We start from the raw sequence: 57,671 nt of genomic DNA on the forward strand, positions 1-57,671 counted from the left end.
TGGACATAGACTAGCTCCATTATGATTTCCTTCTTCCTATTTATTATACTAAATACCTATTAGTGAATCCCTCTCTTTACAAGCAAGAATGCAAAGGGTATGATATACACCGATTGAATCAACTCGGACATGAAGGGTTGACGAGACATCTTGTTATTTACAATATATTGGAGGATAGCTTATCCATGTTCAGTAAAGTGCGCGCCTGGCTGGAGAGACGGTCACCCGCTCAGGTTATAACCGGCTATTATTTACTGGCTGTAACCGTATCTATTCTGTTATTGAGTTTCCCAGCCGTGCATAAGCCTGGGGTTGAAGTAGACTTTTTTGATACCGTCTTTACAGCCGTCAGCGCGGTAAGTGATACAGGTCTAGGTGTTATTAATATTTCAGAAACCTATAATGAATTAGGATATTTTGCGATTATACTTATACTGCAATTCGGGGGTATAGGTATTATGGCGATGAGTACATTTTTCTGGTTACTGTTGGGTCGAAAGATCGGATTGCGTGAACGCCGCTTGATCATGGTTGACAATAATCAGTTTCAATTGTCAGGACTGGTTCATCTCGTTAAGGAAATTCTCAAGATTATTTTAGTAACAGAGCTCTTAGGAGCCGTCATATTGGGACTTCATTATTTGAACTATTTCCCGACTTGGCAGGAAGCATTTATGCAGGGCTTGTTTGCATCAGTCAGTGCGACAACAAACGCTGGGATGGACATAACCGGGAACTCCCTTATCCCTTTTGCGCACGATTATTTTGTGCAACTAGTAACCATCTTTCTCATTATATTTGGCACGATCGGGTTCCCTGTCTTAATTGAAGTTAAGCAGTTTATATTCCGGAAAAAGAACGAGCTTGAACAGCCTTTCCGCTTCTCATTATTTACGAAGCTAACGACGCTTACATACTTCATTCTCCTTGTTGTGGGGACAATTCTTATTTTACTGCTTGAATATGAACATTTCTTCAAGGGTTTATCGTGGCATGAAAGCTTCTTCTATGCCTTCTTTCAAGCGGCAACGACAAGAAGTGCGGGGCTTACAACATTAGATATTACGCAATTCTCAGAATCGACGCTCTTGGTTATGAGTGTGTTCATGTTTATTGGCGGATCTCCTAACTCTGTAGGCGGGGGCATTCGGACAACGACATTAGCTCTAAACATGTTATTTTTATATCACTTTGCAAGAGGAAACCGTGAGATCAAAGTCTTTAACCGCGAGCTTCATCCGGATGATGTCATGAAATCACTGGCTATTACGCTGCTAGCTATTGTCATGTGTATGATGTCGGTTATCGCTATAAGCATTTCGGATTCACACCAACAGCTTATTGCTATAATTCTTGAAGTCTGCTCTGCCTTCGGAACGGTAGGCTTGTCTACTGGAATTACCCCGGAGCTCAGCAATTTTGCGCAAAGTATTCTCATGGTGTTGATGTTCATAGGAAGAATCGGTTTAACTTCGTTCTTATTTATCATTGGCGGCAAGAAAACGAAAACCAATATCCACTATCCAGTAGAGCGAGTAATTTCGGGTTAATCAAATAAATTGAGTCAAACGGCAAAACCACTCCTGACAATAAAGGAGTGGTTTCTTTGTTACCATTACTTTTGCGCTGCTATTGTAAATGTTTTAGGTATCCCTTTATCGAACACCTCGGAAGAAAGATTGGGGAGTTCCTCCAACACTTTGATCGTCAAACCTTCATTCGCAATTGCTGTAACAATTTCACCAAGTGTCCAATTGCGCAGATAAACCTTCTGATCCGTTTCATTGATGTACTCAGGATCTGAATATTTAGAATGGGAAACATCTTTTTCAACAAGTGTTGTATCGAAATAGTCACCTGCAACCTTATGCTTCCGAATGTTTGCTGTTGTTCCCTTGGAGATGATTAGCTTAGTAGATACAGGGTGAAAGTCTTGCAATATCAACATTCCGCCATCGTTAAGAAGGCTATGCACCACATGAAATAACGGGCACAAGTCAGTGAAGTAATGAAGGATGCCAAACTCCATAAACACAAGGTCGTATTGATTAGCTAATTCATATGCTGGTAAGTTCAATACGTCTGAAACGATGTATCTTATTTCAACACCTGCATGATTCGCTAATTCCAGGGCATAACGCTCATTTTCAGAAGAGAAATCAACAACCGTTACATCTGCTCCTAAAAGCGCTAAGGCTACTGCTTTATTTCCGTTTGAGCCAAGTAGATTGATTATTCTCTTACCTTCCAAATCTTCGCCCATATACTTAAAAGGCGTTCCTATTCTCTTCTTTGGATCTTGCTTTATTTTCGCAATAGCTTCCTTTGGCGTTCCAAACCGATTAACCCAAGATTCGTAAGTTCCATTGTTCCATGCTTTATTATTCTGTTGTGTAGATTCCACCTGATGATCCTCCATATTCTTCGCCTACGGCGACTAGGGGTTTGAATCGTACAAACTATATGAGAAACGATACGTCAATTTTTCTGAAATACTCCATCTTACTATCTATAAATCCATTATCGAAGTCGGCTTCTCCCAGCAGTTCTGTTTCCTCAAAACATAAACCAAAGAGCCACAGCTGTCTAAGCACAACGAATATGGGCACTGCTTGAATATCTTGTTCGCTAATACCTCTGATGGCCCTGTATCCCTCTAAAAATGCTTGCCACAACTCTTCTACTTCATCTAGATTATGTCCACTATGAATTTCCCTTGCTAACCTGAACTCTGCAATATCATACGCTCTCCATCCATAACCACATATATCGAAGTCATAATGAGTCAGTTTCCCGTCGTCGGTAAAGGCCACATTCGTATTCCCATGTAGATCCCCATGGCATAATCCCCATTCTAGCCCTTCTATCAGGTGATTCATGATATGTCCCTTTAATCGCATGGCAAGTTCATAGAGATAATCATAATCCTCTTGACGATGTTCCATATGTAGTCGGATTGTATTAAGCGGCTTCTCAATCAGGTGTTCAAGATCAAGCTGACCTCTTGCGTGCTCACTCGTAAAGTGATCAGCAGCATTATGCAGTTGTGCAACTGAACTTCCAAACAAATAACTATCTTCTACGCTATGAATTGGCTTTTCATGTCCTTCAGCATAACTAAACATAACCCCATACTTAATACCCTCAGGGACCAAGAAATCGCTAATATAAGTTCCATCTTTCCTAGCAATCGGTACTGAAACGTTTACGCCACAGTCATGGAGGTGATTCAACAGATCTAATTCAAATGCAATTTCTGAATCATTTCTTCTATCTGCACGATACACTCGGAAAATGTATCTTCGCTGATTGGTTATTAGTATATACGTATCGTTCATTCCCCTAAGGAAATAACGGAAACTAATAGGTTCGCCAACCTCATAATGGTCTTTGATATATGATAATAGTGCTTCCTTCGACAAGAGTGAATAGGCTACTTGAAACAAGCTCAATCCCTACTTTCATCATTATGATCATATGAGAGTTGTACCATATATTGTCTAGATTTGCTTTGGATTAATTAAGTATAAGCATATATTGCATTTTACTTTGAGCGGAAATAAAACACGTTTTGCCTATTCTGATGCTTATAGAGTACGATGATATTACTTTAATCCTAAACCTTCAGCGTGAGCTTTATCATTTTATAAGGAAGGATTCATTGGGGAGGTACAGCATTGAACAAAACGGACCGTTTGCTGGCTATCGTTCTGGAGCTTCAGCGCAAAAAACTCGTGAGGGCGGAGGACCTTGCCGCCACATTTGAGACGAGTGTCAGGACCATTTACCGCGATATTCAGGCTCTCTGCGAGGCCGGGGTACCTGTGGTCGGTGCCCCGGGGCAAGGATATTCGTTGATGGAAGGGTACTTTCTCCCGCCAATCCGATTTACGCCGGAAGAGGCTGTGACGCTGCTTATCGGAACGGATTTTATAGAACAAAGATTTGACGTGGGATATAGCATGAGGGCATTATCTTCCCGCAACAAGATTGAGGCTATTCTGCCGGACAATGTCCGCCAGGAAGCGTTAAGAATACGCCAAACCATGCGGCTGATCTCTCCCAGTAAAGAAACTGTACCAGGAACAGAGAAGATTTATATGGAGGCAATCCGCAGCGCGATCCTTCAAAGGCGAAAGCTGAATTTTCAATATTTGAAAAGCGTACCTGAGGGCAACGGCAGTAGGCATAGCATACGGACTATAGCTCCGTATGGATTAGTGTTTGTGCAAAGCTCATGGACATTGATCGCATGGTGTGAACTGCGAAATGAAATCCGCCATTTCCGCTTATCGCGCATGACAGACCTTACGGTGCTGGAAGAAAGCTTCGAGGTGCCTTCGGATTTTCACCTAGAGAATTACAGACCCGCGGATGATCGTCACCTGATCGTTCGGATTCTGGTTAATCCTGATATTGCGGGCAAGGTAATCGAATCGAACAACTATTATATGGAGGCAGCAGAGGAGCGTGAAGATGGCCTGCATGTGATTCTACGCGTACGCCGGCCCGAGGAAATACTGCATTGGGTGCTCAGCTGGGGATCGAATGTCGTTGTGCTCGAGCCTGAATACTTCCGTGATCACATCCAAAATGAAATAGATAATATGTTAAAGCGCTACTGACATAACGTTGTCAGTAGCGTTTTTGTATGATTCATGTAAACGATGCTAAAGGAGTTGTTGAAACGATATGAACACAGCAGAAGCTTTACAGCGATTACAAGAAACGATGGCTCACTATCTTCATGAATTGGATGGCTTCAGTATAGATCAGTTGAGGTTCCAACTGACGGAAGACGAGTGGTCGATCGGGCAAATGTACCAGCATTTGATTCAATCGGCGCTGTACATGCATCTCCACAATATTGAGAAATGCCTAGCGCACAGCAGTGATTCTGCAACTACTTTAATGGGCAAAACCGAGGAAGGCGCAGCCATATTTGTACAAGGGAGTTTTCCGCCTATACGCATTCATGTTCCGCCATCACCTCAATATACACCCGTGCAGCCCGAAACCAAGGATCAGCTGATCCAAGGATTAGCCACGGTTGTCCAGCGAATGAAAGAAATTGAACCAACACTTGAAGGAGCATCTGTCCAAAGTACAGTACCCCATCCGAGATTCGGGGGCCTTCATGCTAAAGAATGGTTCTTGCTTATCGAGATGCATTACCGTCATCATCTGAGGCAGCTGGAGCGTTTGAAGCAGCACGTGGATAACTTACCGAGATAGCCTGTTCTCTAATCTCCCGTAAATGCAGCGAGACTGCCGATCATTATTCGACAGTCTCGTACATTCCCCCTAGGCGGATAACCTTACAACTTTCTAAATCGGAATATTACGGCAGGCGGGAGCTCGTACCAATCGAATCGGTTGTTGCTATGCTCATCCATTTTAAAGCTGGGTTCTTCCCATCCATCAAGCACAAAATTAAAACTTATAAACAAGTTCATATAGTACGATAAGGGTCTATGAAATATGAAATGCGGAACAGGTTGACCCTTTATGGCTATTGTTTCAAATGACTCAGAAGTTAAGTATTTTGAGATCTGCACACTATTTCTCGTTACAATTTCCCCCTTAATAACTTCCGTTTCATGTATCTTCCTTGTGCTAGGTGTTTGAAAGCAAGGGTGAGGGATTGAAAAGACAAAAACACCATTTTTCTTCAGCAATTGCTGCAAGGCTCTCGTTAAACAAGTAATATCCGCAATATCCATTAAGGCCATATTGGCTACTGCGCCATCATATCTTTCCGTTCCAAGTTCAATTAATGAATCATAGTTTGTCGCATCAACCACTTGATATTCGATTCGATCCCCATAATCTGCTGACCTTAAATTCGCTCTTTCGATCATTTTAGGACTATAGTCAAATGCAACAACCTTTGCGCCTAAATCGGCTAATCTTCGTGAAAAGTTCCCATTTCCACAGGCAATATCAAGTATAATCTGACCTTCATCTACCGCTAGCAATTCTTCTGTCTTGGGCCTAACAATTTCACGATGGAATTGGTTGCTGTGTTCGCCCATGTAGTCATCCCAGAACCCCGCTATCCCATCCCATCTCGTTCGAGATTCATGGGTCAACTCTTTCCACTGACTCAATACACACACCCCTTTTACCGACGACGGATAAAGTTTAACCCTTATATTACCACACAGAAGAATAGCCGTCTTTAATGTACCGCTTCTAATGTCAAATTCATATTTTGTTGCTGGTATTCTAACGACATGTGCGTAATAAGTGCGTTTACAACTATAAAGCTTAGAGCTAGGGAATGATAAGGGAACTCAAACATAACATCAACATTCTGATTCGAAAATAGCGTCGACGTATTCGTAATGAGTGCCACTTTAGCTCCCTTTTGTGAGGCTTCCTGCATCATTTGTTCAATGGAAAAGGTCTCGTCATTCGTATAGTGAAAAAATACGGCGAAGCTATTCTCATCTAAAGATTGGACATCTTCTATTTGATACCTAGGATCTAAGAATGCCGTTGACTCTTTACCATCCATGAGCAGGTCAATTTGCAACAGCCATACCGATTGAGGAACACTATATCCATAGAAGCCAATCCTAGCCTTTGACTGCAGTGTCTTAACGAACGAATTTATTTGTGACGAATCAAATTGGTCTAACGAACTATCAATCGTTTGTGTAATGATATTTTTCCCGCCAACTGGTTTATTCTCCATAATCGAAACTTTTTTCTGAGTGGAAAGCACATTGAGAACATATTGCTGTCTTAATCGCGATAATTCTAAACGTAATTCAGGATAACTAGAATAGTACAAATGGCGGCAAAACCTTGTGATGGTAGAAGGAGAACAATATGATTTTTCAGCTATTTCAATGAGGCTCATATCACTGATCTGATCAAATTGATAGATGAAATTCTTAGCTACACTAAAGTAAATATCATCGTGATCATAGGTGTTGTAGAATTGCAGCAATGCTAAGATACTTTGCATCCCTTATTTCCCCTTTAACATCAATCTCATGTCCCTACAGTACAGCTCTGTCTCCCACAAAGTTTATACCTTCTGGCACAGAAAGGATAGTCAACTTATCACTCTATAAAAATACACCCCCTTATAGATACTCATCGGCTATAAACACCAGTGGTGTCTATCCAATGACTACGATAAGAGGGTGCTCAAAGAGATTTCTTCTTTTGGCCTTACTGGTTATTATTTTTTCGCGTATTCAGCTGCATTTTCCCCAGCTATCTTTCCAGATGTGTAGGCGAAACCAAGCGTACCGCCTTCTATTCCAATATAAGTATTGCCGTACATTCCACCTGCATCATTTCCAGCTACCCATAGTCCAGGAATAGGTTTGTCCTGATCGTCAACGGCCTGAATGTCCTGATTGATCTTTACGCCGCCAAGCGTCCCTAGACAACGTGCAGAAGTACTTAAAGCATAGAATGGTCCTTTCTCCACAGGATGAAGATATTCCGGATCTTTAAAGAAATCCTCATCCACGCCCTTCTTGCTGAATCCATTATAGCGATCAACGGAAGAAGTAAGTGTCTGTTCATCTACACCTATTTTGCTTGCCAGCTCTGCAATAGTATCTCCCTTGACGATAACCCCGGATTCAATCGCTTCTTCTATAACTGGCGTAAGATCAATAGGAGTAACCGTAGACTTATAGTTGGTATCCGTATCAAATGGTTCATTAAACTCCATAAAGCCTTGTTTCTTGCCTTTAAACGAGCTGTATAAGTCAGCGTATTCAATAAGCCCCTTGGTCTTTACCGTCTCAATCAACTGTTGGTCAAATAGAGCCCAGTGCGAGGCACCTGGTTGTTCGTAGATGGCCGTTGACCCATATGCAAAGTCAAACACAACGTCTTCATTAATATAGCGTTCGCCATTGTTATTCACCCATAAGAGCGGCAAGGCAGTCAAATCCCACAGCACGTACGGGTCTTCCATCTTCTTGCTCAATTCAGGGTTCGGCATGTAATGGTACCACTGCGCAAGATCTGTGCCAAACTCAGCGGCCCCAGCATCCCAAGCCATTTTAAGTCCATCTCCTGTAGCAGAAGAGATCAAGCCTGTTCCTGCTTTTTCTCCGAAATGTTCTTTCATCATTTCAGCATTGCCGCCGTATCCTCCAGTTGCGAGGATTACCGATTTAGCATGTATTTTTAATTCTCCGCCGTCCGCCTTTTTGGCAATAATGCCTGTAACGTTGCCTTTGTCATCCTTTATCAATTGTTCCCCAGGTGTCTCGAACATGATCTTGCCGCCCTTGCTTTCAATCTGCTTGCGAAGCTTCTCTAAGGCAACGGAACCGCCCTCCACATATCCATGGATGGTAGCTGGAGTACCGACCAACGCTTTTTGACCACTTTGCCCAGGATCCGTAAGAACTAAGTTCGCTCCATTCTCAATCAACCAATCGACCGTTTCCCCTGACTCATCCATGATGGAACGAACCAATCTTGCATTCGCATGATAGTTACTCGTTTCCATATACTTATTAAATAACCACTCTTTATCGATAACTTTGTTCTGTTCTTTCTGCTGTGTGCTGTCTACCGCAAACATACCGCCTGCTAACGTTCCCGCACCACTAGCCACTGCTGTCTTCTCGATCAGAAGCGTGTCAGCTCCTTGTTCGAGAGATGCTAATGCAGCCGCAGTTCCGGCAGCTCCTGCCCCTACAACAACAACATCAACCGTCATTTCCTCCGCCTTGCCTTCTTCCTTCGTAACAGCAACCGATTTGAGTGCTTCTGCATCTCCACCCGCTTGCTGTACAGCATCTGCAACCGCCTCAACAATAGCATTACTTACAACTGTCGCACCGCTTACGGCATCTACACCTAGTGATTGATGTTCCACGATATCGGCTGGAATACGCTCTGCCGCTTTTTCATAGATCCCAGGTGTTTCATTATGTTCCTTGATTTCGATGGAAGTAATGCGATCTTCCGAAAATACGACTTCAACTTTAATTGGGCCATTATTACCTTTGGCAGTCCCTGTATATGTCCCCGCTTTATAACTCGTTTTTTCAGACGCAGGACTCTTTGAACTATCTGTGTTACTTGAACAACCCACAATAGAAAAAATTAAAGAAATACATAAAACCAAACTCAGTATAATTCTACATTTCTTCATATAGTTTGTTACCCCCGGTTTGTGAATTTTGTAACAATATCACTTTAACATAGGTTTCTTCAACTCCAGACGTCTGCGAAAGACGTTCACTCGGCTGATTCAGAAGAGTAGAAAGATAACAAGCGGCAGTTTGCAGCTAATAAATATCACTTCCATATATATCTTCTATTACTTATAATTAGTTTTGTTTGCATAGTTCTTAAGCCTTGCCAGTAGTCAGACTAAATTCCTAAAGAGGTGTCAAATGGGTAGTAATAAAAAGAAAGCAGTCGTTCTGATTAGTTCAGCAGCAGCCGTTGTTATCCTGATTTTAGCCGTCGTTATCTTCTCAAGAGGTGGATTCGGTAATAAATATGTCCAATGGGTTAAAGAAGGTACAGCTATTCCAGGGAAACCTTACGCTATAGAAGAGGTGCTCGAAAACAATAAAATATTTAGCGATGTAGAATGGTCCCAAGTAACACGCAACGGAAATAAAGACGACATTGATAAGTACGTCATGTACCAATCTACATATTCGGACCAAGGTGTAAGTGTACATATCCGTTCCATATTACAAGTGTTCGGTCCAGGGCAGTTTAAGCCTATCGAATTCTCAGTAGATGGAGAAATGATGGAACTTCCTACTTGGACACTGTTATTGGCAGAAGCAACGGATAAATACGAAGGTAAGCAGTCACAACCAAAAGAAACTGTGCAGAACTCTGAAGTTGCACCAACACTGGGGGGATCGCAGGACAGCCAGTCAGATCGTCCAACTAAAGAAACAAAACAACAAGAAGATCAGGACGCGGTACAGAATACATCTGACATTACCCTAGCAAACTTTCTATTATGGAACATAACAGACCAAGACAAGGAAATTCCTCTCAAACTGGATGGAGAGAAAGCTTCCGTAATCATCGGTCTAGATACACCAAACGGAATCAATCTAAGTGTCGTAATCGACAGCATGCAAACAGGTTGGAAACTCGATCTACCCGCGAACGAAGATGGACCATTCGATGAGTTCGGCGATCTCCAATCTGGGTTCAGTCTGTATCTCAAGGATCATGACTTCGATAACGATGGAACTCCAGAAGTGGTAGTGGCTGCAAGTAATCAGTTGGACCAAACATTTGTATGGGTATTCGGCTATAACTTTGTTGCGCTTGAAAATGGTACTTCTCCGCTAGAGCTTCTCATGAGTGCGGAAGGACAGTCTGATATTCAGATAAGTAATAACAAGATCACGCTGCCGTATGGATCTCAAGGTCTCTTTGAGGAATACACCTATAGCAATGGTACGTTTATGAAATAAAACCTCCTACAAGGAAGGGGCTTTCCTTATCTCCAGGAAAGCCCCTCAACTAAAAGCTACTATTCATTCGATTCACTCAGATCCTTAAATCATGTCGATGGCTTTATTTACGATATGCCTCCAACTTGACCGCCTCATGGATAGCAGCATCGATATCCCTTCCGATATCTCTTCTTGCTGGAGAGCCGCCCTGACCAAGCCATAGGAAAAATTCTTTCGTCCCTTTGTTCCCAGTAACCGGACTATGCGAGATACCAAGTACGCTGAGCCCGATACTTTCCGAAAAATGAGCGAGATCCTCTAGAATTTTCCTATATATGTCCGGATCGTCGATTATCCCCGACCTGCGTATATGCCGGTCGGACACTTCAAACAAAGGCTTGACCAAACAGAGCATTTCGCCGCCCGGCTCCAGCAGGCGATCCACAAGCGGAATCGCCTGTTTCAAAGACAAATAAGAAAGATCCAGTGCAGCGAATTCCGGTCCGGGCTGCAGTTGCAGCTTCGAAACGGAACCAATATTGGCCTTCTCCATGTTCACGACCCGGGGGTCAAGCCTTAACTTACCCGCCAGTTGGCCGTATCCGACATCGATCGCATACACTTTCGCAGCGCCGTGCTGCAATAAGCAATCCGTAAATCCGCCCGTAGAGGCTCCCGTATCCAAAGCGATTTTACCAGCAACATCGATCTGAAAATGGTCTAAAGCGCCCTCAAGCTTGAGTCCGCCTTTTCCGATATATTTCTGTTCATGACCTTTAATGGTTAGCACAACATCTTCTTTAACCTGCTCGCCTTCATAAACAGCAGATTGACCGTTTACCAACACTTTGCCCGACATGACCCAGCTTGCGGCCTGCTTCCGGTCTTCAAAATAACCCCGCTCCAGCAGCAAACTCCACAAAGGCACTTTTCGCTTGTTCAACTCATTCCGCTCCTCTTCTTCATAGTCTCTGTTCGGGACTTCTCAGAAGGCGGAGCTCTTATAGGCTGGTCATAACGTTATATTTCAACCAACAAATGATACATGCAGCATCAACTCCGTTTTTTTCTATATTATAACAATATTTTCTAATTGGAGGTGTGATTTATCTCAAACTCTTGCCTTGTCATTCCATAGCAAATGCCATCATAATAGGCCCCTCTGGTGTAAATGATATTTCTCAGTTGCCCCTCCTTCACAAAACCTACCTTTTCATGTAGGCGTATAGATGGACTATTAAAAGAATAAACCGTCGTATTCACTTTTTGATAAGGAAGCTCTAAAAAGAAAAAGTGAAGAACCATCAGGATCATTTCTTTGGCATACCCTTTTCCTCTATAGGGTTCAAATACGGCCAGGTAATAATCAAAGGTACCATTTTTTCGATCACAATCAAAAGTTTCAATCATACCAACAATATTGTTGTCTTGATCAACTGCAATGAAACGAAAAGCATCTTCCTCTTCCAACTGTTCTTCTACCCAATCTTTCATTTGAGTCTCTGTGCGGGGAAAATGAAGTGAATCCATATTCCGTAGGATTTCATTATCTAGCAGTTCAAAGATAACAATGTCCTCAGGCTGAATAGCTCTTAGTTTCAGATTTTGTCCTGTCCAATATGTAATGGCCATCTTAAATTCCCTCCGTTGTTGTCTGTATTCTTATTCTTATGGTTATGTTATGGTTAGTCGTTGATATACGAAGAGCTCAGGATGACCCACAATGTTGTATAAAGTACAACAATATGAGCTTCAAATGACCTAATTCCATAGAATTGTTGTACAGAATACAACAATGTCTAGCAATTAACCATGAAATGAGGGGGATTGAGGGCATAATGTTGTATAACGTACAACAATATTCCTATTATCGTGGATCTTTGTAAGTATTGTTGTATTCCGTACAACATTTTGCCGATTACGTTGCAATTCTTTTTGCTAAATCAGTTATGGGCTTGTCGTATAGAAATCAACCATAACATGTAACAGAGCCATTCTTATAGATAATCTAAACTATTAACAACCAAGATCAACCCCACGATACACATGACCCATGAAATAGCCGATCCTGAATGCTGCGAAAGCTTGATTTGAAGCCTTTCCAACGGTCTCTTCATTACTCGCCCTAATAATAAATGCAAGGTAAACAGGATTAATGGCGGTAGTACCATTATAAAATTATAGCCAGCTAACATCGGGAGCCACTGAACGACTGCTAAATTGGAAGTAGTCATAAGACCAATCGCAGCAAAATACGGCACCGCCATCCCCACTTCAATCAGTGATGTCGTGAACCCGAGTGCAATCATGGATCTCTTACTTTTGGACTTCGGCTTTGGCAAATCCGATTTTTTACTCTTAGGGTAGAAGAAGCTTGCTACAAACAGAATCCCCCCAATGATCAGCATAACCCAACTCACAATCCGATTCTGAAAGATGGAGGAGAACGAAGCTAGCAACGCATCCAAGCCTAACATCAAAGCGACGCCTACTGAAAAATAAAATACCGCAACTGTCACTAAATATATCATTAAGCGTGAGCATAATCGCTCCTTCTCCGTTAACAGCAAATATACCGTCACTCCCAGTGTTGCTGGACTAAGCGTATCCAATAACGCTAATCCCCCTACCGAATAAAGAAGTTCCAGACTCACGATACTCCTCCTTGCTCCAAGGAAGATTCCTGTAAGGAAGAAATGTAGATGTCATATGCCCGTTCCATAAAATCAAGAACTTCCTTGTCTATAGGGTACAGTCCGAGACTCTTAGATTGCTTTGGGGATTTTCGTATATCCCATAATTTATTCACAAACTCGTCTTCGTCTTTGAAATCTTCCAATTGTTTTTCTACCATACGCCGTATGATGTTTTGCACTCTTGAAGAAGCAGGATCATCTCTCGTATATCGTTTTATCTGCCCTAGCAAAGCGATCCACTCCAGAGAATCGGGGTCTTCTCCACTCATTTTAGGAAGCTTTGTCAAAAGCTCGATTTCCTTATCGTTAAACACGTTCTCCTTAAAGGTCGCTAATCTTTTTTTATGTTGATTCGATAGCTGAATAAGTTTCTGTATCGCAAGCCGCTCATCCCCGCCTTCGACTGCAATCCCATTGATCAATTCCCGCAGAGACGACTCTATACTCTTTAATCTTTCTTGCTCTTCAAGGATATAAGCTAACTGGCTATTCAAACTGTTCGACCAATTCCAATTCGAGTCGGATAGCATATCTTTAATATCTTGCAGCTTGTAACCCATTCCTTTTAAAAATTGGATATATTGCAGCTTCTTCAGTTCCTCTTCTGAATATAGACGATGTCCCCCTTCTGTTTTGGATGAAGCCGTCAATAATTCGATCTGATCATAGTACCGAAGTGTTCTAACCGTAATATTCGTTTGTTTCGCAACTTCCTTGATATGAATCAATTACAGACACCTCCGATGATGGAAAATGCTAATTTTCTTTTTCTTTATACACAGCATATTTAATGAGATAACCCAATCCTAGGCCGACTAGTACTCCAGGAAAAGCTAGATCCATCATAAGTCCAATCCCTGCTCCTATAATGACACATGCATAAATAAGAATATCACCTTGTTTCATATCTACTATCCCCTTTCATCATTGGCTTGATTATACATAATGACGCAACGTCACTTTCAAGTATTTTTATGATTAAAATATTTTTGCGCAAGTTAGCTTGATGCTGACGTAACGTAAGCTTATATAATCATGTTCACAATAATGAAGAGGTGAGGATATGAATAAATATTACGTTTGTTTGCTTTTGGTGGTGATGCTGTTTCTTAGTGCCTGTAGTTCTAACAATCAAGAATATGCACAAACGGTGTCGCTAAAAGGGATCAATAACATCCATATCGACCACGGCAGTACAACATTAGTAGTAGAATCAGTGGATATCGAGTCACTCGAAGCATCTTGGATCAATAGTAATGGACCCGGAATCGTTATTGATAAGGAGGAAGATACCATCAATATTCAGCTTAAGAGTGATCTCAGAGACATCGTAAATATCGGGAAAATGCCTCAGCTATCCGTTCGTATTCCAAACAGTTATGAGAGACAAGTAACGATTGACGGTTCTTCCGGCAACGTAAAGATACATAATCTGAACACACAAAAACTCGATATTAAAGGAAGCAGCGGAGATGTATCGCTTGACTATTTAGAAATTGATAGCGACATCAATGTTTCTGTCAAAAGTGGTGATGTTCTTCTAAATCTAGAAGACAAGGACTCCAACATAAACTGGCTGTTGCAATCTGGGAGTGGAAGACAATCTGTCGGTATTCCTCTGAATAATTCACAACAAAGTAACAGAAAGACACAGGGACAAACAGGCGATGGCTCATTTCATGTGCAGCTCCAAACAACTTCTGGAGATATAACGATTAAATAAAACATTTCGAAAGGCTATAATTCGCGAAGAAAGGCCTTCCTCTGCAGGATGGCCCCTTCTTTGATCTCACTTTATCCAACTATCGGTAACCCCTCGCTAGCTTTGGTTCATGAACATGATCGTAGAAATGCCCTTTTGCCGTTGCAGATCAGGTATTTTTAGCATGCCGTACTCGACCAAATGTTTGAGTACATATGTGCGCATTGTTCCCGACGCCATGTTGTTCTGCGACCAGTAACGCACATATTTATCTGCATGGGCTGGTTGGCCTTCGAGATTCAATTGATAGACAGCTTGATCCAATTTCATGGCGGCTTCTATAATTCGTTCGGACGGTTGAGGAATTGCCGCATGTAGACGTTCTCCTGTTTGTTTATCTTTGCAGTAAACAATATTAACTTCAAGGCCAGATTCCGTTCGCAGCAAATATTGCTTGTCGAATAGACGGCGATAGGCGTCGATGTTCGCATGGTTTTGCGGCAAATCTCCATTAATCACGTGCATCAGGCTGATAAAATCCGAACTCAGATTGTCTCTCCAGTCGCCCTGCCTGCCGCACCACCACGTATTGATCTGCCATGCCTTTACTGCGTGCTCATCGGAATCGCGACTCATATCGCCGCAAAAATAATATTGGCTGCGGTCAAAGCTGACATTAAACTCTCTGTCGATCGTTGCAAAGGCGACGTAATGGCCGCCATCTTTACGGCTGACTGAAACCTCTTCATCGCTTACCCGATCAAGCTCATTGAAGCTCAGCTGTTTACTAGCATACGGAATAAGGCTCCATAACAACAGATTGATGTCTCCGCTTGGAATATAGACACCGTCTCTTGGAACACTTCAGCCATCGAGAAAAGTGTCTTGAAATAATGCTCGACGGCAACCTCGGCATACTCTTCGAACAAACGGTGTAGTGCCTCACTTTTCGTTTGCGACGGATCTTCAATGTACATATTTGTACGATATTTTCCGCCAGGTAATTGATCCATGAAGCCGTATTCTTCTAGGACTTCGACTTCATCTTCGATAAATACAGGAGAAATGCCTAGCTCTTCGGCGATTTCATTGACCGTGAGTGACTTGTGATAAGCGGAGAAAGCGATGTTTTGTCTGATCGCCGTCGCCAGAAAGTCGGCGGTATCGCCTTTATTGCCCGGGGATCCGCTATGCCCTAATCTTGTCATGCGAATCGGATTGATGCCGAGATTGCCTATCGATCGGATTGTGTTCATCTTGTGTTTCAGCTCCTTTTTCGCTTCGAATAAGTGCCATTTGACCGTGCCACTGGAAAGATCCATCGCAGCCGCGATTTCTCTAATTTTCATGCCCCCGTAATAGTACTTGACTACGATTTCCCGTTGCTGGTGAGATAAAAAAGCTATTTCCCGCCGCAATGCGCCAGCAGTTTCTTGATGGATGATCGCGTCGAAGCCCTCGTCTTTGGATATCACCTCGTTGTCATCTATCCGCAATTGGTTGGACGCCTTCACTTTCTCGCCGACGTATTTCGCCCATACATAATGAGCGATCTTAAAGACGTAGCTGTTCAGATCCAGAAATTCCGTCTTTTTGAGAAGCGTCTGGTAAACCTCCAGCGTCATTCTTCCCGCCAACTCCTCGGCTTCGGCGATATTGCCCGTTTTGTTCAAAGCAAATCCATACAGCGGCTTAATGTAATCCTTGATGACAAGGTTGGCTTGTTGTTTATCCATGACTTGAAAGCTCCTCCTTATCGGGTAGCACTCAACTATATACTGCATCGAAAACGAAAAAGGTTGGGTAGTAAAAACTAGACTTTCTGAACTACGTAGGCGGTGTATTCCAATCCGATCTCAATTCCGAACTTTGCTGCGGCTTCTCCGAGATCGTTGTCTTGAGGCGTTAATAATCTAACAAGTTGAGGTTTTTCTTCGAGAACGCGGAAGCCGGCTTTTTCAAATTTTTCATACCAACTCATCTCATGATCATTGAACCTGTAATCTCTTCCCCAAAGCCTATACACCTCTCGTAGAGCAGTTCGGTCTTGCCAGGCGCTTTCGATTGCAAATATATACCCGCCCTGTGTTAACACGCGATATGCTTCATGGATACCCTTCATTCCATCAGCACCAGCAGAACGAAGCGACGATGAAAAACCGATATAACTCGTGATGACATCAACTGAATTCGAGCGTATCGGCATATTAGCAGCATCGAACGAAGCGAAGCTGATATTTGAGATGATATGGTTATCGATCATAAACTTGTGCCAGTGCAATATGAGCGAAGAACAAGCATCGGTTGCTAAGCACGGTATATCGGGATTTTTCGCAACAATATCCGGCAATAAGCCCATGCCTGGTCCACACGCTATGTCCATGATCGGCAGATTCAAATCGGCCGCTTTCTGACAAAGAGAATGATACACATCATGAGGCGTTTCAACCTTATTGTCTTTTTCCATCCATCTTCTTTGGAAACGACCGCCTTTTGTCCAATAATCAATATCCTCCTGCGAGAATTGGTCGCCTTCTCTATCGCTGTCAAAGTACGGCACGCCATTTATGACTTGCCACTCATGATCAGTAGATTTTAAGAAGCCATTGTCCCAATTTCCATTCCTGTAAGTACCGGTATATTCAAGTTCATGTCCATCGGCGGGATTGACAAAGAGCTGTTGAAAGCATGCTAGCACTGCGATCTCACCTCGTCTAAAGTTTTAAACTTTTTCTATAGTCAGAAGGATAGATGTTAGTTAACTTGTAAAATATGTTTGTAAAATGCCTTGGACTATTGTATCCAACCATTGAAGCGACCGATTTAATAGAAATATCGTTATTTGATGCTAGGAGTAATTTAGCATTGTAGATGCGGACCTGAGTTAAATAGTCTGTAAACTTTGTCCCGAACTTCTCATGGAAGAGCTTGCTTACGTAATTGGGCGAGAGCTTGTAAATTTCAGAAATGCTTGTAATACTAATATCTTTCATATAATTTTTATCGACATATTCTTTGATCAGATCCATCTTATTCAATGACGACTGACTAATGTTGATTTTTAAGCCTTCGCCTAATGCCAGCAGCTCTTTAAAAAACTGTTTTGGACTCTGCTGCTCTTTTAGGTTTTGACCCGTTATTTTATTCGTATACGATTGCAGTTCCTCGAAATTAATCTTTAATAAATTCATCTTGGTATGACTCAGAATATTTTTAATGTGAATGGTGTATTCGGGTTCGTTCCCATCAATATAAGCAGAGATCACCTTGAAAAAAAGCTCCAAAAATGCAAAATCATCAGGGCTTAAGCCGGATGCTGCCGCTTGGATATCATGAACTATTCCTGTTTTATTGGCAAAAATACAGTAGTACTTTTGATTAATGTTTGCTGCATGTTCAGGTAAAAGGGTAAGGGTAGATGAATTTGTACTTAAACAGCTAATGTTACAGCTCTTATTATATTCTTTCAGAATTAGATTAATTGAATGAATAATGTAATCTTGATTATCTTTAACCGATTGAATAACAAGAGCAAGATTCCCTCTCTTAGAATGGAAAAGTGCACTTTTATTCCCGTACTTCAGCAGGTTGTCCGCAAGATCACCTAATTCGTTGCTTAGCTTGGAATAAATAGAGTGGTAGATTTCATCATAGTTATTGCATAAAATGAAAAATTCAAAGTATAAAAAATCACCATGTTCTACGTTCTTGTCCACATCTTTACCAACATTTTTAATATTCGGATTATTGAACAATGAGATGACTTTGTGCTGAAATTTAAAGTTATCAAATGACGTTTCTTTATTTATTTTAATCTTAAGATGGTTTAAGACATTCTCTAGCGTTTCCCGCTCAATTGGCTTCAACAGATAATCTGTAACTCCCAAACTAATGCAGCGCTTAGCGTAAGAGAAATCTGCATAGGCGGTCAATACGACAAAATTGGTGTTGGGGCAGCTCATCTTCGCTTGCTCAATGGCAGAGATTCCATCTACATACGGCATTTTAATGTCAACGAAGGCGATATCAGGTGAATGCAGTAAACATAGATCGATCAATGCTTGCCCATTTGCAGCCTCTAGCATTTCATAGGGCTCGTTCATGACTTCAGCTATCAAGCTTTGCGTATAATATCGGATTAGCTTATCATCATCTGCTACTATAATCTTCATCATGTCTCCTCCTGTTCACAGAATTTGATTATAATGATCGTGCCGACATGCACGGTTGAAGCAATAGATAAATCAACTTTATCGTTCCAGAGCATTAATCGTTTTTTGACATTGGCAAGGCCAATATTATCTTTACGATCATCCATATTAAATCCCACACCGTTGTCTTTGACCATGATCGTGTACATCTTCGTTTCTTCTGAATAAGCTGCGGAAATCTCAATTAACATCGGATCATCGGTGGAACCCATGCCGTGTATAATACTATTTTCAACAAGTGGCTGCAGTATAAGCTTGGGTATCTCGATATTTTTGCAGCATTCGCTCATATTTATGGTGTAGAACAGTCTATCTTCATAATGGATCTGCTGTAGATTGATATACTTTTCAAGGAAATCCAATTCGGTTTGAATGCTGACACTTCTTTCGCTAGTCGAAGTATATTGAAACAGTCTGGTTAGATTAAGAATAGCGTTTTCAAGTTTATTTCTTTCACCCATACGGTTCAGGGCAAGCAAACAATTCAATGTGTTATAGAGAAAATGCGGATTGATCTGGCTTTGCAAAGCTCGATTTTCTGCTTTTTTTTGTTCCACAACGGCTATGAATTCTTGCTTGATATGTTGATCTAAATCAATTGTCATTTCGTTTACAGCATGAGCAATCATGTTCAATTCATTATTGCGATGGACGGTAATTCTTGTTCTTAGGTCGCCCCCTCTAATCTTCTTGAGCGCAATAACAATGGATCTGATATCTAATACAAGTCGGTTAGAAACGTTTTGAAATATGAAAAAGGCAACGCCAATGGTCAATAAGCTTAAACCTATAGACAATATGTAGATGGGTTTATTAGATGCAGCAAGATCATCTTCCGAGATCGCGTAAATGATTTCCCAATCCGAATACGAAATATTGGCATGGATGGTTCGATAGGTATGTGAATCAATCTCAAAAGATGCAGTGGAGTTCAATATTTTATTTTCTAGAGAAGTGTCATATTCTTTATTGGCGTACAGAATGCTCTCATTATTAGCTAGAGCAATGAATGAATTTTCCGATGTGACGATGCTTTGAATCATCTTTTCTAGATTCTCTGAGAGAACGTCGATCTGTAGAACGCCAATAATCTGTTTGGTGTCAAAATCTTTTATTGCTTTTAGAGCGGAATAGATCCGATGATTGGAGCCGTTAATTTCTTTCTCATAAATACCTGTTAAGTACATGTTGCCTTTATTGGCAATGGCCTTCTGGAAGTTCGTGCTTTCATGATAATCATCTATTGCAATGGTATGCAGCCCTTCACGGCTCTTATTTACTTCGTACACCAAATTACTGCTAGGGTTGGTTGGAAGAAACCGAACGCTATCGATGTCGTTGCTATTCGTGTAAATCAGTTTGGTAAAGGTAGTAATGTAATTACTTTGAAGTCTGTTTTGTTCTAGAATATCGGTAAGAAAGACACCTCGATTATAGGATTGAAGAGCATTAAAAATATCAACATATAGCGCCGGAGTGTTGGCAACGTTTTCAAGATTGTAGATCAGCGTATTTATATTTATGGCAACCTGGTCAATAATATTTTGGACTTGCCGCTCCGTAGCTTTGATATTTTGAGCATTTAAGTAGGCGGTAATACAGATCGTTGCAATAAAAATTGGCAGTATAATGCTTATCGCAAACAGGCTGTATAAGCTTAATCGAAAGTTTGGTTTTATCCGTAGTCTTAGCATCGGTCTCACTTCCTTATACCCATTATATTGGACAATGTAAGCGCAACCGTCAAGAAATTAGTGAAAAAAAGGGTATTGTAGAAAATTGTACTTCTCGTGTAGATTCGCTACATTTCCGGGATACATATTGTTTCTTATAATGAACCCGAGATGATCATTAACATTCAAAATGGAGGGGTCGAAGAATGAAAGCTAGAAAAATACTTTCTACAGTTTTGGTTGGAATACTTGCAATAAGCATGCTGGGTGCTTGTTCATCTAAACCGCCTGCATCTGAGGAATCTCCAAAACCAGCGGCAACAGAAACACCTAAAAAACCAGCGTCGGATGTAAAGCTAACCTTTATGACCAACGTTGTAGGTGTTCAAGCAGAAGCATTACAGAAGGCAGTTAAGGATTTCGAAGCCAAATCGGGTTATACAGTTGAATTCTCAGCGCCTGGTAAGAGCTATGAAGAGCTCATGAAGACCAAAATGTCTTCAAACACTTTACCCGATTTATTTACAACACATGGTTGGTCAGTTGCTCGTTATAGCGAATACCTGGAACCCGTAAATGACATGGAATTTGCAAGCAGAATCTCGGATCAGATGAAGCCGGTTATTACTGATAAAGAAGGAAAGATGTATGTTCTTCCGATCGACGCTGATATCGCGGGTATGATTTATAACGAGGATGTACTTACGGCAGCAGGCGTTAAGGTAGACGACATCAAAACTTGGGATGACTTCACGGCTGCAGCTCAGAAGATAAAAGACTCTGGCAAGGAAGTTATAACGATCGGCGGTAAAGATGTCTGGACGATTGGACAATTCTTCGACTGGGTTGCACCATCCTATTACGTAACGAATGATGCCAATAATAAGCGAGATGAACTGAAGAGCGGTACATTTGATACAGCTGCTTGGGAGAAGGTCGCTGGTCTAATGGATCAATGGGTGAAGGCAGGATACTTTAACAAGGATGTTCTGACCGCTGATTATAACGGCGATATGACAGCGCTTGCAAATGGAGAAGCAGCTTTTGCTTTCTATGGAAACTCCTCAATCATCGATGCCAAGAAAGTGAATCCGGATGCCAAGCTTGGCATGATGCCAATTCCTTCAGCGAGCAAAGATGACGAGCCTTCATTGATCGCAGGTGAGAGAGTTGCAGTAGGCGTATGGAAAGACAGCAAGCATAAAGAAGCAGCGATCGAGCTATTAAACTATCTTGCACAGCCAGAAGTTGCCGTTACGATTTCAGATGCGACAGGTAATCCATCAGGCTTAAAAGATGTAACTGGAAACCTTGGCGATATTCAAAATTACTATGATAAGTACGCAAGCATCCGTACCTTCCCATACTTTGATAGAGAGTATCTGCCAAGCGGTATGTGGGATGTGATGTGTTCAACTGGAGCAGAGATTCTTGCAGGTAAATCAGGCTCTGTACAAGATGCAGCAAAGTCCATGGAACAAAACTTCAATGATAAGTTTGTGAAATAGCTGCTACGAATACATGTGATAACAAGTAGCTGTATTTCGAAGATACAGCTACTTCTCTTCATACAAGGAGATTAATATGAAACGTACTGGTGAGAAAAACTCCATTGTAAACATACTGTACATTCCTGCCTTAATCTTATTTATGGTGTTTGTCATCTACCCGCTTATTAGGGGTGTGTTCTTATCATTTACCAATTGGAATGGTTACTCGCAGACATATAAGATCGTGGGTATCTCCAATTATACTCGCATGTTTACCGACGAAAATTTCTATCGAGCATTTATCAATACGATTGTATATGGCTTTGGAAGCACCCTGCTTCAGAACATTTTGGGATTGGCATTAGCGATTTATTTGAATCAGACATTCCGGGGCAAGTCGCTTGTTAGAACGGTTGTGTATTTACCGGTCATGATCGCACCTTTAATCATGGGATATATCATGTATTTCTTCGTTCGCTATGACGCTGGTGCCATAAATGATATTTTGATCGCGCTTGGAGCCAGTCCAGTAGACTGGATGGCAGATGGCACAAGGGCAACCATTATCATGACGCTAATCAATTCACTGCAATATGTCGGGATATCCATGGTTATTTATTTGGCAGGACTTCAAAATATCTCAGAAATGTACTACGAGGCAGCGAAAGTGGATGGCGTTAATGCTTGGGGACAATTCAAATATATTACCTTGCCGCTATTAATGCCTGCGATCTCGTCTGCTGTGATTATCAATCTGATCGGTGGATTGAAGCTGTTTGATATCATTATGGCTCTAACCTCCGGCGGTCCTGGATATGATACACATTCACTATCTACACTCGTTCACAGAATGTACTTCGGCAGTGAAATGGCTGGTTACGCTTCAGCGATTGGCTTTGTTACTTTCGTTCTCATATTGATTGTGAACAGAGTTGTGTTACGTCAGTTAGATAAAAGGGAGATCGACTAATGAAAACGAAAAAGAAAACAATCATTTGGCAAACACTTGTTGCCATCGTCTTGTTCGTAATCTTTGCCTCTCCCATTTATGTACTAATTGGTGTTGCATTTAAGAGCCCTCGCGATCTGAGCTCGATGTGGACGATGCCATCATACATTAATTGGGATAACTTCACGGCTGCCATAAATGAGGGAAAGATCCTCCTTTCGATGGTCAACAGCTTGATTATTACGGCTGCTTCTGTCGTGTTCATTGTGTTAGTTGGCGCACTTGCTTCTTATCCTTTATCACGTGTAAAAACTAGACTTAATCGAGTCATTAAAGGATTTGTCTTAGGCATCATGATTGTGCCTCCACTTAGTATTCTCGTTCCTTTATATGAAACCTTGGTCAATCTGGGCGGTGTAAATAACTACTGGGGTATTGTGATCACCCTGCTGACATTTGAATTGCCGCTTAGTATATTTTTGTACTCGAATTTTGTTGCTAGCATTCCAAAAGCGCTCGATGAAGCAGCCTCTATTGATGGTTGTGGACCAATCAAGACATTCTTTGCGATCATTTTGCCACAGTTAAAACCAGTAACCGCATCGGTCATTATTTTAGCCGGGGTTCATTGCTGGAATGATTACCAGTTTTCATTGTATTTATTGCAGGATCCATCCTATAAAACTATTACGCTGGCGATTTCTTCTTTCTTCTCGCAAACGACAAGCAACTTGAATGCAGCTGCGGCTTCGGCCCTATTGGCTATTCTGCCTATTTCACTGGTGTTCCTATTCTTGCAAAAGTACTTTATCAAAGGCATGGTCGATAGTGCGATTAAGTAAAAATATGAGGTGACCCCATGAATAACGAAAATTTTCATCCTATACAACAAGTGCCACCAAACGCTCATGCGCTGCATAAGTGGTACGAGGAAACCAAAACGTTAGCATACGAATATAACGGCATCGATATTCTTACTTTCCATGTTCCGGATGCAGAAGACTTGGGCTTCCGCCATGGCTCAGACGGTTCCATGCAAAGCGTACAGTATTATCAGCAGATTTATATTGCAGTTGAGAAGCCAATGAAGGTAAACATGACGTTCAACCTGTCAGCAGATGTTATTAATATGCGTCCAAGAAGAGCACGGGCAAACGAGGCCATACTAGGACAATGCGGCAATGCTCTGATCGAAGGCGTGAATGCGCTTTACGATATAAGCCTTGATCTGCTAATTGACTGGAATGGTGTGAAGTGGTCTTGGTTGTCCAAGAAAATTGAGATTATTAATGACCGGGCAATTGTTCAAGTTGAAGTCGAGCTTAGTAAAAAGCCAATGTTTATCAATATTCGCCCCCATTTCTATAACAAGCATCTAGGTTACAGCTATCACAAGCCATGGGAGTTCAAACCGAATCCGAAAGCCGTTGCTGGTTGGTGCTCTTGGGAAGCGTATCGCCGTGATATTGACATTAATAAAGTCAAACAAGTCGCGAAGTTTATGGCGGACAATTTCAAAGACTATGGAATGGAATACATTCAGGTTGATGATGGCTATCAGAAGATGCCGCTGCCTGCTAACCCTAAAGGTACAATGGCAGAGGGCTGGATGACTTGTGAGGATGAGAAATTCCCGGAGGGGCATCCAGGAATTGTTGCAGCTATTAAGCATGAGGGAATGGCTCCCGCGATCTGGACCAACGCCAATATTACGAACCCGGAATTCCCGATCTATAACCCGGAAGCCGTCCTTTGGAATGGCAACGAAGCAATCAAAGGGGAATGGATCGATTATTTGTACAGCTGTACACCTGAAACTCTTGAGAAGCACATCGTTCCTCTATTTGAGAGCTTTAAGGAAATGGGCTACGAATATATCAAGATTGATGCCATTCGTCATTTATTATTTGATGGGCTGCATGAGTGTGTTCGGCTTGGACTGATGAGCAATGAGGAAGCCGAGCAGAAGTTCAGAGCCTATATGGAAGCGACGAAGAAAGGCCTTGGCGACAAGGTATATTACCTTGCAAGCTGGGGAGAAATGCATGAGGTTGTAGGGTTGGTAGACGCTTGTCGTATTTCGATGGATGCTAATCCTACTTGGGCAGGCGTGCGTATGCAGCTGTTTGAAAGCGCTCGCTGGTTTCATACCCAACGAATCCTGTTCTTGAACGACCCTGACCATGTCTGTGTGCGAACCAAACTGGATTGGGCAAAGACCGTATTATCTTTAATTTCGCTGTCAGGCGGCTTATATATGCTCAGTGATACCCTGGATGCGTATGCTCCAGACAAGGTAGATGTGATTCGAAAAACATTGCCAACACTGACAACCAGAACTGCTGAAACGGGACCTTTGTCGTTGGAATATCCAGCTTACACATGGACCAAGCTGCATGGATTCGCCGTGCAATCGCACGAAACACCAGTCGTTGCGGAAGATGTCTCTCTTGATGATGCCTATCATATGGCCGGAGTTTATGAAGGAGTAGATGCAGAGCATCCATTTTCCTCACTATGGTCATTCCATGTAAACAAGGGCAACAGAAGATGGTGCGTGATGACAAGAGTAGCCACCTTGCCGCTCTCGAAATCCGAAGTAACCATGAAAACGCTAGGACTTGATGAAGCTAAAACCTACTTGGCCTTTGATTTCTGGAAGCAACGCTTTATAGGTGAGGTTCAGGGAGCATATGAGGCTGGGGCTCTCGATTTAGGAAGCTGTGAAGTGGTTGCATTCTATGAGAAGACAGCAGAGCCTCAAGTTATTGCATCCGATAGACACGTTTCGATGGATGCTGTCAGCGTACTGGAACATGAATATCACAATGCATCTTTAAACCTGAAACTAGAAGGTGTAGTAGGCGCTGCGCAAAAGTATTTTGTTTATGTTCCGGAAGGCCATAAGGTAACAAGCGTATCTGAACATGCAAAGGTTGTAACACTTGAAACCAACTTAGTCTGTGTAGAAGTAGCGTTTAAAGAAAAACTCATGGATATCTCTATCCATTTCTAGGAGAGCGCTTATGATCAGAACTATTACAAAAGAGAGCTTTAAACCTTATGGCACTGTCATTGAGTTTTCAGAGAATCCAGCAGATCCACGCTTTGAAGTGGTGGTTACGGAAGTCAATCATCCGTGGCGGCTAGCGGTTCTTCGAGTGGTTGAGAGAGAATTTGATCAGCTGGAATGCCACACGATGTCGCTGGAAAGCTTTGAACCAGTAAGTGGTACGGGTTTACTGATCGTAGCTGAACACGAAACGCCAGAGCAGTATGAGGTGTTCCTGCTGGATAAGCCAGTATGTCTCAATAAAGGGATTTGGCATCAAATGATCACCTTGTCTGAAGAAACTATCGTCAAGATTGCGGAAAATTTGGAAGTGAGCTCAGCGTTTTATAACTTTGATCAAAGTTTAACAATCCATATTTCTGGGAGATGAGATTAATGTGGAAGAAGACGTTGTCACTAGTATTGGCACTTACATTACTGTTTCCTATGGTTCCCTTTAACAATCTTGAAGTACACGCTGCAGCAGGAACCAATTTGTTGAAAAATGCTGGATTCGAAGATGGGAAAGTGGCTTGGAATTTTGTTGGGGCAAACGGAAACTCCGGTTCAGGTGTACAAACCAATAATCCGCATTCAGGAGCTAGAGGATATTTCCTTGATGGTACGGATGAGAACTCGCTTGGATATTTCGCAGTAGAACAGGAAGTTACAGCACCTTACACTGGCAGCTACAACACTTCTGCATTCATCTCAACAGGCGGCTCCAAATCTTCTTTTGGTGTTAAACGAGTAGATAACACGGTATTAAACAGCGTTGTTATTCCAAATGGAGCTACCTACAATTCAGTTCATACTTTATCACCAATTGAGCTTAAGCAAGGCGATAAAGTGATCGTGTATAGTAATAGCGGTACCGGATGGACCAACGGTGATGACTTTTCTTTCGAATATGATCCTTCCAGTGTGCTCCGTAATTTAATGAGTGATGCCGGATTTGATCAGATGGTGAGAATCCCAAAGGCAGGGCAGTATATTCTGACTGCTAAGGTAAGCGGCAGCGGTGAGGTCACAATAACTGCTGGTCAAGAAAGCACAATTATTACTGCTGCAGAAGAACCGCAAGAGGTTAAGTTGATAGTACCTGACTTGGCGCTTGATACAGAGCTTCAAATTTCGGCAACAGCTGGAGCTGCTGTTACAGATTACTCATTAAGTTATGATATTTCTAGTATAGAGAATCATGCACCAACAGCCACAAACGTATCTATCTCGGGGAATTATTGGTCCGGTCAAACCTTGACTGGAAGCTATACCTTCGCAGATGAAGACGAGGGTCAAACGGAAGGAACTAGCCTTTATCAGTGGTATTCCTCCGATACACCTGATGGAACCTACACAGCAGTCGCAGGGGAAACCAAAACTTCATTAGTATTAGATGATGAAGATGTGGGCAAATATTTTAAATTTGCCGTAACCCCAGTTGATATATGGGGGTTGAAGGGTGAACAAGTGATGTCGGATGCTGCCAATCAAATGGTTAAGATCAACTATGTGCGTAACTATAGCTTTGACATCGAAGTAAATGGTTCGCCTGCGGGCTGGAAGTTTGCTAACGGTGGTCAATCTCCGAATAATCCATCTATAGCAAAGACAGGGTTCAGATATGGTTATTTACCTGCAAATTCACCGAGTGCAGAACTATTCTACACCTTCCCGGTCGACAAGACCGCTAGCTATGATTTAAGCATGTACATCAATGCCGCAGCTCCTGGTACAGAGATTGGTGTCAGATATCAAGGCGATACCACAGCGATAAAATCCTTACAAACAACAACAGCAACCGCTGGATATGAGAAAGTAACGTTAACTGATATTGTGCTCGAAGCCGGCTCTAAAGTTGAGGTTTATGCCAAGGGTGGAGCTAGTACAGAAGCTTCTTTGGTTGATGACGTCGAAATGTTCTTAAATCCTGCTGCCCAGGTGCCAGATCTAGCGAATTTATTCTCTTTTAAGGTAGATAAGCAGATTGGCGATGCTGTGATTAATTCTAAAGACAAAACCATCTCGTTCAAAGTCCCATACGGAACCGATATCACTTCACTTGATGTCGTCATGAAAGTTTCAGAAGGGGCAAATGTTAGTCCGTCAACAACGGGTGTAGATTTTACTAAGCCTGTGCAGTTCACGATTTCAAAGAATGCAGTTCATAATGTTTGGACGGTAACGTGTGAAATTCAGGATAAAAAAATCGCCTTAAAATCGAGCAACAAGTATTTACAGGATACTTTCAACTGGGCCGTAAATAAAACAGAACAATTCGTGATGACCGGTAAAAGTGGATTGATCAATAAGTCGGAATGGGGTCTAGGCACGGGTCCAGTAGCTTTTGTACCATCTTACTGGGCTGGATATTATGACAGAACGGCTTTCTATAGCAGAGACTTTGTGCATCAAGCAACTGGCGGACAGATTGCTGGACTTGAAGATGAAAACTTTAATATGTTTAAAATTTTCGCAGAAGGTGCAAATGAGGCTAGAAAGTGGTATACCCTGTGGGCATTTAATTTCGACGGTTCCAACTATACATTAGATTACCATCATGATAACAGCTTTGTACGTGAGGTCCCTGCACAATTCGAGCTTGTTCAACGGGCATACGAGCAGTACCGCTGGACTGGCGATGAAAGATATGTACAAGATGAGACATTATTTAATTTCTACACCAAGGTAATGACTGATTTTGTTGCTCTTCATGATACAAACGGCAATGGACTTGCAGAGGGAACGGGAACAGGTAATATCTTCGCTGGCTCAAGTACCTATAATGAAAGAGGCAACGAACATCCCATAGAATCAGGAGACTCTGTAGGTTCGCAGTATCAAGCTATGCTCGCTTATTCAGGCATTCTAAAGGCTCGTGGTGATGCAGCTGGAGCTGCGGAATGGAGTCAGAAGGCCGCTGATCTTAAGAAATACTTCAATGAAGAGTGGAGTGTAAAAGAAGGCTATAATGGCTTCGCGAGAGGACTCGCCAAAGATGGTACGAAATACGATGGATTCGGTAAAGAAAATAGCTGGTTCATGCCAATGAAGCTCATCACTGAGCCTGGTCAACGTAATGATGACTACATGGCATTTATTGAAGCGAATCTAGGAGCTGGTATTGGCAGCACTCCAGAAGCACCTCATAATATTGAAGCTTATACCTACATTCCTGATATGTATTTCCCATATAACAAGGCCGATCTAGCCTGGAAGTGGATGAAATATATAACCAACGTTAAAGACGTACCACATGAGAGACCATCACAAGGCACAAATGGTGATTACCCTGAAATTTCGTTTACATTTGTATCTCATGTTATTGAAGGAATGATGGGAATTGAGCCTAATGCAGCGGAACATCATATCATTACGGCTCCACGCTTGCCATCTGAAGTGAATGACGTTGAGGCTATGTACATTCCAGTCGGTGAGCATGAAATTAATGTGAAGCATACTGGTCTAGCACAAACCCAAATCACGAACATTTCCAGCAAGCCTCTTGCGTGGGAAGCCAGATTCTACGGCGATTACAATAAAATCAAAGTTGGTACGCAAACCTATGAAGCTAAGCAAAAAGATATCAATGGCGTAAGAGTGAGCTATGCAACGATCACAGTTCCGACAAATGGTACCCTTGAAGCAGTAGCAAGCTCTGGTAGTGCTGGTGGTTCCGACGGCTCTGGCGGTTCTAACGGTTCAACACCAACCATACCACCGATCAAACCGACAGACAAACCAAAGGAAATGATCATTCTTAAGCCAAGCGTTGACTCAAATAACAATGCAAGAGCGGTTGTTAGTGACAATGATGTTACTGACGTTATTAAGAACGATAAGGCAAAAGATGTTGTTGTAAGAGTCGATGCTCCAGCAACCACTAAAAGCGTGGAAATAGTGCTTAGTAAAACGGCTATGAACAGTCTGTCCAAGAGTGATAAAGACTTGGTTATCAACACTGGAATCGGAGATGTTCGACTTGAGAAAGCAACTTTAACCCAACTTGCAGGCAAAGATATTGTTATTAAGATCGAAAAATCAGCAGAAGTTGATCGAAGACCAGCTGTATCCGTCACTATTCTTGCAGATGGGGTACCCGTAACTCATTTCAAAGGTGTTATCAGTGTCTCCATTCCATATGTGAAAGAAGCAGCAGAAAAAACCGAAAACATCGTAGTTTACAGTATGGATGGAAACAGCAAAGTCATCATCCCAAGTTCAAAAGTGATCGATGGCAAAGTTGTATTTAAGACAAAGCATTCCTCAACGTTTGCAGTAGGTCATAATCCGAAATCCTTTATAGACATAACCAATCATTGGGCTAATGACAGTATAGACTTTGTGACCGCAAGACAGCTTTTCTCAGGAGTAACAGCCAGTTCTTTTGCGCCAAATGAACTAATGACTAGAGGAATGCTAGTAACCGTGTTAGGCAAACTTGACGGTGCTAATGTAGCTGGTAAAACTACAAACTTCACTGACGTATCTGCTGACAAGTATTATGCACCGTATATTGCATGGGCGAATGAAAATGCAATTGTAAGAGGCATAGGGAATCAGAATTTTGCACCTGACAAAGCGATAACAAGAGAAGAAATGGCGATGATTATTGCGAACTATGCCAAGTACGCCAATATTACACTTGCCAACGCGGATACTACGAGTACATTTACAGATGAAGAATCCATTTCATCTTGGGCATTATCTGCAGTAAATATCATGCAAGGATCCGGCATCATCAGCGGCAAGCCTGGCAACAAATTTGATGCCAAAGGTACTGCAACAAGAGCCGAAGCGGCTAAGGTGATTCATAATTTGCTTCTCAAAGTAATGCAATAGGCGGTTTATAGAACTAGCTCAGCCCTCATCCTATTAATAGGTGAGGGCTTTTGCTTCTCGCAAAGAAAAAGGGCCATCCGAATGGATAGCCCTAAAAATTAGGGTGACTTCACACTTGCAAGTAAGGCTATTTCTTTAGAATCGAAAAGGCTTTATTCAGGTTCAAGTCCTTGTACAGTTGATCAAACTTTTTGCCATCGGCCGATGCAGAATCAAACGGGTTGGATTGAGGTCCTGTAGCTACATATACCATACCGTTTGCCTCAGCAATGATACCTCCGATTTGACTCTTGTCATCATCGGAGAGCTTGTTCCAATCGTTCTGTGCGAACACAGAGATTGTCATTAGCGTTTGGGAATCCTTCTTGTCCTTCGTTGTGTAATCAAAGCGAACTACATGCTTAGCCGAAGGAAACATGCTGTCGGACTTTTCATCGCGTACCGTATAGTGACCATTCCAGGAAGCAGGTATTTCTAGGCTGAAGTTTGCTTCGGCATTTTTGTACAGCGTGCTTTTCGCTTGATCCTCAGACGCGTTCTGATCTTTCTTCGGCTCCGTAACTTTTTTACCGATCAGATCCCATTTGTCCTTGTTCCATTTCCAGGTGGAAGTAATGTAAGAGGTGGTATCCTCAACGGTAGTACCAACCCGCTCAACACCCTGCAGAGCGTAAGAGTTTTTATGGTTCAGATCGACTGGCGTCAGCTTCATGAAGCCTGCTCCCTGTAGACCTTCCTTTCCTTTTTGCACTCCCGGCAACGGAAGTTCTACAGGCTTGCTGTTTTTCAGAGTGTAAATATGGCTGGTAGTATAACCGCCGCTACCACCTGTATCTGCCGTAACCATGATGTCAGCTACTTTATCTCTGGTAAGATCCGGAACCATTAGCTTAGGGGAATACCCGCCGTCATGCAACGGAACAGAGATCGTTTTCTTCGTCTTCGAATCTTTAATAGTAAGCAGCAGTTCATCATTATATGTATCGCTTTTCTTTTCCTTCTGTCCATATAGCGTGATGACATCGGCTTTCTTGTCACCGGTTACGTCGATTTGTTTTTGCTCTAGCTTGTGCATATTGGAAGGCAGCTTGTAGCTGTCATTACTAGCGGCTAATGCGGTTCCGCTGAGTGCAAGCGATGCGATCATAGTACTTGTAAGGATTTTTTTGAAATTCATGCTGATTCCTTCTCTCTTTTTGCTGTTGGTTAATGTTTGTATTGTCATTATAGTCCTGCTCAAATAGGATTTAGTTACATCTAAATTACGTTAATATAAAACTATTGTAAGAAATTAACCCCAAAAGTTAAAAAAAGCTCACACATAGAGCGTGTGAGCTTAAGCTTGAACATTTATACCCTTACCGCAAATACTTCATACGGTCTTAACATTAGCTGTTTGATATCGATTTCGGAACGATTGTAGTTGCTCATAATGATCTCCGACACGTTCTCATCAGCAGCAAAACCATGTTCCCGCTCAGAAATATTGGCAACAACGAGCCATTTGTCTCCTTCATATATGCGGTAGTAAGCAAATACCTCTTCCGGCGTGTTATCGATCAGTTCAAAGTCGCCCCATACGACAATCGGGTTGTCATGGCGCAGCTTGATTAATTGCTGATACGTATAGAAGATCGAATCCGGGTTATCGAGATTCTGTTTCACATTAATGGTCGTATAGTTGTCATTCACGTGCAGCCAAGGCTTACCGGCAGTAAAGCCTGCGTTGACACTGTCGTCCCATTGCATCGGTGTACGGGCGTTATCTCTTCCCTTCGCATTGATCGATGCGATGATGTCTTCTGCGGCGTACCCTTTAGCCAAGCGATCATGATACATATTGATGGATTCAATATCCTCTACTTCGTCGATGCTCGAAATAGGACGGTTGGTCATGCCAATCTCTTCACCCTGATAAATGTAAGGCGTACCTTTCATCATGTGCAAGAGAACGGCGAACATTTTCGCGCTCTTATCATGGAATTCCTTATCGTTACCCCAACGGGACACAATTCGCGGCAAGTCATGGTTATTCCAGAATAAGCTGTTCCACCCTTGATCGCCTAGCGATGTTTGCCATTTCGCCAGCACCCTTTTTAAGTCCGCAATATTCAAAGGCTTTAGATCCCACTTATCTTTGCCTTCTTGCTGGTCTAAGCACACATGTTCAAATTGAAACACCATCGACAGCTCATGTCGTGCCGGATCCGAATAAAGCTTCGCAATTTCCGGTGTTGCTCCCCAAGTCTCGCCTACAGTAAGGACATCATGGGAGCCAAATGTTTGTTGATTCATTTCCTGCAAATATTCATGCAGCTTCGGTCCGTTACCCGTAATTTCTTGATCCGGAATCTTACCGACCAAATCGATGACATCCATACGGAAGCCGCCTACACCTTTATCCAGCCAGAAATTCATCATGTCGTAGACTTCTTGGCGAACCTTAGGATTCTCCCAGTTCAGATCTGGTTGACGCTTACTAAATAGATGCAGGAAATACTGGCCGCTTGCTTCATCCCATTCCCAAGCAGGACCGCTAAATGTGGAGCCCAGGCCATTCGGAACGCCCCCGTTCACTGGATCGCGCCAAATATAGTAATCTCGATATTCATTATCCTTGCTCTTTCTCGCTTCAATAAACCATTTGTGCTCGTCAGATGTATGATTGACGACAAGGTCCATAATGATCTTGATGCCGGCCTCATTCGCTTTCGCAATCAATTCTTCCATATCGTCCATCGTGCCGAATTCATCCATAATGTCTTGGTAATCGCTAATGTCATAACCATTGTCATCATTCGGGGATTTATAGACTGGCGACAGCCAGATTGCAGTAATCCCTAACAGCTTCAAATAGTCAATCCGATTAATGATTCCTCTCAGATCACCAATTCCGTCTCCATCACTATCCTGATAACTTCGCGGGTAAATTTGATAGACAACGGCGGTTTGCCACCACTTTACTTCTTTTTCTTGTGTCACAGTTTCATTCATCAGATTCATATCCTTTCAGGTTGAATTGTGAAGCTCTATAAGCTCTACGTAAACGTTTACGTAATGCGTAAAAAGGTTCTGATTCTGCATACATGCTCAAAATCAGACTTTTGAATAGCCTTTTACAGTAATTTTTGTACCGACTTGCGTACCACTAATTCATGCGGAATCACTTGGGACTCAATCTTGATTCTATGCTGAACCGAGTCAATCACTTTCAAGCAGCCTTCTCTCCCCATGTCGTATAAGGGCTGTGCTACAGTCGTAAGGGGCGGTATAGACATATGCGAAACCTTGGAATTATCGTAGCCGACTACGGAAATATCCGTTGGTACCCCTATTCCATGTTCAAAACAAGTCGACATAATCCCTAATGCCGCTTCATCGCTTGCGCAGAACACTGCCGTAATATTGGCTTGATCTTCAATGAACGCCTGCATCGCTTGCTTTCCTGAATCAAAGCTGAAGTCCCCGGGCTTTATTAGGTTCAAGTCTACCTTGATGCCATGATCTCGCAGCGCCTGCGTGTAACCATGAATTCTCGGAGCACCGGATATCGAATCATCGGGATTGGCCCCTGCCATCCCTATCACTCGATGGTTATTCTCAATCAGGTGCTTGACTGCCGTATACGCCGCACTGAAATCATCAACTTTTATATAAGGCGTATCTTCGCGATTCGTTTGGGTAGAGAGCAGGATGAAGGGAATGCCGAGCGATGACAAAGAGTCTATTGCGGCCTCTTGCAGTTTAATGGAAACTATAATAAGCCCATCTACTCTCCGCTCCCCCATCAGATTCAGACTTTCATGGATTCGGGAACCGTTGCTGCCGGCATGAGTTAATACCACGCTGTACCCATGCTCATTAGAGATATCCTCTATTCCTCTTATAATGTCGCCATAAAATGATGTTGCAACGTCCGGCATAATGACGCCTATGGTGTTGGTTGACTTCTGCACTAGGCTTCTAGCATTTTCGTTTTTTCGATATCCTAATTCTTTGGCAACAGCGATAACCTTCTTCTCGGTTTCCTCATTGTATCCGCCAAGATTATTCATCACTCTCGATACAGTCGCGGTTGAGACGCCGGAAACTCTTGCTATGTCCTTAATTGTAGCTGCCATCATACCACCTCTCTGACGTAAACGTTTTCTAATTATATAAAACTAACTTAACAGCAACATTAACCACACTGGTTAAACGTTTACGTAACTAATATAAGTTCCTAGTGTACTTCTGTCAACGGTTTTTTGAACCGCTTTCAGATTAGGCAGCCTAATTGATTATTGAATCAGAACTCGTTACGATTGCCTTATAACAACGACATGATCGAGAGGGCACAACCGATATGGACAAACTATCGATCGGCCGCATGGCCGAACTGAATCACACCTCTGTGCAGACGCTGCGCTATTATGCCAAGCTGGGGCTGTTGCAGCCTGAGTATGTGGATGAGAGCACCGGTTACCGCTATTACAGTATCAAGCAATGCGCCAGATTAGATATGATCAACTATATGAAATATCTAGGCATGTCACTGGACAATATTAAGACTTGGTTCGATACCGAAAAAGTAGAGTCTATTCCCGATATGCTGCAACAGCAAGCGGTCCTCATTGATCATAAAATGAAGGAACTAGATCAGATGAAAAAAGCGGTCCAGGTCAGCATTAACAATTACGATACATATATGAGCGCTCCTGGGAACGGACATATCGTTCTGCAGCGTATTCCCGCGCGCAAAATCTATTGTTACGACAGCAGCGTCAATATTTATGAAAATACGCTCGAAACGTACGAATATATATTGCGGGAGCTGCGCGCCCAGGCGATCGTTAACCATCTGCCCATGGCTTACTTCTGCAATGTCGGCTCTATTATCCGGCAGAATACGATTGAACAGGGGCTGTTTGTGTCGACGGAAGTGTTTCTATTTGTAGATCATGACTTTGAGATGCAGACAGGTGTGGAGATTATCCCCGAGCACGACTACTTGTGCATATACTGCGATAGCTTCTTTCATGAGCGGGATTATGCGGGCAAATTGTTCAATTATGTGAAGGAACATGGCTATGAGGTGGTTGGTGATTACATATGTGAAGTAGTCGTGGAATTGCCGGTATTCCATCATGACGAGCGGAATATGTTTATGAAGCTGCAAGTTCCGATCAAAAGGGGTTGACTCTATAGCTACTATAGACTTTATGATAAGGGCATAGGAGCTCCCAATATTATTTGTATCATAGTATGTGAAAATAATAACAATATAGGAGGTTGTCCACATGAAAGAAAGAATTAGAGTCATTCAATACGGTTGCGGTAAGATGGGTCAGGTTTTTCTCAGATATTTGCATGAAAAAGGTGCAGAAATCGTAGGGGCGATTGATCTCAATCCGAACGTCGTCGGCAAAGATATAGGCGAAGTAGCAGGCTTAGGCATGAAGTTGAATATACCTGTTCGCTCTGACGCCGAGCAAGTATTCAAGGAATGCGACGCACATGTATGTATCATTGCGACGACAAGCTTGTTGACGGACACTTATAACGCCTTTGAATTGGCTGCTCGTCACGGTGTGAACGCGATTAGCACGTGTGAAGAAGCATTCTATCCTTGGACAACCTCTCCAGCGCTGACTAACCGTCTGGATCGACTCGCGAAAGAGAACAATTGCACTTTAACCGGATCAGGGTATCAAGATGTATTCTGGGGCAATCTGATTACGGTATTGGCAGGCGCTACGCATCAGATTACTAGAATTGAAGGCATGTCCAGCTACAACGTCGAAGAGTACGGCATCGCACTTGCGGAAGTTCACGGAGCAGGCTTGACGCTTAAAGAATTCGATGAGAAGATTGCCAGCAACAACGACCTTCCATCCTTTATGAGAAACGCCAACGAATGGCTGTGCTCACAGTACGGATGGACGATTAAGTCGATGGATCAGCAACTGATTCCGATGACGCATGATAAAGATCTCTACTCCTCTACACTCGGCAAGACGATTCCTGCCGGAGATGCGACAGGCATGTCCGCAGTCGTTACGACAGTTACCCATCAAGGGCCGGTTATCGTGACGGAATGTATCGGCAAAGTGTACGCCGAGGATGAAGTGGATCACAACGACTGGGTTATTAAAGGCGAGCCGAAGACAGAGGTCAACATCGCTTGCCCAGCAACGGTAGAGCTTACTTGTGCGACAGTCGTCAACCGTATTCCTGATCTGCTTCAGGCACCGGCTGGCTTCTACACATCGGAGAAGATGGCTCCTTCCCAATACCGCACATACCCACTTCATTACTATGTAAAATAAATAAAGTTGATTTCAAGGCGACGGCTCACAGCTGTCGCCTTTTTCTATGGTCTCAAAGTCATATCTTCCCTTCCAACCTATCATACTATATAATGGTAAATTATGGACTTTCCTATGGTTGTGCTCACATGATCCGGAATTAACCTGCAACGCCTATCATAAGTATTGATAATCAGGAGGTGCTTTTGATTGAGTAACAAAAAATATGTAAAAGAGTATTTCTTATTCCCCGACATAGGCATCATGTGCGGAATCTTCCTGGTCAGTATTGGCTTTCTAATTCCACAGCTGACATCCATCGGCCCATGGATTGCTTTTGTCATAGGCATGGCCGCCTATGCCGCTGCCGAGTATTTCACGCACCGCTTCCTTTTTCACATGAGAGCTCCGAAAAACCCTTTCTTTTTAAAATTGCTTAAGCGCTTACATTACGATCATCACTCCACTCCGAATGACCTGAGTTTATTGTTTCTGCCTTTATGGTACTCACTGCCGAACATGGCCATTGCGGGAGCAATTGCCTACTTGATTTCAGGAAGCCTCGTGATTACCAATGCTTTTATCGCGGGAGTGATCCTATTTCTATTGTTCTATGAGTGGAAGCATTATATCGCCCATCGACCGATCAATCCAGTCTCCCCCTGGGGCCGCAGGATGAAGAAGATCCATTTATGGCATCATTTTAAAAATGAAAATTACTGGTACGGCGTCACGAATACGGTTCTTGATCATGCGCTAGGGACTTTTGAAGATCACAAAAATGTTGAGCTTAGCCAAACGGCCCGCAACCTTGAGCAGCGCGGTCAGCAGAAGCTGGATCTGTAGGTTAAATCGCCACCGTGTAAGACAATGTACGTTGAACAGATCAGAAGCCACTTCTAACAATGGAGTGGTTTCTTTAATGAGCCCGATTTTTATCACCAGAAATGGTTAAAGCCTCTATCCATAAATGAATAAGAGGCTTTGACCATTAATGACCACGATGCTTTTCTTTTGCTTTTCGAATCTTAATTTCCCGCTTACGTTCCTTCATGGCTTCATTCTGTTGCTTGGCAGTTATCTTTCGTTCCTGCTTGCGTTTCTCATATTCCAGCTGCATAGCTTCTTGCGCATAGGTGGAAACCCCTTTGTTCCTCAATTCCTTCGAAACCATTCTTGCTAATCGTTTGGGATTAACTCTCTTGGTCTCGGGCAGCTGAATATTTATGCCCTGCGAAAGTCTGGCTAATAACGTAGATATCTCATTACGAATAAAATCCAGAACCTCCTCATCCTTAGGTTCTGATCCGAAGATATACCTTCCAGCCAGCAGCTTCCCTTGGACTTGCTCTTCGAAGACACCTACCCAGAATTGCCCGTCATGATAAATCGTAAGTTTCATGTGAAATCCCCCTCATTTTTAAACAGAACGATGGACATCCCGAGGGGGGAAGGTTACTGACATATCATCTCTACAAGATGCTATGCGCCTGGACTACCAACCAGACTGTGTTTTTTCGCTCTAGATCACATTATATTCACAATTTTTACCTCCTGTAAACCTTCTTCCCGAATCATGTGTTATTGATTTTTGCTTAGTTGAGCATGTAGGATGATTAATCCACTCATGACCAGCGTGAGACCAACCACCACCACCCAGCTAATCCATGTCAAACCATCAGGAGCGATCAGAGATTGTCCCCGTAATGCTTGCCAGTACAGCGAACCAACCAGACCGGCATAGCCCAGGCCGATAGCCCAAACCAAAGCGACACGTTGAACCGTCGAGAGCCGCGGAACACGCTGCTCCGAGAAAAACAAACCAACAAATGGGAGGACCTGAAGAGCATGCAACCCAACAAAATGGGCAATGCGTAGATCACCACCAGTAGTACTCCACCCCAGAAAGGGCAGTCCAGGGCCGCCATCTGGAATGCCAACGCTGTGTGCACCAATTATGAGAGGCAGATGTCCATCATTGTAAGCTTGTAGTTGTGCTGTGGTTGGCAGCAACATAAGGAACCCAATAAACATACCAAACAACATAATAGCTAGGCTCAGGCGCAATGACCAAATCAATGCAAAGTCGGTTCGACGCTCAAATAGAAGCAAGATAGCGGTCAAAAAGGCAGCCAAGAAGATCATTGTTACGCCAATACCCATGATTCGGTACACCATATCGTCAAAGGGGGTGGCTACGTTGAAATGGCTGCGGACACCGCGAATCACCTGTAAAATAATCAGCGCCATGTCTATTAGTACACCAATCGAGATTAAGGGAGTAAGAACCTTTACGATTTTTTTCCAACGCCGTAGAAATGAGAGAAGCCAGACGAATGTGAAGGAATAGACACTAAATGAGATAGCGAACTTAGCTGGCTTGATCCAGCCAGGAGCGCCAGCGATCACACGTTGATCAACGAGCAGCCCTATGCACGTTGCCAGCAGTGTGATGACCATCAGCAACCCAAGCATGGTCAACCATGCATTCAAATCCATTCCCTCACGAAGCCACATGAAGGGGTGAAACCCTTTGCTTTTTAGGAGTGGATTATGATGAGATTGAATTTTATTTGTCATGTGAGGTGTGAATTTCATAAGAACCTCCTTATAAAATAATGTAAATAATTTTGTGGTCCTAATTCTTTAAGTACATTCTAAGAGTCGGAGTTAATGTACCATATACCGGAATATCCCAAAACATTCTCGGGGCGTATAGCTGGATTAGACCAGAGATTGATTTTTTAAGGTATTCGAGGATCATAAACGAAGAAAGGCAACCGATTATATGAAATCAGATGCCTTCAAAAGTTTTTATAGGATTATCCCGTCAGTCCCGGCCCGCCTCGTATAGCTTCTGCGCCACCATGGCCGGCCTTGTGCGCGTATCCGTCATGTGGTCCCCATCGCCGACGATCAGGCGGAATAGACCGAGCCGTGTGGACATATGCGGATTCCAGCCGAAGCCCTCTCCTTGTGGCAATACGCCATCTTGGTAGAAATAAACATAGCCTTTGGGCATAGTCAGCGTGTAAAACGCTTTAAGATCCAGCTTCTCGAATAGCGGCTTCGCCGGTTCCGGAGTGACGCCTGCATACATCCGCTGGGCTAACTCCAAGGTGGCCGTATTGACGAACAAATCCCGAAACAGCGGAAACGGAAGCATAATCGTATCGTCCCTCGATTCGGCTCTGAGCTGCTCGAAAGCTTGCCTCGTTTGGGGCGGCAACTCGTCGGCAACCGACTCGCCGTCTTTCAATACGAACGCGTCCCAGAAGACGAGGCGCTTGATGCGGTCCGGCACCTGTTCGGCAACCTTCTGGATGACTGACCCGCCGAAGCTGTGCCCGACGAGAACGATGTCACGCAGGTTCAGCCTCGTTATAAAGTCGACCACGGACTTCGTGATCATCGCATGCGTGACAGCTTTGTTCGGATCTGTGCCGTGGCCTGCATATTCCGGCGTATAGACGGTATGCCCTTTGCTGCGCAGCTCCGCCGCTATGCCGTCCCAGAAGTGAGCGTCAGCCCAAGAGCCATGCACAAGCACGAAGGTTAGCGGCTGCTCAGGCTGCCGGTAGATTTCATCCGATTCCAGGGCGTCATACCACCAAAGCCATCTGCTATCGGAATAAGGATGATAATACCCGCAGGGCACAGACCGGTAATCTGAGCAGGGAAAATGAACATATTCTGGGCGATAAGGAAACATACACAGACATCCTCTCAAATCGACATATATCAGCATATGCCCATTGTGTTTGAGAGGTTCCCACACTCGATCCGCCGGCAAAAAAGAGATACCCTCTCTTTATGAGTATCTCCACAAGAAATTTCATAGCTATTTTTTCAACTTTGATTTGATAGGAAGCAGAAGATCCAATTGCGCAACTTTATCAAATTCTTCATTGCTCAAATGATGTTGATTAATGTAGTTTAAATGCTCTTCCAAAGAACCATGCATGCAATCGGGATCGCCCCAGTCTGGTTCATACTCATCATTGCTGTTAACCCATTCGGCAAGCCAACCCCATTCCTCGAAGTTCCCCATAGGAATCATGTGGGCGGCATATAATCCTCCCGGAAATTGCTTCTTAACAAACGGTTCATGGACTTCCATATCATCGGGAATGGTCACCCATCTCTCGTACCCATGGTCTGACCCGTCGGGTTTCCCCCCGTTCGGATGGTTAAAGCCATAATGACGCAAATCAGGCTTGATACTGGCAAGATTCGTCTGAATCATAAATTGTTGAAGCTTAACACCTGTGTCGTATTCCGGTGTCCCACCTACCAAGTGTATGGAGGCCACTGATGAGGGTGGCAAATATACAATCCTTACATCCTTCAGCTTGGACAAATGTTTATCAGTCACATTGAGTTCATTCATGCACATCTCCTCCTTAAGATTGGTTTTCATAATAGGCAGAGTTTCAATCATTTGCTGGATTGATTCATCAGTCAGAATAGGAAGGCTCACTTTCACTTCTGCATCTTCCCTTAGTCGGATTACAAATTGATCTAGCACCGTTCTAATTGCAGACAATGCCGTTATTTCACTTGATAGTTCTTTAATTTTCCCTTGAAAAATAGCTATTGCTACCTTGGAATCTTCCTCTTGCAAGAGTCTCTCAATTTCCTTCAATGGAATTCTTAGCTTTCTTAAGATCAGTATCTGTTCCAGCCTTTTCAACGAACATTCATCATAGGTGCGATAAGCATACCCATCTTTTTTCGTACTCTGGATCAATCCGATTTGTTCATAATATCTGAGCGTTCTTGTTGAGATTCCATAGGCTTTAGTAACCTCGCTAATTGTCAGCAGCTCCATAGTTCCTCCTTTCTATGACCAGCATAAGGTACGACACGACGTCAAAGTCAATTAGATCCGTATTCAAATAAATGATAACGACTTTAAATAATCCGCAATCATTAGAGTGCTCTCGTGGTAACCGCTATGCTCATGTTTTCCATAGTGAAAAAAGTCGTGACCCATGCCTTCATATGTAATAAAAGAAATGTCGTTCTTCTCGTCTACCATTCGTTTAACGAATTGTTGATTTTGTTCGTATAGGTCATCCGCTGTGCCGCACATCCATAACGTTGGAGGCAAGCATTTTTTTATGTTATGGATAGGAGATAGTTCTGTCGCTATATCTAGCAATTCTGGATAACGTCTACTCATAATGTCGACCCCGTCCATTCCAGCACCGAACACAACTAGAGCATTCGGAATATGGTCGATAGTTTGATTATCACCATCATCGTTTAGATGTTCAAACATAATAGAGGACACCGCAATGTATCCACCTGCTGACGAACCGCACACAACAATTTGATTCGGGTCTACTCCCAAATCATCTGAATGCTCCCTTACCCACCGAACAGCAGATTTAACATCCATAATGGCTTGAATTGGCGTGAATTGTTCGTCACTTCCATTACGATAGTCAACACAGATGGCAACCATACCTTTTGAAGAAAGATAATTGGCTTGATGTTGAAAGAGTACAGGTGTTACTAATGGTTTCTTTTTAAAACTACCGCCGTTGAAAAAAAGAATAGCAGGTTTGTTCTTTGAAGGTGCCTTAGGCTCGAAGATGTACAATTTCAACTGTCTATCGCCTATCACTTTATACGTTCTTTCAGTCACTGGGAAATCAAATGTTAACTGCACACGAACACCCCCTGAAAAGTTTGGAACAATAGTACCATATTATCCCATTATGGTGAAGTCAATAAAAACAATCTCGTCCATGGCATCATGCTTAGCATCCCGAAACAGGATATTCGTACCCTTCATAAGCTGTCTCTTAACATGCCTGATCTCTATATTCGCAGTCTTAGTCTTATCGAACAAGAAACCTCGCGAAGCCTTTGGGACGTTCGCCGTGAGCTCCGGACTCACGGAATAAGAATTCTGCAGCACACCCGCACTTCCCAAGGGATTGAAGCATCCTATCAGTGCAGAGGATATGAGCGAACCCTTTCGATTCCCTGGAAAATGATTCGTAAGGAATCCATCCATTCACTTTATCCGTATTCAGATTCCGAAATAACGGCATACTAGTCTAAACGTACCTGAAAGAGAGGGATGTGTTATCCGGAACCTCCTCGGTATCTATTTCACTGATCTTAAGAAGATTGGAACCAACTGGGCCGCCGCCATTATCATTGTAGGCCTTGCCATTCTGCCATCGCTGTACGCATGGTTCAACATTGCTTCTTCATGGGACCCGTATGGTCAAACCTCCGGGCTTCCGATCGCCGTAGCCAATCTGGACGCTGGTACTACACTTCAGGGGACAGCCTTGAATATCGGGGATGAAATCGTCAACTCGCTCAAAGACAACCACAATCTCGGCTGGCACTTTACCGACAAGGATTCGGCGATCCAGGGCGTCAAGCGAGGTGACGATTACGCGGCCATCATCATCCCTGAAGATTTCTCTGCCCGCATTGGAAGCGTACTGACCGACGAGCCAGCCAAAGCTGAAATTCACTACTATATCAATGAAAAGATTAACGCCATTGCTCCAAAGGTAACTGTCTCGGGAGCTTCCGGCATAGTTCAGAGCGTTAGCCAAAATATTGTTCAGACTGCAAGTGACACTATTTTTCGAATTTTAAATGAGTTGGGGATCGAACTTAAAAATAATCTCCCCGTTATCAACAAGGTAGAACGTCTTGTCTATAGCATAGAAAGTCAGTTTCCAGAACTGAACGCAGCGATGCAAACGGCCATCCAGGACATGAAGACAGCGAACGAAATCGTTTCTCAAGCTCAGAAGTCACTACCGCTGTTTGAGGACATCGCCACCAAAGGGCAAGAAACCGCTGGAGCGCTAGCCGACTTCGCCAAGCGCACCTCGGAAGCAGCCGTATCGCTTGATCCCCTGATTAAGCAGGATCTTGCCATACTAAACGAAGCCGCTATCTTCATTCAGCAAGTGCTCGATCAAGTCGAACAGTCCAGCCTTGCCCCCGCGGAAGCCGCGGCTGGCCTGAAGAAAGCAGTGGACCGAGCTGGTACTGCCGCTAAAACAGCGGACCTCCTCGCTGATCTGTTCGGGCGGCTGAATCAGGTACTGCCAGGAACCGTAAAGTTCGCTGACGATCTCAAGCGCTTAAGCGATCGCTTCACCGCCCTACAGAACGGCTTAGAAGATGCCGCTGCGACAATTAGTCCGGACGGTACCTTGGGACCAGAACAGCTCGCTAAGCTAAGACAGCTTGCCGACGACGTTGCCAAGCTGTCTGGAGAAGTGCTGACTCGATATGATAAGGAGATCGGTCCTCGAATTTCCGAGGCAATTAACCGCGGACAACAAGCCGCCCCGATCGTTCAAACGGAGATGGGCCGGGTTCTAGAGGGTCTACCGGAAGTACAACGGATTTTGCAGGATGCGGAAAAAGGCCTAGCCGCAGGAAAAGCAAAAGCTACTGAGATCCAGAACCATCTCCCTGAAGCCGAACAACAAGTTAAGGCGATTGCTGATCGTTTTCGAAAACTGGATCAAAGTGGCGAGATCCAGGAAATCATCGATTTTCTGAATAACAATTTTGAGCAGGAAAGCAATTTTTTTGCTGAGCCGGTCGTGTTAAAGGAAAACAGGCTGTATCCGATTCCGAATTACGGTTCGGCCATGTCACCTTTTTTTACAACGCTATCGCTCTGGGTAGGTGCTTTGCTTCTCGTTTCCCTCCTTAGCGTTGAGGTGCATGAAGAAAAGGACCCACCCTATCGCAACTGGGAGGTCTATTTTGGACGTTTCCTCACCTTCCTGACCATCGCCATCGTTCAAGCGTTATTCGTCACGCTTGGCGACATGTATCTGCTCGGAACCTATGTTGTGAATCAAGGCTGGTTCGTCCTGTTCGCGCTCATTAACAGCGCAGTGTTTATGCTGATTGTGTATACTTTGGTTTCGGTTTTTGGCAATGTCGGTAAAGCGATGGGCATTGTGATGCTCGTTCTTCAGCTTGCTGGTGCTGGCGGTACATTTCCGGTACAGATGACGCCGGCCATTTTTCAGGCTATTCATCCTTACCTCCCGTTCACGTATGCCATTAGCTTGATGCGTGAGGCAGTCGGAGGAATTGTGTGGGATGTCGTGTACCGTGATTTATTCTTGCTGGCCCTATTCGCAGCCGCCGCTCTTGTCATCGGCCTCGGCCTGAAAGGACCAATAAACCGCATCGGCAAAGGGATGGTCGAAAAATCCCGGAAATCAGGGCTGCTCCATTAACGACAAATCGCGGAAGCATCGGCTCGCCTGATGGATGCAATTGCAATTAAGGATGCCTTCACAACATATGATAGAGCAGCTGATATTAATGTAGATAGTGTTGTTGATTTAAAGGAAAAACACTTGAGGATATTTTAAAGATGCTCAAATAAAATGAATACATCAAACGCCTGTAGGTGGCTTAAATAGCTGCTTATAGGCGGTTATGTTTTGATGGATGGAGCAGCATTTAATCTGGGCCGAGGAAGAGACAGGTTCCGGAAAAGCGTTACAGTATGAGCTTTTAGCAGAAAGCTGCAGCTGCGACTGGCTGATCAGTATTGCCAATTCAATAACCGAATCAAAATGATCCAGCGCCAAGACCCCTTTTTCAAGGGGTTATTTTCATTTTCAGTAAGCTATAAAACTACTAATGTAACAAATAAGCTCATTCGTGTAACCACGCGGTCATTGAGGGTATTTCAAACAAAAAGTTATAATGCAATTGACTAGTCGACATGATCAAAGTGGGAGGTTAATCAATTGAATATTGAGATCGGTAAAAAGGTCAAAGCACTGCGTTTGCAAAAAGGAATGACTCAAGAAGAACTTGCGGCAAAACTGAATATGTCATCCCAAGCCATATCCAAATGGGAAAACAATGTAACAATGCCTGATATACAACTGCTTCCTAGTTTATCTGTGATTTTGGGGGTTACCATCGATGAGCTGTTTGCATTAACCGATGATACCCATCTAGAACGGATTGAAAATATGATTGGTAATGAACATTTTATATCAAAAGATGACTTTGCTTATGCTGAACAATTCCTTAAAGGAAAACTTAATGATGACGAAAAAAAGGCCCAATGCCTCACATTACTAGCCGAGCTGCACATTCATCGTTCAGAGGAGCACCGTGAATTAGCTTCCCATTTCGCCAAGGATGCACTGATATTAGCTCCAATTCATAAAAGGAATCATAACGCTTTACGGGATGCAGAGAATGGAGTCATATTGGACTGGAACTTCTCTAACAACCATAAACTCATCGAGTATTATAAAAATTTTGTGCCAAATCATCCAGATTACTGGCGAGGTTATGTATGGCTGATGAACTACTTACTTGCAGATGGCAGATGTGCTGAAGCTAAAGAAGTTCTAGATAGATTGAACGAAATCCATCCTGGTTATTTATATCCATTATATGGAGGACTAATATGCAAGGAAGAAGGTAACCTTTCTCAGGCACTCGTTCTCTGGCAGCAGATGACCGAACTGTATCCTCATGATTGGAGTGCATGGTCCTCTAGAGGGGACTGTATGGCGAAACTATGCAGATACGACGAAGCCGTTGAATACTACTCCAAAGGTCATGAACTACAGCCACATCCAAAATATACGGATTCGTTGATAGCCATTTCGCATATATATGAAATTCAAGGAAAATATGATAAGGCTATTGAAAAGCTCGAGGAAATCATTGCACTATTGGAAAGTGACTGGAACATTACGGAGGGTAAGACAGTTGATTCTCATAAAGGAGAAATAGAGCATTTAAAGACACTGCTGATACAATGAACGACAAGCCCCTTCCGCTAAAACGGCAGAGGGGGCTTTTCTTTTCACAATGGCGAAGCTATTCTGACTCAAATCTGTTCAACAATGCCCGTGCTTCTTCATGATCAGGCTCAAGTGTTACTAATTTTCTAGTGTAATTCAAAGCATCTTCTTCTAATTCCAGCTCGAAACAACAAATGGCTAGACAATAATATACAGTGGATACGGTCTCCTCTTGGTCTTCATGTATCGATATTTCTAAATACCTCTTGGAGTCCTCGTACATTTCCATCTCAAACAGTAACAATCCAGCATCAAGTGCGATGCCATAGCGCTGCTCCATGACGTAGTACGACGACCACATAAGCTCTATACCCCGCAAAATATCCTGCTTTTCTTCATCATTTGCATCCAGTAACAGACTAGAGATCTGTTTCGTACTCTGCAAGAAGAATTCCGCGTCATATCCGCCTAAACGCCAAAAGCTTAATATTTGCTGAAGCTCCATACTATCTATATTGGGATCTACCCATTCCTTCAAGCTAAAAAATTCATCCGGACCAAAGCGCTCAATAAATCGACGATAGGCTAACCTTGTTTGAAAATAGTCCATCGGTGTATCTATGTTGATCATACAACTCACATTTATATTTTTATAATGATGCGGGGGAAATAACGCGAGGGCTCCGTTCTGTTCCAATACTTGCTGAATCGCATGGTAGTTTGCCGTTACAGAAAAGCTTCCATGCAGAATCAACTCCGGCGGTTCCGCGAATTTCCAGTTTTCAAGTAAGTGATCCCCTTTGTCTGCTGTTATTAATAGAAATCCCTCCTGCGACAACTCGTTTAAACGTTCTAAACAAGTTAATCCGGCGACTGGAAATAAAATATGTGAATCCTCCAATTGTTCCTGATATTGAGCTATGACATCACGATAAGGATACGTTTCTTGCTCATACTTCGGCGCCCGCCGATGTTTATACTGTAAAGATATTTGATTAAGTAATTCTGATGGTTTTAGTGAATCTCTATGTTTAGGATATTCGACGAGTACATCTGCTTCGTAAATTTTACCTTCACCCACATAAAGCAGCTCTTGCGGAATACTATCAAAAAAGTAGTTAGCCACTATGACTAAAGGCTGTTTTAAATCTCCTTTTCTTATGGTCGCATCTGATACAACCAAGTTCAGATCCGTGTCATGAACAGCATCAAATCGTGCGAAATCGAGTATTCCCTTAGCAATAAAAGTCTGTAGAGCTGGATGCTCCCTCCAGGCCAACACATTGTTCATCGCCAAGTCAGTCATGATATATCGAAACGGAGGTAGTGCGATCCCCACATGGTCTATCAACTGACATAACTCGTGTAACACATGGAAAGCAAATCGCCCCGCTCCAGCTCCAAGTTCCACAATTAAAACAGGTTCTAAGCTTTCTCCCTTATATGCTCGGTCTTGAAGAAACCCAAATATCATTTCTGCGTATGCCGTAGCGATCAATGGATTGCACGTTATATATTGAGGAACTTGGTCGTTGTTCCAAGCCTTCAATCCTTCTTCTTCATAATATTTTCGCTGAATATTCCATATAGGCGCTTCACTAAAGCGGTAACTTTGCTTATTATTAACTGTCATTTAAACCTTATCCTGCTCTCTGGAAGTTATTCGATCCCTGTATTCGGTGTTGGAATCGTTATTTGTAATATCCTATTATTATAACCGCCTATATTTAACTAACACCTTACATATTTTCGTTTGAAGCCGAGCTGCCCTTTATCTACTGCCTTTTGAATATTAACGGAAGCGTTCAAGAACTTGCTTTTTGCGCTGCCTTGATTGACTTCCACCGGGCCAACTTCCTTGGCGATCTCGACTGCCTTATCATGAAGCTGCTGATAGGATACTGCCACAGTGTACATGAAATTGTTCATCGCGTATTTCGTACGTTCAGGGGCATCATGAATCGTATTTTTTACTAGTTCCAACATATCGGCTATTTTCTCTTCGGAAAATTCACTGTCCGGATGATTGCCGAGCATCCAGCAGTAACAGCTCCAGCCCGCAGACATTTTTAGTTCTATATTGCTTGCAATCCATTTATCCGAAACTTCTTGCGCAATATCCGTTTCTGCCAAAGTTACGGCTACCACATAATCCGATAGCATATAAAAATAAGCTCCGTCAATCCACCGTTCAAAGTCCGCCTCAGACATTGCTTTAGGATCCGCGATCACCCCAGCAAAGTACATAGCGTCGTAATTTCCTGTAGCATAGAGCTCCTCAGCCAATGGCTGGTTAAGTTTTATTTTCTTGAAAATGGGCTTCATCGCGCCTGTAGCAACACCAAAAAGTGGTTCGTGCGCGCCATTAGATAGGTATATTTTCTTGGTGCGTTCCTTGCCAAGAGCTTCAAGCTCGTGCATGACCATTTCTAGATTCATTATTCGCACTTCCTTTATTAATGGCTTGTCGTTAGTGATTAAGTCGTCTTTAACATGAATATAACATAAAGCGGCCTTGATCCCATAAAATCAGGACCAAGACCGCTTAATTTATCGAACAATTTCAAACACGGTCCCTTGGTTAGCATCAGCTACTTTCATAGAACCATAAACTCCTAAATATAATCTGGTTTGATCCAGATTCGTGCCCAAACTAACGTAATAAGCGGATTGAGACCCAAAATTATAATCGGTTTCAATAACACTAAAATCATTAAGCTTACAATCTGTTCTTACCCTGGTGTAAGCCAGAACTCCTCTAACCGGAGGTTGAGATCCTTCATTCCGAGCTAGATCGGTAAACACAACGCTTCCCGTTAGATCGGGGATTTCATTCCCCATATAGGACTGGACTCCTGTAAGTGCAGTTGCTCCAAACTTATCGGGTCGGGAATCTTCATGAAAATAACTAGTTAGAGGCTGCAGACGCCGTACAGAAGTTTTTACTGCCTCATCGTAATAAGCAATCGTTTTCTCATTTAAAGTCGAATTTGCAGTGCAGCCCCTTATGATCGAAGTAGGAAAAGCACCCTCCCACCCTCGCCAGCCAAAGTTAATAAATCCTTCTTGGTCAGGTTCAGAATTCATTAACGATGCTTGAACAAGCTGGGTGACCGGTATCGGTTTATATTGGACAAATGAAAATATCGACTCTACCAGATCCTGTCCGACATTCCCCACATATTTGATGTACTGATTATAAACCCTTTGAAATGAAATGCCTGGTATATTGCGGACCCCTTTGGCCATCACCGTAAGCGTCTGCTGAATAGATATGGGAAGTTCATTAAAACGTGTAACCACGGGGGGATTATCGATAAATGTACTCTTACGTACATCAATTTCAATTATTTTACCGGCAATCTCCATGTCATCCTGGCTTAAATTAAATGGATCATAGCCTGATCCACCATCTCCGGTTGTTAGGACAAGTTTCCCCGTTTCAGGTGAAAAATTCAGGCTATTGACACCATTATGATTTAAAAATGGTCTTCTTATGTTAAGTAATGTCCGTCGTCTTTGAGGTTGACCATTCGGTTGTAACATCCATTCTTCAACGGTATCGATATGATCATATTGCGTTTCTCTATTTATCCACCTTCGATTTAAAGTTCCGGGATCACACGGGTTAGGCTTAAAAGATTCAAAAGCACCTGAAAGGGCACCTGTTCCTTGTGTTCCTGCTACTGAAAAATGAAGATAGAAAAGGCCGTTGTAATAAAATTCCGGGTGAAACGCTAGCCCTAGCAATCCCCGTTCATCATATCCTCCACTAGAAACACCTAGCTTTAAGATTCGCGGGCTAATATCTAAAAAAGTTCTTATAACTCCGTTCCGTATGTTAAAGATCTCTCCTACCTGGGTTGCAATAAATAGGCTTTCAGTTGAGTCACCCGGAAGTATAGCCGTCTTCAAAACAGTGGGCATATTTATCTTACTTGCAATGGGCCGTAAACTAACCTTAACTTTTATCAACTGCCTTCAGCCCCCTCCTCTTATTTCTTTTTTTAGAAATATGATCAGGACTGTTCCTTTAGCACTCGCCACTTATGGTACGACTCTCCACGCTTTAGTCACGCGGTCTGCTGGTTCTTTTCTTTTTTCCGAACCACACCAATGATCGCAGCAAGCACTACACAGAAGGCACAAATAATCGTCGATGTAATAAATAATCCGCTGTAACCATTTCCCACAACCTGATGAAGAGAATCCATCAATACCTGCTTGATCGTTGGATCTTGGATCTGTTCGAAGCTAGCCTGCAGGGAGTTGAAATCCATTTGGCTCGGCATTTGCATCATCATATCAGAGCCAGTGAGTGGGATATTCGCTGCTTTCATATTGCTTTGAATGACATCCCCCATATTCATAAACGAACGTGCGATAAACCCTGCAAGGAACGTTGGAGCGAGAGTCATCCCAATCTGACGAGCAAGTGATGTGGTTGAAAGTGCAACCCCTTTGTTCTCTCCTGCTTTCTCAGTCGCTAATACATTTACTGGTGCGCCGATCATTGAACCAAAGCCTACACCGACAAAAATGCTGGCAAACACCATTTCCCATTTCGTTGTTACCCACAGTGGGAACAGCAGGAATCCAAACGCCGCTATGGAGCTTGCAACTAACAATGTAAAGACAGAGCCCTTTTTATCAACCAGCCGTCCACCGAATGCCGCCCCGATCCCTGAAGCGAGAGCAAGCGGTGTAAACCAGTAACCCGCTTCCGTGCTGCTTACGCCAAGATACTGCTCAACAAAACCTGGAACGAATATAATCGATGCGATAATCGCGCCCGAAAACATCGCAAATACGAGCGTCCAGCGGAAAGTATTGTCTTTAAACAGATATGTTGGCAGAATAGGGTCGATCGATGATTTTTCTACGTTTTTCTCAACAAAATAGAGGATGATAAGCAGCACAACCCCTGCACCGAAAAATCCTAGGAAAGATGCTGAGGTTAGGCTATCCACAAAGTTCACGCCATCCAAATTCGTAAATCCATACATCATGGATAACATCGCTAAGCTGAGCAACGTTACGCCGACCCAGTCCATACGTGATTTCGTAAGAGTCTGTGTTTCGTGAATATATTTCACACCGAATACAAGCAGTAAGATGGCAACTGGAACATTAATTAAGAACAGCCAGTGCCAGCTTCCGGTAACATCCAAGATAAAGGCACCAATGTTTGGTCCAAGAACGGCTGCAATTCCGTTCATACCACCTAGCATCCCCAGCATTTGTCCTTGCTTTTCTCTTGGAAAATTATTGAGGACAAAGGAGCTAGCGATAATGAAGATACCGCCGCCGCCCATGGACTGAAAGAATCTTGCGATCAAAAACCATGTAAAGTTCGGACTCAATGCAACTAATAATGATCCTAAACCAAATATTATGACTTCTAGGATAAATATTTTTTTGCGTCCATATCGATCGGAGAGTTTCCCGATAATTGGAACACTTATGGCTAAACCTAATGTGTATACCGTGATCGACCAAGCCCCCCAAGTCGGGGATACGTTAAATGCCTTGGTTAATGTCGTCAACGCCGCGGTAATGATCCCGTTATCCAGTGCCGCCATAAACACCCCGACAGCGAAAACGATCAAGCTTACTTTTAATTCACGTTTCATACTCACACCCCATTTTAGAACCGAAGATTGAGAATCCTTAGATTCTTGTGTATACTAACAGCATATAGTCACCCGTGACTATTTATTCGTGATCATATTTTAGCAATTCATTTTTATATAGTCAAGTGTGACTAATTACATATGATTAACACAATTTTAAGAAGGTGACAACTATGGATGAGCGTATACTCTTAATTCTTGGATTATTAAAATCCAATAGCCAGCATGGATATCAGATTAATGATTTTATTGAGCGCAACTTGGGACGAGTATCCGACATGAAAAAAGCAACAGCCTATTCTTTATTGAAAAAACTGCATGAGAAAGGCTTTGTCGATGTAACGATTGAGCAAGAGGGGAACCGCCCATCTAAGCAAGTGTATTCAATTACCCCATCAGGTGAAGAAAAATTCTATAAATTGTTGCGGCAGTCCCTTGTTGTTGTGGACGATTATGTTCCACGGGGTGATATTGCATTATGCTTTATCGATCAGCTTCCAACAGAGGAGGTTATCAAGTATTTACAAACCAAATTAATAGCGATTGATAAGCTGCTCGCCACTTATGAAAATATACCCATGCGCGCCGAGCACACCAAAGGTGTGAATCTATCGATCGAACACCGAATTGCATTGTTCCGCTGTGATCGGACATGGCTTACAGAGACAATTGAAAAACTTTCCGCAGAGGTTTAAGACAATAGAAAAAAGCAGCAGCCCGCTCCCATAAGGATTGGCTGCTGCTTCTTCTTTTAAACGGCTCACTGGAATGAACGATACAAGATAACTTACTTGTCTGAAATAGCGCCAAGCACACAATTAAGACTGACAAACATGAGATCAAGATGATCTTGGTCCGATTCGACATCTCTCGTCATGATGAGATTGCAATCTTCGATACTGAAGGCGCCTGTGTCTGATCAGCTGGCTTCTCTTTAATAAACGGGTATGAGCTTAGAACTGAGATTCAAACATGTTGTACAGCATCATCGCACACTCTGCACGAGTTGCTTGAGCTTGTGCATCAAATATTCCGTTCTGCTTACCATTCATCCATCCGTGTTTAACAGCAATGGCTACTGCTTCTCTTGCCCATGGACTAATGGAGTCGGCATCCTTGAATGTCAGCTCACTTCCTTGGTCAGAGCTATTGCTAAGGGCTCCAGCTGCTCGTGCTAACATCAATGCCATCTGCTCGCGAGTAATCGGCGCATTCGGATCAAACTTATCTGCCGTTACCCCCGTTGTTACGCCAGCAGCAACAGCCGCTGCCAGAGCATCTCTATACCATGCATCAGCAGGAACATCGCTAAATCCTGTTGGCTGAGATGCAGGCTTCAGTTCAAAAATGCGTGCTACAAGCGCCGTAAATTCTGCTCGTGTCAGCTTACCGTTTGGATTATAGCTGTTTGCGTCAACACCGTTAACAATATGCTTTGCATTCAAGGTACGGATCGCCATATTCGCCCAATGTTTATCAGGCACATCAGTGAACGTTCCTTTCCATTCCTTAAGCTCATATATACCACCTGAAGTAATGCTTGCTGTTAGATTGTTTCCAGCGCGCTTACCTCCTACGAATGTTTCTTTACCATCTGCTCCAATCGCATAAATACCGCTTAAGCGAGTATCTTGACCCGCTTCTACTGTTAATTGCAATTGAACAGGCTTTGCAAATGATTCATATACATGTGCTCTGCCATCCTTATCAAGGATAGCAAGCTGTAAATCTACACCTTTACCATCCGCTTGCGACTTAAAGGAAATCGAGAAGTTAGCCACCTGCTTTACATCCAGCTTTAATGCAGCTAACATGTCTGCAAACACTTCATTAGGAATGATTAGTGATCCCTCTTGACGTGTAACTTCAAGAACACCATCTTTAAGCACTTGAGCTGCATTAGCTGGCAGCAGAATCTCTGTGCTTCCATCCTTCATCTGAATCGTTACTTTGTTCCCTGCTTGCGGTTTCAGTTCATCTTCTGTTACATTCTGCTTACCTGGCTCATCCTTAACCTGATCCTCATCACTCTCATTGTTTGGAGGTGTTGATGGCTGCTCCTTATTCACAACCTTGAGTGGAGCGGAGGAGGTCTTTCCGCCATATACAGCTAATACTACTGTTTCTCCTGCTTTAACTCCTTGAATCGTAAAACCATTCACTTGAGCAATTCCCTCTGATGTCGCCGTCAATTCGACTCCATCCACAAGATTTACGCCAGTAATGACATCGCCCAGTTGATATTCCGCGTATACAGATGCTTGCACACTCTCGCCTACTTTAATGCTGTTGCTTTGAAGAGTAAGCTTGATGGAATTCAATTCAGGTGTCGGCACTACCGTGCTGTTTACCGAAACGAGCAACTCCATGGTAATGCCACTGAAAGTTGCAGTTACTACTGAAGTACCTTCCTGTAAAGCCACTAACTTGTTTCCAGCGACCGCAACAATTTGCGGTTTCTGGGCTTCCAGTGTCGTCCAAGATGATACATCAAACTTGAGCGGACCATAGACTGCACTTGTTACAACCTCATGCATGTCTCCCGGCTTCAACTGAACCTGAATTGCATTCAACTGTATACCATCAAACGCATGAACCTTTATTGTTGGCACCTTAACTGCTTCACTAGATCCGATGCCTGGAATTGTAGAAGTAATCTCATAGTTATGAACTCCTGCCGATGGCGTTGGAACGACAATCTTGACTGGTGTTTCACCTGCACCTACTGCTTGTGCAATGATTGAACCTTGTTCTTTGACCAATATTTGAGCATCTTGAGTAGCTTTAACCTTGATCATCACATCTGAACCCTCTGCAATATCATTCGGACTGATTGGCTCTAGTAATTGAACAGTGGGCGGATCTACGTTAACTTCGGATTTTTCACCTACTCCGGATATTTCCTCTAAGAACAACCACCAGGTATTTGAATGTCCAAAGCTGGCTCTGATATAGCGAGCTTCGAGCTCTTTCGGTGGAGAATAGGTATAGTTCAGAATCTCCATACCAGATACTGCAGGAACCACCTGCGCCTCACTACTGGTTACAACCCCAACCTGTGTCCAGTTTACACCATCTGGTGAGATAGAAAAGGTTACTTCAGACGATCCATTTACACCCGCTTCGCTCCAGCCAGTGAAAGACATGGTGAGCGCAGAAAGGTTATAGTTCTCTTCAAGATCCAGGGTAACATCATACATAACAGCGGGGTCGTCGAAGTAACCCTGGTTTAATTCGGGATGTTTGTCGCGATCAGACACCGCATATTTTCCATCTGTCAAGTAATGTGCTCTTTCAACCGCTTTATCCCATTCTGCTTGTTTGACGAGATTTGCATCCCGGTAAGATAAACTGACAGGCTTACCAACAGAAATCGCATCGGAGAAATCAATGTCTTTGCCTTTCACAAATTGATAAATGGCATCATAGAGGTATCTTGTATTGTTCACATTGTAAGATAAATCTACAAGAGCATTGGTACTCATATACCAACCAATTAGTGAAGAGTTCTGATATCCCAGATCTGACGCGCTTCCCCGATCAAGATACTCCTTGAATTTAGTAAGATAAAGGAAGTCCGTTTCTGCTGCACCACCAAGCTCCATTTCTACACCAAGTCCATACATTTTGGAAAGCTCAGCCGATTCGGTAAGACGACTAGTGTTGGCTTCTTTTGAGAAGGCATAGTTCGGTTGCATAATGGCGTAATCAAAACCGAAAGATTCCCACTTATGGAAACCTTGAGCTTGAAAAAGAGGTATCCAATAAATCTGTTTTCCGGTGTCTTTAACTACTTTGGTAATCTCTTGAATAGTCGCGGCGGCTAAAGGATCCAGGCTTTCATAAATAACCTCATCATAATAATAGAAGCCATCGAGAGTTATATTTTTATAGTGCTGCGCTTCAAAAAGCTCAATAGCTTTGTTTACATACCACTCTACCGCAGCACGTCGATTCTCTATTGCTTGTTCATTCCCTCCAGAGGCCTCCGGTGTGAAGTCAATCTGTTTTCCATCAATCACGCCCCAGTTGTCCTTCACATGAACAGGGGGGAGTATGGTCATTTTTACGCCGATTTTTTTATTCGGATCATTAAGTGCTTCTTTCGCTTGTCCTGCCGCTATATCTAAGGCATCTAAGTTATAGGGATCGTCACCATCTGGACCATGCAAAGTATGTTCAATATACTTAAGCCAGCCTGATTGTCCAGAATAATTCTCTGGTGGAGTACCATCCACATATAAGGGCATTTTTCCTTCGCTATCAAGAGTTGGGTGTGGCAGGAACGTAAGAGAATCAAAAAGCCAATCTTTTATTTGCCCATCTTTGTCCACATAGGTAATGGTTCGAATCAGATCATCTACTGTTTTGTAGGTAGGCTGCTGTGAATAGTCCCAGCCCGAATAGATTAGCATTTCGTGTTGAATTCCCTGTGACTGATCCGTAAAAGCATATTTATTTTTTTTAATTGCAGGCAGGAAGGGATCTCCTGTTGTAAAATCATCGGCATTGGCAACCGATTCAGGGGTTCCCATTACATATACTTCATCGATAAATGCCCAGACCCCAACCTCGTAGTATATTTTCACATAGCGAGCGTTGTAGTTTAATCCAGAAAGCTCATAAAAAACATGATCCATTGGGTCGGAACCCGTTGGTTTTTGTGAATCATGGATCACTTCGTCTCCTCGTACCTCACCCACCTTATAATATTCTTCGCCATCTTCGGAAAGATAATAAGTCAGCCCCACTGGAAACTCTATCCCATATCCACTGTGATACCCAGCATGCAGAGAGAGTTCGGTGATGTTGGAGATCTGGCCCAAATCAATATTAATTTCTCTACCGATATTTCGGTAGTTTTCGAGATAGAGGGAACGAGCGCCATTACCATTCCATGGTTTCCCTACCCAACCGTCTT

At 43.0% G+C, this 57,671-nt stretch carries 47 protein-coding genes (1 of these 47 running past the window's edge); 18 read left to right on the plus strand and 29 right to left on the minus strand.

The window, feature by feature from the left end; all coding sequences use genetic code 11:
- Window positions 1-185 precede the first annotated feature (185 nt).
- Window positions 186-1,550: a TrkH family potassium uptake protein gene (locus ACXX53_RS15135; RefSeq protein ID WP_458569498.1), complete on the plus strand. Its 1,365-nt coding sequence runs from the start codon at window positions 186-188 to the stop codon at window positions 1,548-1,550.
- 65 nt (window positions 1,551-1,615) lie between these two features.
- Here the strand turns inward: ACXX53_RS15135 and ACXX53_RS15140 are convergent, their stop codons facing one another.
- Window positions 1,616-2,404, minus strand: a complete 789-nt coding sequence (locus ACXX53_RS15140) for a class I SAM-dependent methyltransferase (protein WP_458569499.1) — start codon at window positions 2,402-2,404, stop codon at window positions 1,616-1,618.
- A gap of 55 nt (window positions 2,405-2,459) precedes the next feature.
- Window positions 2,460-3,422 (minus strand): phosphotransferase, encoded by a 963-nt coding sequence (locus ACXX53_RS15145; RefSeq protein WP_458569500.1) that lies wholly within the window; start codon window positions 3,420-3,422, stop codon window positions 2,460-2,462.
- A 255-nt stretch (window positions 3,423-3,677) separates the two neighbouring features.
- Here ACXX53_RS15145 and ACXX53_RS15150 point away from each other — a divergent pair, with 255 nt between their 5' ends.
- Window positions 3,678-4,625, plus strand: coding sequence for a helix-turn-helix transcriptional regulator (locus ACXX53_RS15150; protein WP_458569501.1), 948 nt, complete (start codon window positions 3,678-3,680; stop codon window positions 4,623-4,625).
- A 67-nt stretch (window positions 4,626-4,692) separates the two neighbouring features.
- Window positions 4,693-5,235 carry a DinB family protein gene (locus ACXX53_RS15155; protein ID WP_458569502.1) on the plus strand — a complete coding sequence of 181 codons (543 nt, stop codon included), beginning with the start codon at window positions 4,693-4,695 and terminating at the stop codon, window positions 5,233-5,235.
- 83 nt (window positions 5,236-5,318) lie between these two features.
- Here the strand turns inward: ACXX53_RS15155 and ACXX53_RS15160 are convergent, their stop codons facing one another.
- From ACXX53_RS15160 to ACXX53_RS15170, 3 genes are all read right to left on the minus strand, one after another.
- Entirely contained in the window at window positions 5,319-6,110 is a 792-nt protein-coding gene (locus tag ACXX53_RS15160) for a class I SAM-dependent methyltransferase (protein ID WP_458569503.1), read from the minus strand.
- 71 nt (window positions 6,111-6,181) lie between these two features.
- The gene (locus tag ACXX53_RS15165) at window positions 6,182-6,976 is read right to left on the minus strand and encodes a MurR/RpiR family transcriptional regulator (RefSeq protein WP_458569504.1); all 795 of its coding nucleotides are present in this window, start codon (window positions 6,974-6,976) and stop codon (window positions 6,182-6,184) included.
- 219 nt (window positions 6,977-7,195) lie between these two features.
- Window positions 7,196-9,082, minus strand: coding sequence for an FAD-dependent oxidoreductase (locus ACXX53_RS15170; protein WP_458569505.1), 1,887 nt, complete (start codon window positions 9,080-9,082; stop codon window positions 7,196-7,198).
- Window positions 9,083-9,386: 304 nt separating this feature from the next.
- On the opposite strand from ACXX53_RS15170, the gene ACXX53_RS15175 reads away from it, so the two are divergent.
- Window positions 9,387-10,442 (plus strand): hypothetical protein, encoded by a 1,056-nt coding sequence (locus ACXX53_RS15175; RefSeq protein ID WP_458569506.1) that lies wholly within the window; start codon window positions 9,387-9,389, stop codon window positions 10,440-10,442.
- A 103-nt stretch (window positions 10,443-10,545) separates the two neighbouring features.
- Here ACXX53_RS15175 and ACXX53_RS15180 read toward each other — a convergent pair whose 3' ends face one another.
- The 5 genes from ACXX53_RS15180 to ACXX53_RS15200 form a co-directional block, all read right to left on the minus strand.
- Complete coding sequence (locus ACXX53_RS15180; RefSeq protein ID WP_458569507.1) at window positions 10,546-11,367, minus strand: TlyA family RNA methyltransferase; 822 nt, start codon at window positions 11,365-11,367, stop codon at window positions 10,546-10,548.
- A 146-nt stretch (window positions 11,368-11,513) separates the two neighbouring features.
- Window positions 11,514-12,056 carry a GNAT family N-acetyltransferase gene (locus ACXX53_RS15185; RefSeq protein WP_458569508.1) on the minus strand — a complete coding sequence of 181 codons (543 nt, stop codon included), beginning with the start codon at window positions 12,054-12,056 and terminating at the stop codon, window positions 11,514-11,516.
- Between the two features lie 365 nt (window positions 12,057-12,421).
- Window positions 12,422-13,081, minus strand: coding sequence for a GAP family protein (locus ACXX53_RS15190; RefSeq protein WP_458569614.1), 660 nt, complete (start codon window positions 13,079-13,081; stop codon window positions 12,422-12,424).
- On the minus strand, window positions 13,075-13,848 hold the full coding sequence (locus ACXX53_RS15195) for a MerR family transcriptional regulator (protein WP_458569509.1): 774 nt from the start codon (window positions 13,846-13,848) through the stop codon (window positions 13,075-13,077). The genes ACXX53_RS15190 and ACXX53_RS15195 overlap by 7 nt, the downstream gene beginning before the upstream one ends.
- Before the next feature lie 28 nt (window positions 13,849-13,876).
- Window positions 13,877-14,026 (minus strand): hypothetical protein, encoded by a 150-nt coding sequence (locus ACXX53_RS15200; protein WP_458569510.1) that lies wholly within the window; start codon window positions 14,024-14,026, stop codon window positions 13,877-13,879.
- A 157-nt stretch (window positions 14,027-14,183) separates the two neighbouring features.
- Between ACXX53_RS15200 and ACXX53_RS15205 the strand changes: the two genes are divergently transcribed.
- Window positions 14,184-14,843: a DUF4097 family beta strand repeat-containing protein gene (locus tag ACXX53_RS15205; protein ID WP_458569511.1), complete on the plus strand. Its 660-nt coding sequence runs from the start codon at window positions 14,184-14,186 to the stop codon at window positions 14,841-14,843.
- A 96-nt stretch (window positions 14,844-14,939) separates the two neighbouring features.
- On the opposite strand, the gene ACXX53_RS15210 is transcribed toward ACXX53_RS15205, so the two are convergent.
- The 5 genes from ACXX53_RS15210 to ACXX53_RS15230 all read right to left on the minus strand — a co-directional run bounded on the left by ACXX53_RS15210 (window position 14,940) and on the right by ACXX53_RS15230 (window position 20,727).
- Window positions 14,940-15,638, minus strand: coding sequence for a hypothetical protein (locus ACXX53_RS15210; RefSeq protein ID WP_458569512.1), 699 nt, complete (start codon window positions 15,636-15,638; stop codon window positions 14,940-14,942).
- Entirely contained in the window at window positions 15,599-16,558 is a 960-nt protein-coding gene (locus tag ACXX53_RS15215; RefSeq protein ID WP_458569513.1) for an RNA polymerase sigma factor, read from the minus strand. The genes ACXX53_RS15210 and ACXX53_RS15215 overlap by 40 nt, the downstream gene beginning before the upstream one ends.
- A gap of 77 nt (window positions 16,559-16,635) precedes the next feature.
- Window positions 16,636-17,520: a class I SAM-dependent methyltransferase gene (locus ACXX53_RS15220; RefSeq protein ID WP_458569514.1), complete on the minus strand. Its 885-nt coding sequence runs from the start codon at window positions 17,518-17,520 to the stop codon at window positions 16,636-16,638.
- 16 nt (window positions 17,521-17,536) lie between these two features.
- Window positions 17,537-18,994 carry a response regulator transcription factor gene (locus ACXX53_RS15225; RefSeq protein WP_458569515.1) on the minus strand — a complete coding sequence of 486 codons (1,458 nt, stop codon included), beginning with the start codon at window positions 18,992-18,994 and terminating at the stop codon, window positions 17,537-17,539.
- The gene (locus ACXX53_RS15230) at window positions 18,994-20,727 is read right to left on the minus strand and encodes a sensor histidine kinase (RefSeq protein WP_458569516.1); all 1,734 of its coding nucleotides are present in this window, start codon (window positions 20,725-20,727) and stop codon (window positions 18,994-18,996) included. Before ACXX53_RS15230 ends, ACXX53_RS15225 begins: the two co-directional genes overlap by 1 nt.
- Window positions 20,728-20,912: 185 nt before the next feature.
- Here ACXX53_RS15230 and ACXX53_RS15235 point away from each other — a divergent pair, with 185 nt between their 5' ends.
- The 6 genes from ACXX53_RS15235 to ACXX53_RS15260 all read left to right on the plus strand — a co-directional run bounded on the left by ACXX53_RS15235 (window position 20,913) and on the right by ACXX53_RS15260 (window position 31,039).
- Complete coding sequence (locus ACXX53_RS15235; protein WP_458569517.1) at window positions 20,913-22,214, plus strand: ABC transporter substrate-binding protein; 1,302 nt, start codon at window positions 20,913-20,915, stop codon at window positions 22,212-22,214.
- 76 nt (window positions 22,215-22,290) lie between these two features.
- Window positions 22,291-23,166 (plus strand): carbohydrate ABC transporter permease, encoded by an 876-nt coding sequence (locus ACXX53_RS15240; RefSeq protein ID WP_458569518.1) that lies wholly within the window; start codon window positions 22,291-22,293, stop codon window positions 23,164-23,166.
- A complete protein-coding gene (locus tag ACXX53_RS15245) occupies window positions 23,166-23,987 on the plus strand; it encodes a carbohydrate ABC transporter permease (RefSeq protein ID WP_458569519.1) in 822 nt (273 codons plus the stop codon). The genes ACXX53_RS15240 and ACXX53_RS15245 overlap by 1 nt, the downstream gene beginning before the upstream one ends.
- 17 nt (window positions 23,988-24,004) lie before the next feature.
- On the plus strand, window positions 24,005-26,161 hold the full coding sequence (locus tag ACXX53_RS15250; RefSeq protein ID WP_458569520.1) for a hypothetical protein: 2,157 nt from the start codon (window positions 24,005-24,007) through the stop codon (window positions 26,159-26,161).
- 10 nt (window positions 26,162-26,171) lie between these two features.
- Window positions 26,172-26,588 (plus strand): hypothetical protein, encoded by a 417-nt coding sequence (locus ACXX53_RS15255; protein ID WP_458569521.1) that lies wholly within the window; start codon window positions 26,172-26,174, stop codon window positions 26,586-26,588.
- 5 nt (window positions 26,589-26,593) lie between these two features.
- Window positions 26,594-31,039 (plus strand): S-layer homology domain-containing protein, encoded by a 4,446-nt coding sequence (locus ACXX53_RS15260; RefSeq protein WP_458569522.1) that lies wholly within the window; start codon window positions 26,594-26,596, stop codon window positions 31,037-31,039.
- A 127-nt stretch (window positions 31,040-31,166) separates the two neighbouring features.
- On the opposite strand, the gene ACXX53_RS15265 is transcribed toward ACXX53_RS15260, so the two are convergent.
- The 3 genes from ACXX53_RS15265 to ACXX53_RS15275 all read right to left on the minus strand — a co-directional run bounded on the left by ACXX53_RS15265 (window position 31,167) and on the right by ACXX53_RS15275 (window position 35,160).
- The gene (locus ACXX53_RS15265; protein ID WP_458569523.1) at window positions 31,167-32,216 is read right to left on the minus strand and encodes a hypothetical protein; all 1,050 of its coding nucleotides are present in this window, start codon (window positions 32,214-32,216) and stop codon (window positions 31,167-31,169) included.
- Between the two features lie 173 nt (window positions 32,217-32,389).
- Window positions 32,390-34,033, minus strand: coding sequence for a glycoside hydrolase family 13 protein (locus ACXX53_RS15270; RefSeq protein ID WP_458569524.1), 1,644 nt, complete (start codon window positions 34,031-34,033; stop codon window positions 32,390-32,392).
- A 122-nt stretch (window positions 34,034-34,155) separates the two neighbouring features.
- Window positions 34,156-35,160 (minus strand): LacI family DNA-binding transcriptional regulator, encoded by a 1,005-nt coding sequence (locus ACXX53_RS15275; RefSeq protein WP_458569525.1) that lies wholly within the window; start codon window positions 35,158-35,160, stop codon window positions 34,156-34,158.
- 224 nt (window positions 35,161-35,384) lie between these two features.
- Between ACXX53_RS15275 and ACXX53_RS15280 the strand changes: the two genes are divergently transcribed.
- From ACXX53_RS15280 to ACXX53_RS15290, 3 genes are all read left to right on the plus strand, one after another.
- Window positions 35,385-36,218: a MerR family transcriptional regulator gene (locus ACXX53_RS15280; RefSeq protein ID WP_458569526.1), complete on the plus strand. Its 834-nt coding sequence runs from the start codon at window positions 35,385-35,387 to the stop codon at window positions 36,216-36,218.
- Between the two features lie 100 nt (window positions 36,219-36,318).
- Complete coding sequence (locus tag ACXX53_RS15285) at window positions 36,319-37,347, plus strand: NAD(P)H-dependent amine dehydrogenase family protein (RefSeq protein WP_458569527.1); 1,029 nt, start codon at window positions 36,319-36,321, stop codon at window positions 37,345-37,347.
- 243 nt (window positions 37,348-37,590) lie between these two features.
- Complete coding sequence (locus tag ACXX53_RS15290; protein ID WP_458569615.1) at window positions 37,591-38,172, plus strand: sterol desaturase family protein; 582 nt, start codon at window positions 37,591-37,593, stop codon at window positions 38,170-38,172.
- A gap of 145 nt (window positions 38,173-38,317) precedes the next feature.
- Here ACXX53_RS15290 and ACXX53_RS15295 read toward each other — a convergent pair whose 3' ends face one another.
- The 6 genes from ACXX53_RS15295 to ACXX53_RS15320 all read right to left on the minus strand — a co-directional run bounded on the left by ACXX53_RS15295 (window position 38,318) and on the right by ACXX53_RS15320 (window position 43,270).
- On the minus strand, window positions 38,318-38,728 hold the full coding sequence (locus tag ACXX53_RS15295) for a YjdF family protein (protein WP_458569528.1): 411 nt from the start codon (window positions 38,726-38,728) through the stop codon (window positions 38,318-38,320).
- Window positions 38,729-38,907: 179 nt separating this feature from the next.
- On the minus strand, window positions 38,908-39,924 hold the full coding sequence (locus ACXX53_RS15300; protein ID WP_458569529.1) for a hypothetical protein: 1,017 nt from the start codon (window positions 39,922-39,924) through the stop codon (window positions 38,908-38,910).
- Window positions 39,925-40,156: 232 nt separating this feature from the next.
- Window positions 40,157-41,038 (minus strand): alpha/beta fold hydrolase, encoded by an 882-nt coding sequence (locus ACXX53_RS15305; protein ID WP_458569530.1) that lies wholly within the window; start codon window positions 41,036-41,038, stop codon window positions 40,157-40,159.
- Between the two features lie 129 nt (window positions 41,039-41,167).
- Window positions 41,168-42,157 (minus strand): MerR family transcriptional regulator, encoded by a 990-nt coding sequence (locus ACXX53_RS15310; protein ID WP_458569531.1) that lies wholly within the window; start codon window positions 42,155-42,157, stop codon window positions 41,168-41,170.
- Window positions 42,158-42,220: 63 nt separating this feature from the next.
- A complete protein-coding gene (locus ACXX53_RS15315) occupies window positions 42,221-43,003 on the minus strand; it encodes an alpha/beta hydrolase (RefSeq protein WP_458569532.1) in 783 nt (260 codons plus the stop codon).
- 39 nt (window positions 43,004-43,042) lie between these two features.
- Window positions 43,043-43,270: a hypothetical protein gene (locus ACXX53_RS15320; protein ID WP_458569533.1), complete on the minus strand. Its 228-nt coding sequence runs from the start codon at window positions 43,268-43,270 to the stop codon at window positions 43,043-43,045.
- Window positions 43,271-43,469: 199 nt separating this feature from the next.
- Here ACXX53_RS15320 and ACXX53_RS15325 point away from each other — a divergent pair, with 199 nt between their 5' ends.
- From ACXX53_RS15325 to ACXX53_RS15335, 3 genes are all read left to right on the plus strand, one after another.
- On the plus strand, window positions 43,470-45,575 hold the full coding sequence (locus ACXX53_RS15325) for a YhgE/Pip family protein (protein WP_458569616.1): 2,106 nt from the start codon (window positions 43,470-43,472) through the stop codon (window positions 45,573-45,575).
- 217 nt (window positions 45,576-45,792) lie between these two features.
- Complete coding sequence (locus ACXX53_RS15330; protein WP_458569534.1) at window positions 45,793-45,924, plus strand: hypothetical protein; 132 nt, start codon at window positions 45,793-45,795, stop codon at window positions 45,922-45,924.
- A 173-nt stretch (window positions 45,925-46,097) separates the two neighbouring features.
- Window positions 46,098-47,135 (plus strand): helix-turn-helix domain-containing protein, encoded by a 1,038-nt coding sequence (locus ACXX53_RS15335; protein ID WP_458569535.1) that lies wholly within the window; start codon window positions 46,098-46,100, stop codon window positions 47,133-47,135.
- A 58-nt stretch (window positions 47,136-47,193) separates the two neighbouring features.
- On the opposite strand, the gene ACXX53_RS15340 is transcribed toward ACXX53_RS15335, so the two are convergent.
- From ACXX53_RS15340 to ACXX53_RS15355, 4 genes are all read right to left on the minus strand, one after another.
- On the minus strand, window positions 47,194-48,750 hold the full coding sequence (locus tag ACXX53_RS15340) for an SAM-dependent methyltransferase (RefSeq protein WP_458569536.1): 1,557 nt from the start codon (window positions 48,748-48,750) through the stop codon (window positions 47,194-47,196).
- Between the two features lie 98 nt (window positions 48,751-48,848).
- Complete coding sequence (locus ACXX53_RS15345) at window positions 48,849-49,556, minus strand: DNA alkylation repair protein (RefSeq protein ID WP_458569537.1); 708 nt, start codon at window positions 49,554-49,556, stop codon at window positions 48,849-48,851.
- Between the two features lie 111 nt (window positions 49,557-49,667).
- Complete coding sequence (locus tag ACXX53_RS15350; RefSeq protein ID WP_458569538.1) at window positions 49,668-51,092, minus strand: PQQ-dependent sugar dehydrogenase; 1,425 nt, start codon at window positions 51,090-51,092, stop codon at window positions 49,668-49,670.
- Window positions 51,093-51,190: 98 nt separating this feature from the next.
- Window positions 51,191-52,750: an MFS transporter gene (locus tag ACXX53_RS15355; protein WP_458569539.1), complete on the minus strand. Its 1,560-nt coding sequence runs from the start codon at window positions 52,748-52,750 to the stop codon at window positions 51,191-51,193.
- Between the two features lie 173 nt (window positions 52,751-52,923).
- Here ACXX53_RS15355 and ACXX53_RS15360 point away from each other — a divergent pair, with 173 nt between their 5' ends.
- Window positions 52,924-53,445 carry a PadR family transcriptional regulator gene (locus tag ACXX53_RS15360; RefSeq protein ID WP_458569540.1) on the plus strand — a complete coding sequence of 174 codons (522 nt, stop codon included), beginning with the start codon at window positions 52,924-52,926 and terminating at the stop codon, window positions 53,443-53,445.
- Between the two features lie 258 nt (window positions 53,446-53,703).
- Here the strand turns inward: ACXX53_RS15360 and ACXX53_RS15365 are convergent, their stop codons facing one another.
- A protein-coding gene (locus ACXX53_RS15365; RefSeq protein WP_458569541.1) for a DUF4855 domain-containing protein crosses the window boundary here: on the minus strand, window positions 53,704-57,671 show its 3' portion. The gene runs 271 nt beyond the window's last position; only the last 3,968 of its 4,239 coding nucleotides appear in the window; the start codon falls outside the window, past its right edge — the gene reads right to left on this strand; it ends in the stop codon at window positions 53,704-53,706.

Source organism: Paenibacillus marinisediminis, assembly GCF_054343325.1.

Coding starts and splice junctions, on each gene's coding strand:
- ACXX53_RS15200 (WP_458569510.1), bottom strand. CDS start 14,026: ATGAAACAAGGTGATATTCTTATTTATGCATGTGTCATTATAGGAGCA.
- ACXX53_RS15260 (WP_458569522.1), top strand. CDS start 26,594: ATGTGGAAGAAGACGTTGTCACTAGTATTGGCACTTACATTACTGTTT.
- ACXX53_RS15155 (WP_458569502.1), top strand. CDS start 4,693: ATGAACACAGCAGAAGCTTTACAGCGATTACAAGAAACGATGGCTCAC.
- ACXX53_RS15285 (WP_458569527.1), top strand. CDS start 36,319: ATGAAAGAAAGAATTAGAGTCATTCAATACGGTTGCGGTAAGATGGGT.
- ACXX53_RS15250 (WP_458569520.1), top strand. CDS start 24,005: ATGAATAACGAAAATTTTCATCCTATACAACAAGTGCCACCAAACGCT.
- ACXX53_RS15185 (WP_458569508.1), bottom strand. CDS start 12,056: ATGGCCATTACATATTGGACAGGACAAAATCTGAAACTAAGAGCTATT.
- ACXX53_RS15295 (WP_458569528.1), bottom strand. CDS start 38,728: ATGAAACTTACGATTTATCATGACGGGCAATTCTGGGTAGGTGTCTTC.
- ACXX53_RS15225 (WP_458569515.1), bottom strand. CDS start 18,994: ATGAAGATTATAGTAGCAGATGATGATAAGCTAATCCGATATTATACG.
- ACXX53_RS15240 (WP_458569518.1), top strand. CDS start 22,291: ATGAAACGTACTGGTGAGAAAAACTCCATTGTAAACATACTGTACATT.
- ACXX53_RS15265 (WP_458569523.1), bottom strand. CDS start 32,216: ATGAATTTCAAAAAAATCCTTACAAGTACTATGATCGCATCGCTTGCA.
- ACXX53_RS15345 (WP_458569537.1), bottom strand. CDS start 49,556: ATGAATCTAGAAATGGTCATGCACGAGCTTGAAGCTCTTGGCAAGGAA.
- ACXX53_RS15305 (WP_458569530.1), bottom strand. CDS start 41,038: ATGTTTCCTTATCGCCCAGAATATGTTCATTTTCCCTGCTCAGATTAC.
- ACXX53_RS15355 (WP_458569539.1), bottom strand. CDS start 52,750: ATGAAACGTGAATTAAAAGTAAGCTTGATCGTTTTCGCTGTCGGGGTG.
- ACXX53_RS15255 (WP_458569521.1), top strand. CDS start 26,172: ATGATCAGAACTATTACAAAAGAGAGCTTTAAACCTTATGGCACTGTC.
- ACXX53_RS15330 (WP_458569534.1), top strand. CDS start 45,793: ATGGAGCAGCATTTAATCTGGGCCGAGGAAGAGACAGGTTCCGGAAAA.
- ACXX53_RS15245 (WP_458569519.1), top strand. CDS start 23,166: ATGAAAACGAAAAAGAAAACAATCATTTGGCAAACACTTGTTGCCATC.
- ACXX53_RS15300 (WP_458569529.1), bottom strand. CDS start 39,924: ATGAAATTCACACCTCACATGACAAATAAAATTCAATCTCATCATAAT.
- ACXX53_RS15280 (WP_458569526.1), top strand. CDS start 35,385: ATGGACAAACTATCGATCGGCCGCATGGCCGAACTGAATCACACCTCT.
- ACXX53_RS15235 (WP_458569517.1), top strand. CDS start 20,913: ATGAAAGCTAGAAAAATACTTTCTACAGTTTTGGTTGGAATACTTGCA.
- ACXX53_RS15215 (WP_458569513.1), bottom strand. CDS start 16,558: ATGGATAAACAACAAGCCAACCTTGTCATCAAGGATTACATTAAGCCG.
- ACXX53_RS15270 (WP_458569524.1), bottom strand. CDS start 34,033: ATGAATGAAACTGTGACACAAGAAAAAGAAGTAAAGTGGTGGCAAACC.
- ACXX53_RS15175 (WP_458569506.1), top strand. CDS start 9,387: ATGGGTAGTAATAAAAAGAAAGCAGTCGTTCTGATTAGTTCAGCAGCA.
- ACXX53_RS15135 (WP_458569498.1), top strand. CDS start 186: ATGTTCAGTAAAGTGCGCGCCTGGCTGGAGAGACGGTCACCCGCTCAG.
- ACXX53_RS15230 (WP_458569516.1), bottom strand. CDS start 20,727: ATGCTAAGACTACGGATAAAACCAAACTTTCGATTAAGCTTATACAGC.
- ACXX53_RS15205 (WP_458569511.1), top strand. CDS start 14,184: ATGAATAAATATTACGTTTGTTTGCTTTTGGTGGTGATGCTGTTTCTT.
- ACXX53_RS15165 (WP_458569504.1), bottom strand. CDS start 6,976: ATGCAAAGTATCTTAGCATTGCTGCAATTCTACAACACCTATGATCAC.
- ACXX53_RS15340 (WP_458569536.1), bottom strand. CDS start 48,750: ATGACAGTTAATAATAAGCAAAGTTACCGCTTTAGTGAAGCGCCTATA.
- ACXX53_RS15275 (WP_458569525.1), bottom strand. CDS start 35,160: ATGGCAGCTACAATTAAGGACATAGCAAGAGTTTCCGGCGTCTCAACC.
- ACXX53_RS15360 (WP_458569540.1), top strand. CDS start 52,924: ATGGATGAGCGTATACTCTTAATTCTTGGATTATTAAAATCCAATAGC.
- ACXX53_RS15290 (WP_458569615.1), top strand. CDS start 37,591: ATGTGCGGAATCTTCCTGGTCAGTATTGGCTTTCTAATTCCACAGCTG.
- ACXX53_RS15310 (WP_458569531.1), bottom strand. CDS start 42,157: ATGGAGCTGCTGACAATTAGCGAGGTTACTAAAGCCTATGGAATCTCA.